This window comes from Streptomyces sp. NPDC005803 (assembly GCF_040630435.1).
Classification (GTDB): Bacteria; Actinomycetota; Actinomycetes; order Streptomycetales; family Streptomycetaceae; genus Streptomyces.
In genome coordinates this window covers 115,344-173,014 of sequence record NZ_JBEXXO010000017.1, presented here as the reverse complement: position 1 = coordinate 173,014, position 57,671 = coordinate 115,344, and the positions used below count along the sequence as shown (strand labels likewise).

44 protein-coding genes and 3 pseudogenes (1 of these 47 only partly in view) are annotated in these 57,671 nt (G+C 70.7%); 30 read left to right on the top strand and 17 right to left on the bottom strand.

From position 1 onward, the window contains the following. Positions 1-5 precede the first annotated feature (5 nt). Positions 6-170, bottom strand: a complete 165-nt coding sequence (gene rpmG, locus ABZ454_RS24185) for a 50S ribosomal protein L33 (RefSeq protein WP_359540785.1) — start codon at positions 168-170, stop codon at positions 6-8. A 91-nt stretch (positions 171-261) separates the two neighbouring features. Beyond that, complete coding sequence (gene nhaA / locus ABZ454_RS24180) at positions 262-2,148, bottom strand: Na+/H+ antiporter NhaA (protein WP_359540784.1); 1,887 nt, start codon at positions 2,146-2,148, stop codon at positions 262-264. 513 nt (positions 2,149-2,661) lie between these two features. Here nhaA and ABZ454_RS24175 point away from each other — a divergent pair. The 5 genes from ABZ454_RS24175 (at position 2,662) to ABZ454_RS24155 (ending at position 9,182) form a co-directional block, all read left to right on the top strand. Then, positions 2,662-3,489: an enoyl-CoA hydratase/isomerase family protein gene (locus tag ABZ454_RS24175; RefSeq protein WP_359540783.1), complete on the top strand. Its 828-nt coding sequence runs from the start codon at positions 2,662-2,664 to the stop codon at positions 3,487-3,489. A gap of 478 nt (positions 3,490-3,967) precedes the next feature. Continuing rightward, entirely contained in the window at positions 3,968-4,834 is an 867-nt protein-coding gene (locus ABZ454_RS24170; RefSeq protein WP_359540782.1) for an alpha/beta hydrolase, read from the top strand. Positions 4,835-5,010: 176 nt separating this feature from the next. Continuing rightward, entirely contained in the window at positions 5,011-6,411 is a 1,401-nt protein-coding gene (gene lpdA, locus ABZ454_RS24165) for a dihydrolipoyl dehydrogenase (protein ID WP_359540780.1), read from the top strand. Positions 6,412-6,916: 505 nt separating this feature from the next. Next, complete coding sequence (locus ABZ454_RS24160) at positions 6,917-7,636, top strand: hypothetical protein (protein WP_359540778.1); 720 nt, start codon at positions 6,917-6,919, stop codon at positions 7,634-7,636. Between the two features lie 118 nt (positions 7,637-7,754). Then, on the top strand, positions 7,755-9,182 hold the full coding sequence (locus tag ABZ454_RS24155) for an FAD-binding monooxygenase (RefSeq protein WP_359540776.1): 1,428 nt from the start codon (positions 7,755-7,757) through the stop codon (positions 9,180-9,182). A gap of 19 nt (positions 9,183-9,201) precedes the next feature. Here ABZ454_RS24155 and ABZ454_RS24150 read toward each other — a convergent pair. From ABZ454_RS24150 to ABZ454_RS24140, 3 genes and pseudogenes are all read right to left on the bottom strand, one after another. Then, a pseudogene (locus ABZ454_RS24150) lies at positions 9,202-9,676 on the bottom strand (helix-turn-helix domain-containing protein); the annotation flags it as partial. Positions 9,677-9,853: 177 nt separating this feature from the next. Beyond that, positions 9,854-10,114 (bottom strand): WhiB family transcriptional regulator, encoded by a 261-nt coding sequence (locus ABZ454_RS24145; protein ID WP_359540775.1) that lies wholly within the window; start codon positions 10,112-10,114, stop codon positions 9,854-9,856. Between the two features lie 186 nt (positions 10,115-10,300). Then, positions 10,301-10,486 carry a hypothetical protein gene (locus tag ABZ454_RS24140; protein WP_359540774.1) on the bottom strand — a complete coding sequence of 62 codons (186 nt, stop codon included), beginning with the start codon at positions 10,484-10,486 and terminating at the stop codon, positions 10,301-10,303. Between the two features lie 255 nt (positions 10,487-10,741). On the opposite strand from ABZ454_RS24140, the gene ABZ454_RS24135 reads away from it, so the two are divergent. From ABZ454_RS24135 to ABZ454_RS24115, 5 genes are all read left to right on the top strand, one after another. Next, the gene (locus ABZ454_RS24135) at positions 10,742-11,386 is read left to right on the top strand and encodes an isochorismatase family protein (protein WP_359540772.1); all 645 of its coding nucleotides are present in this window, start codon (positions 10,742-10,744) and stop codon (positions 11,384-11,386) included. 90 nt (positions 11,387-11,476) lie between these two features. Next, positions 11,477-12,229: an SDR family oxidoreductase gene (locus tag ABZ454_RS24130; protein WP_359540770.1), complete on the top strand. Its 753-nt coding sequence runs from the start codon at positions 11,477-11,479 to the stop codon at positions 12,227-12,229. A gap of 38 nt (positions 12,230-12,267) precedes the next feature. Continuing rightward, complete coding sequence (locus tag ABZ454_RS24125; RefSeq protein WP_359540768.1) at positions 12,268-13,614, top strand: FAD-binding oxidoreductase; 1,347 nt, start codon at positions 12,268-12,270, stop codon at positions 13,612-13,614. Between the two features lie 682 nt (positions 13,615-14,296). Then, on the top strand, positions 14,297-17,071 hold the full coding sequence (locus ABZ454_RS24120) for an AAA family ATPase (RefSeq protein WP_359540766.1): 2,775 nt from the start codon (positions 14,297-14,299) through the stop codon (positions 17,069-17,071). A gap of 216 nt (positions 17,072-17,287) precedes the next feature. Then, a complete protein-coding gene (locus ABZ454_RS24115) occupies positions 17,288-17,803 on the top strand; it encodes a hypothetical protein (protein WP_359540763.1) in 516 nt (171 codons plus the stop codon). A 120-nt stretch (positions 17,804-17,923) separates the two neighbouring features. Here the strand turns inward: ABZ454_RS24115 and ABZ454_RS24110 are convergent, their stop codons facing one another. Then, a complete protein-coding gene (locus tag ABZ454_RS24110) occupies positions 17,924-19,003 on the bottom strand; it encodes an endonuclease/exonuclease/phosphatase family protein (protein WP_359540762.1) in 1,080 nt (359 codons plus the stop codon). Between the two features lie 404 nt (positions 19,004-19,407). Between ABZ454_RS24110 and ABZ454_RS24105 the strand changes: the two genes are divergently transcribed. From ABZ454_RS24105 to ABZ454_RS24085, 5 genes are all read left to right on the top strand, one after another. Beyond that, complete coding sequence (locus ABZ454_RS24105) at positions 19,408-20,103, top strand: response regulator transcription factor (RefSeq protein WP_359540760.1); 696 nt, start codon at positions 19,408-19,410, stop codon at positions 20,101-20,103. Continuing rightward, on the top strand, positions 20,096-21,196 hold the full coding sequence (locus ABZ454_RS24100; RefSeq protein WP_359540757.1) for a HAMP domain-containing sensor histidine kinase: 1,101 nt from the start codon (positions 20,096-20,098) through the stop codon (positions 21,194-21,196). The genes ABZ454_RS24105 and ABZ454_RS24100 overlap by 8 nt, the downstream gene beginning before the upstream one ends. A 436-nt stretch (positions 21,197-21,632) precedes the next feature. Further along, positions 21,633-22,046 carry a phage holin family protein gene (locus ABZ454_RS24095; protein ID WP_359540754.1) on the top strand — a complete coding sequence of 138 codons (414 nt, stop codon included), beginning with the start codon at positions 21,633-21,635 and terminating at the stop codon, positions 22,044-22,046. After that, entirely contained in the window at positions 22,043-22,522 is a 480-nt protein-coding gene (locus ABZ454_RS24090; RefSeq protein WP_359540751.1) for a DUF3618 domain-containing protein, read from the top strand. The genes ABZ454_RS24095 and ABZ454_RS24090 overlap by 4 nt, the downstream gene beginning before the upstream one ends. Beyond that, entirely contained in the window at positions 22,519-22,785 is a 267-nt protein-coding gene (locus ABZ454_RS24085; RefSeq protein ID WP_356321877.1) for a DUF4235 domain-containing protein, read from the top strand. The genes ABZ454_RS24090 and ABZ454_RS24085 overlap by 4 nt, the downstream gene beginning before the upstream one ends. 395 nt (positions 22,786-23,180) lie before the next feature. Here ABZ454_RS24085 and atpF read toward each other — a convergent pair whose 3' ends face one another. Beyond that, the gene (gene atpF / locus ABZ454_RS24080; protein WP_359540749.1) at positions 23,181-23,702 is read right to left on the bottom strand and encodes a F0F1 ATP synthase subunit B; all 522 of its coding nucleotides are present in this window, start codon (positions 23,700-23,702) and stop codon (positions 23,181-23,183) included. Positions 23,703-24,130: 428 nt separating this feature from the next. Between atpF and ABZ454_RS24075 the strand changes: the two genes are divergently transcribed. Both ABZ454_RS24075 and ABZ454_RS24070 read left to right on the top strand, forming a co-directional pair. Continuing rightward, complete coding sequence (locus tag ABZ454_RS24075) at positions 24,131-24,616, top strand: DUF1877 family protein (protein WP_359540747.1); 486 nt, start codon at positions 24,131-24,133, stop codon at positions 24,614-24,616. 160 nt (positions 24,617-24,776) lie between these two features. Further along, on the top strand, positions 24,777-24,941 hold the full coding sequence (locus ABZ454_RS24070) for a hypothetical protein (RefSeq protein ID WP_359540744.1): 165 nt from the start codon (positions 24,777-24,779) through the stop codon (positions 24,939-24,941). Positions 24,942-25,167: 226 nt separating this feature from the next. On the opposite strand, the gene ABZ454_RS24065 is transcribed toward ABZ454_RS24070, so the two are convergent. Further along, positions 25,168-26,166: an aldo/keto reductase family protein gene (locus tag ABZ454_RS24065; protein ID WP_359540741.1), complete on the bottom strand. Its 999-nt coding sequence runs from the start codon at positions 26,164-26,166 to the stop codon at positions 25,168-25,170. Positions 26,167-26,348: 182 nt separating this feature from the next. Beyond that, positions 26,349-27,200, bottom strand: a complete 852-nt coding sequence (locus ABZ454_RS24060) for a helix-turn-helix transcriptional regulator (RefSeq protein WP_359540738.1) — start codon at positions 27,198-27,200, stop codon at positions 26,349-26,351. Between the two features lie 86 nt (positions 27,201-27,286). Here ABZ454_RS24060 and ABZ454_RS24055 point away from each other — a divergent pair. From ABZ454_RS24055 to ABZ454_RS24045, 3 genes and pseudogenes are all read left to right on the top strand, one after another. Further along, a pseudogene (locus ABZ454_RS24055) lies at positions 27,287-28,068 on the top strand (SDR family oxidoreductase). A gap of 103 nt (positions 28,069-28,171) precedes the next feature. Beyond that, entirely contained in the window at positions 28,172-28,852 is a 681-nt protein-coding gene (locus ABZ454_RS24050; protein WP_359540736.1) for an SMI1/KNR4 family protein, read from the top strand. 142 nt (positions 28,853-28,994) lie between these two features. Continuing rightward, a complete protein-coding gene (locus tag ABZ454_RS24045; protein ID WP_359540734.1) occupies positions 28,995-29,369 on the top strand; it encodes a CehA/McbA family metallohydrolase in 375 nt (124 codons plus the stop codon). Here ABZ454_RS24045 and ABZ454_RS24040 read toward each other — a convergent pair. After that, positions 29,358-29,927, bottom strand: a complete 570-nt coding sequence (locus tag ABZ454_RS24040) for a GNAT family N-acetyltransferase (protein ID WP_359540852.1) — start codon at positions 29,925-29,927, stop codon at positions 29,358-29,360. The genes ABZ454_RS24045 and ABZ454_RS24040 overlap by 12 nt on opposite strands. A 183-nt stretch (positions 29,928-30,110) precedes the next feature. Continuing rightward, complete coding sequence (locus ABZ454_RS24035) at positions 30,111-30,473, bottom strand: helix-turn-helix domain-containing protein (protein WP_359540733.1); 363 nt, start codon at positions 30,471-30,473, stop codon at positions 30,111-30,113. A gap of 55 nt (positions 30,474-30,528) precedes the next feature. Between ABZ454_RS24035 and ABZ454_RS24030 the strand changes: the two genes are divergently transcribed. Continuing rightward, positions 30,529-31,755: an MFS transporter gene (locus ABZ454_RS24030; RefSeq protein WP_359540732.1), complete on the top strand. Its 1,227-nt coding sequence runs from the start codon at positions 30,529-30,531 to the stop codon at positions 31,753-31,755. A 388-nt stretch (positions 31,756-32,143) separates the two neighbouring features. Here the strand turns inward: ABZ454_RS24030 and ABZ454_RS24025 are convergent, their stop codons facing one another. Next, positions 32,144-33,001 (bottom strand): LysR family transcriptional regulator, encoded by an 858-nt coding sequence (locus ABZ454_RS24025; protein WP_359540729.1) that lies wholly within the window; start codon positions 32,999-33,001, stop codon positions 32,144-32,146. A gap of 70 nt (positions 33,002-33,071) precedes the next feature. Here ABZ454_RS24025 and ABZ454_RS24020 point away from each other — a divergent pair, with 70 nt between their 5' ends. Then, complete coding sequence (locus ABZ454_RS24020) at positions 33,072-33,803, top strand: SDR family oxidoreductase (protein WP_359540727.1); 732 nt, start codon at positions 33,072-33,074, stop codon at positions 33,801-33,803. A 199-nt stretch (positions 33,804-34,002) separates the two neighbouring features. On the opposite strand, the gene ABZ454_RS24015 is transcribed toward ABZ454_RS24020, so the two are convergent. Next, entirely contained in the window at positions 34,003-35,100 is a 1,098-nt protein-coding gene (locus ABZ454_RS24015) for a protein kinase family protein (RefSeq protein WP_359540725.1), read from the bottom strand. An 828-nt stretch (positions 35,101-35,928) separates the two neighbouring features. On the opposite strand from ABZ454_RS24015, the gene ABZ454_RS24010 reads away from it, so the two are divergent. Beyond that, complete coding sequence (locus ABZ454_RS24010) at positions 35,929-38,607, top strand: carboxypeptidase regulatory-like domain-containing protein (protein ID WP_359540724.1); 2,679 nt, start codon at positions 35,929-35,931, stop codon at positions 38,605-38,607. Between the two features lie 348 nt (positions 38,608-38,955). Next, complete coding sequence (locus ABZ454_RS24005; RefSeq protein WP_359540723.1) at positions 38,956-40,017, top strand: LuxR C-terminal-related transcriptional regulator; 1,062 nt, start codon at positions 38,956-38,958, stop codon at positions 40,015-40,017. A gap of 163 nt (positions 40,018-40,180) precedes the next feature. On the opposite strand, the gene ABZ454_RS24000 is transcribed toward ABZ454_RS24005, so the two are convergent. From ABZ454_RS24000 to ABZ454_RS23990, 3 genes and pseudogenes are all read right to left on the bottom strand, one after another. Then, a complete protein-coding gene (locus tag ABZ454_RS24000; RefSeq protein WP_356319388.1) occupies positions 40,181-40,666 on the bottom strand; it encodes a DUF1801 domain-containing protein in 486 nt (161 codons plus the stop codon). 56 nt (positions 40,667-40,722) lie between these two features. Next, positions 40,723-41,381: pseudogene (locus ABZ454_RS23995) on the bottom strand (glyoxalase). Positions 41,382-41,581: 200 nt separating this feature from the next. Continuing rightward, on the bottom strand, positions 41,582-42,121 hold the full coding sequence (locus tag ABZ454_RS23990) for a CGNR zinc finger domain-containing protein (RefSeq protein WP_356319386.1): 540 nt from the start codon (positions 42,119-42,121) through the stop codon (positions 41,582-41,584). A 149-nt stretch (positions 42,122-42,270) separates the two neighbouring features. Here ABZ454_RS23990 and ABZ454_RS23985 point away from each other — a divergent pair, with 149 nt between their 5' ends. Next, the gene (locus ABZ454_RS23985) at positions 42,271-43,533 is read left to right on the top strand and encodes an MFS transporter (RefSeq protein ID WP_359540721.1); all 1,263 of its coding nucleotides are present in this window, start codon (positions 42,271-42,273) and stop codon (positions 43,531-43,533) included. 54 nt (positions 43,534-43,587) lie between these two features. Here ABZ454_RS23985 and ABZ454_RS23980 read toward each other — a convergent pair whose 3' ends face one another. Next, a complete protein-coding gene (locus ABZ454_RS23980) occupies positions 43,588-44,205 on the bottom strand; it encodes an ABATE domain-containing protein (protein WP_359540718.1) in 618 nt (205 codons plus the stop codon). An 86-nt stretch (positions 44,206-44,291) separates the two neighbouring features. On the opposite strand from ABZ454_RS23980, the gene ABZ454_RS23975 reads away from it, so the two are divergent. The 5 genes from ABZ454_RS23975 to ABZ454_RS23955 all read left to right on the top strand — a co-directional run. Then, positions 44,292-45,059 carry an MBL fold metallo-hydrolase gene (locus ABZ454_RS23975; protein WP_359540717.1) on the top strand — a complete coding sequence of 256 codons (768 nt, stop codon included), beginning with the start codon at positions 44,292-44,294 and terminating at the stop codon, positions 45,057-45,059. 417 nt (positions 45,060-45,476) lie between these two features. Continuing rightward, entirely contained in the window at positions 45,477-48,695 is a 3,219-nt protein-coding gene (locus tag ABZ454_RS23970; protein ID WP_359540715.1) for a hypothetical protein, read from the top strand. Beyond that, positions 48,692-52,213, top strand: a complete 3,522-nt coding sequence (locus tag ABZ454_RS23965) for a hypothetical protein (RefSeq protein ID WP_359540713.1) — start codon at positions 48,692-48,694, stop codon at positions 52,211-52,213. The genes ABZ454_RS23970 and ABZ454_RS23965 overlap by 4 nt, the downstream gene beginning before the upstream one ends. Beyond that, the gene (locus ABZ454_RS23960; protein WP_359540710.1) at positions 52,210-53,247 is read left to right on the top strand and encodes a hypothetical protein; all 1,038 of its coding nucleotides are present in this window, start codon (positions 52,210-52,212) and stop codon (positions 53,245-53,247) included. Before ABZ454_RS23965 ends, ABZ454_RS23960 begins: the two co-directional genes overlap by 4 nt. Positions 53,248-53,255: 8 nt before the next feature. Then, positions 53,256-57,671 carry the start of a LysM domain-containing protein gene (locus ABZ454_RS23955; protein ID WP_359540709.1) on the top strand. Its footprint extends 6,939 nt past the window's final position, so only the first 4,416 of its 11,355 coding nucleotides appear in the window; it begins with the start codon at positions 53,256-53,258; the stop codon falls past the right edge of the window.

Below are 57,671 nucleotides of genomic sequence, written 5' to 3'. Positions count from 1 at the left end.
TGGCGTCAGCGTTCCTCGCGGAACAGCTCGTGCCCTCCCGCCCTCCGGTCGTACGTGCGCAGGACGAGCCGCTCGGGATCGTTCAGACGGTTCTCGCGGCTCACATGGGTGACGCCGGTGCCGGCCGTCGACCGCAGGGTGCCGAGGGGCCGCGTGGTGCCGCGTGCCATGAGGTGCTCCTTCCGTCCGACATCCGAGCGATTGACCCGCCCATGTCAGACGCATGCTGTAACACCACCACCCGGCATCGCATTCCCGGGGTCACCGTCCCGGCCGGCCGTCGGCCACCGCCCGCTCCCGGGCCGCGCGCACGGCTGCCGAAAGGCCGTCGATGTCGTACGCGCCCTGATGCCTGAGCCCGTTCACGAAGAACGTGGGCGTGCCGGCCACGCCGCTCAGGTCCGCCGACTCGACGTCCTCGGCGATCCGCGCCGTACCCCGGTGCGTCCGCAGCTCGCGGTCGAAACGCTCGGTGTCCAGCCCCAGGAGCGCGGCGTACCGGCGCAAGTGGTTCAGACGCAGTTCCCCCTGATGACGGAAGAGCAGATCGTGCATGTCCCAGTAGCGGCCCTGCGCGGCGGCCGCCTCGGCGGCCTCGGCCGCGAGCTGGGCGTGCCCGTGGACGTCCGTGAGCGGCAGGTGCCGCCACACGTACCGGACGTCGCCCCAGTCGCCGAGAAGCTCCCGGACGACTCCCTCCGCCTGCCCGCAGTGCGGACACTCGTAGTCGCCGTACTCCACGACGGTGACCGTCGCGTCCCGGGGTCCCCGGACATGGTCCCGGTCGTGGTCGACCGGGACCGCCAGGTCGGTGATCGCCTCCGCGTCGCCCAGCAGCGCTCGTCGCCTCGACCCGTCCGGCATGGCCGCGATGACCGCTGTGACCAGCCGACTGGTCAGGAAGGAACCGGCCAACGCGCTCAGGATCCCGATCTTCGCGTCCTGCAGCTGTGTCCCCTCGAAGGCGAGGGCCGCGATGAGCAGGGAGACGGTGAATCCTGTCCCGGCCAGGGTGCCGCCCGCGGTGACGGCACCCCAGCCCACCGGCGGCCTCAACCGCCCGCGGCTGAGCCGGTACGTGAGCAGGGACGCCCCGATGATGCCCACGGGTTTGCCGAGGACGAGCGCCAGCAGGATGCCGAGCGTGACGGGCGAGGTGAACGCCCGCCCCAGCCCCTCGGCGTCCAGAGGGATACCCGTGTTGGCCAGCGCGAAGAGCGGGACGATCAGATAGCTCGTCCAGGGGTGGAACAAGCCCTGGAGACGGTCGTTCGGCGAAAGGGCGGAGGCGAGCCCGGCCCGCACGGAGCGCTCCAGCTCGGGCGTCGGCTGCTCCCGGAACATCCGGAACAGACCGGTAGCGTGTTCGAGGTCCTCGCGTGCCGCCGGGTAGGCGTAGGTCAGCAGCCCCATGGCGAGGCCGATGACCACGGGGTCGACACCCGACTTCAGCAGCGCCCCCCACGCCACCACCGCCAGGAGCGCGTAGACCAGGCCGTGCCGCACCTTGAGCGCGCGGGCCAGGACCACCACGCCGAAGACGCCGATCGCGACACACAGGGCCGGGACGTCCACCTGCTCGCTGTAGGCGACGGCGATGACGCCCAGGGAGAGGAAGTCGTCGACCACCGTGATGGTCAGGAGGAACACCCGCAACCCGCTCGGCAGCCCGCGTCCCACGACAGCGAGCATGCCCAGGGCGAACGCGGTGTCGGTGGACATCGCCGCCCCCCAGCCGTGCGTGGACGGGTGCCCCGCGTTGACCGCGAGGAAGAGCGCGACCGGCACCGCCATGCCGCCGACGCAGGCGACCAGGGGCAGCACCAGCCGGCGCCGCTCGCGCAACTCGCCCACGTCGAACTCGCGGCGCGCTTCCAGCCCGACGACGAAGAAGAACAGCGCCATCAGCCCGCTGTTGATCCACTCCCGCAGCGGAAGCGACGGACCGTGGGCGCCGAAGGCGACGGTGAGACGCGTCTCCCAGAACGACGTGTAGGACCCGGGAGCCGCGTTCGCCCAGAGCAGCGCGACGGCCGCGGCCGCGAGGAGAACAGCGGCACCGCCGGTCTCGGTGCGCAGGAATGCGCGCAGCGGCGAGCGCGAGCCGCCGGCACTCTGGCCCGTGTAGTCATCGGCCGGGAAGGTCACCGGTACTTCTCCTCCGCTCGGTGCACATGTCTCGTCTTCCCCGCGTCCCGGCCTCGGCCGCCGCCGCTCGCCCCGTAATAGATCTTCCGCAGAGCGACCGTCCTGACAGCCGCCCCACGGCGGCGCGGATCCACTGAGGGTGAGGCGGCCCGAGCCCGGCGAGGGAGGCCGGCCCGAGTGTCGCGGGCAGGCGGAGCACGGCAGGACGGCTCACCCTACAGCGGCCGCGCCGAGCCCGGACCGGCAGCGGCCCCACGGTGTGCGACACGTGTGCGGGTCGAGGAGCGCCGGAACGGCGTCACGTGTCATAACACATTGACTCCGGTGGCACAGCGATCCCTGGCCGGGACACGGTGAAGTGTTGTCCGCATGTGCCTTTTCGGGCATGGCTGCGCCTGGTACGCGGCACGGCATGTCAACGGCTCGTAATGTGTGATTCAAGGCGACCGGTGTACCGCAACGGTCCGGTGCGCCTCCGCCTCCCTTGTGCCCTCACGAAGCAGGAACCACTCCATGTCGAACAGCACGATGACGGGCGCGCACCCTCCTGTGCGCGCCGAACAGCGCAGCCCCGGCTACTGGCGAGTCACCTTCGACAGCCCGCCGCTCAACCTCTACGACCCCGAGCTGGAGACCGCCCTCGCGGAGGTCGTCGACCAGCTCGAGAAGAACCCGGAGATCAAGGTCGTCGTCTTCGACAGCGCCCTGCCGGAGTTCTTCATGGCGCATCTGAACCTGGGCAGAGCCGCCGAGTTCGGGGAGGGCATGCCGACATGGTTCGACATCGTCAGCCGCCTCGAGAACGCCCCGTTCATCACCGTGGGTTCCCTCCGGGGCCGGGCCCGCGGCATCGGCAACGAGTTCCTGCTCGCCCTGGACGTGCGCTTCGCGAGCCGGGAGAAGGCCGTGCTGAGCCAGCTGGAGATCGGCACCGGCATCATCCCCGGCTGCGGCGGCATCGAGCGCCTGCTGCGGCTCACCGGACGGTCCCGGGCGTTGGAGATCATCACCTCCGCCGAGGACTACGACGCGGACACGGCGGAGCTGTACGGCTGGGTCAACCGCGCCGTCCCCGACGCTGAGCTGGACGCCGTCGTCGACCGCTTCGCCCGGCGCGTCGCCTCCTTCGACGCCGAGGCCCTCCGGGCGGTCAAGGAGATCGTCAACCAGGAGGCCCCCCTGCACAGCCCCGCCGAGCTGGCGGCCACCCACGAGCGGTTCGCCGGCCTGCTGGCCAGGGAGTCCGTGCAGGAGCGCCTGGGGCAGTCGGCCAAGGCGAGCCCGGAGGTCATCTACGACCTGGAGCTGAACATGGGCGAGCGCCTCGGCGCCCGCAGCTAGTGCCGCGGCAGCCGAGGTTCGCCCCGTCGCGACGCCGTGCACGCACTCTCGCCGCACCGGCCGAAAGTCCAAGTACGTCCCGTACGAGGACTTCCGGCCGGCACGCCGAGAGCACGCACCTGACGCCGCTCCTGCCGGGCAAACCTTGACTGACGCGGCACTAGTGCCCTTCCCGGGGCGAGCTCTGCCCCGGGGCCGACGCCCGGTACGCACTCCCCCCGCCTCGGCCGAATGCCGTGGGACCTCCACTACGGGGGCTTCCAGCCGACGTGCGCGCGCACGCGCCGGCGACGCTGCCCACGGGGCGGACATCGCCGGTCACGTCCCGGCCCGGACCTCGCGCTCCTGTCGATCCCGCCCGAAGGACGGACATCGGCAGGAGCGTGAGGACGGCCGACAGGATCCAGCCCCGCTTCCTTCGCCCCCGGAGCCGCGCACCGGCGCGGCTCCGCCGCTTTCCGACCAAGAGGTGCCTGCCGTGAGTTCCGACTCCACCCACAGCCAGATAACGACGCCCAACCTCCACGTGGAGGCAGCGGACGGAGTGACGTATCGCTACCGCCGCTTCGGCCGGCCCCATGCGAGCGACCTGCCCCTGGTCTGCCTGGTCCACTTCCGCGCCAATCTCGACAACTGGGACCCCGAGTTCGTCGACTCCCTCGCCGCCGAGCGGGAGGTCGTGCTGGTGGACCTCGCCGGCGTCGGCGGCTCCACCGGCGCCACCCCCAACACCGTCGAGGAGATGGCGTACAACGCGATCGCCTTCCTCGACGCCGTCCGGCTGACCCGGTACGACCTGCTCGGTTTCTCCCTCGGCGGCTTCATCGCCCAGGAGATCGCCCTCTTCCGCCCGTGGCAGGTGCGCCGCCTGGTCCTGGCCGGTACCGCCCCCCGGGGCGGCCGGGACATCCACCTCTACACCGCCGGCGCCATTCGCGACACCGCCTTCGGCGACGCCCCCCAAGCGACCGACCTGCTCACGCTCTTCTTCGAGAAGAGCAGCTCCAGCCAGGCCAAGGGCGTGGCGTTCCTCAAGCGCCTCGCCCTGCGCACCGCGGAGCGGGACTCCGCAACCGACCTGGCCGTCCGGGACGCGCAGCTGACGGCGATCTCGGCATGGGGGGTGCGTGACGACTCCCGGCTGCAGCGCCTGGACTCCATCCGGCAGCCCGTCCTGGTCGCCAACGGCGACAACGACGAGATGGTCCCCACCCCGAACACGTACCTGCTGGCCGAACACCTGCCCAACGCCAGGCTCAGCATCTACCCGGACGCCGGACACGGCTTCCTCTTCCAGTACCCGGTGGAGTTCAGCGCCGAGGTCAACGCCTTCCTCGGCAGCTGACGGTCATCTCAGCGGGCGGCCCCGGCCCCGGCAGGGGACCGGCGGGCCGACGCGCGACCCACCCCTACCCACGTATCGACCCCCAGGGAACTCCCATGCACAGTCAGCCCCCCGGCCGTCCCGGCGCCGTCCCGACCACACCCTCCGCGGGCACGACCCGGAAGGACGGCTGACACATGGACGCACACTACGACGTCGTCGTCCTGGGGGCCGGCCCCGGTGGATACACGGCCGCCGTCCGAGCGAGCCAGCTGGGGCTGCGCACCGCAGTGGTCGAGGAGCGCTACTGGGGTGGTGTCTGCCTCAACGTGGGCTGCATCCCGGCCAAGGCGCTGCTCCGCAACGCCGAACTGGCGCACACCTTCACCCACGAGGCCAAGACGTTCGGCATCGAGGTCGACGGCGAGGTGCGCTTCGACTACGGCCAAGCCTTCCGGCGCAGCCGCAGGGTCGCCGACGGCCGCGCCAAGGGCGTCAACTTCCTGATGCGGAAGAACGAGATCACGCAGTACGACGGACGGGGCCACTTCACCGACGACCACACCCTGACGGTGAGGGGCACCGACGGTGCCACGCAGACGGTGACCTGCGACCACTGCGTCATCGCCACCGGCGCCACCGCCAGACTCCTGCCCGGCACCCGGCTGAGCGAGCGGGTGGTGACCTTCGAGGAGCACATCCTCGCCGACGAGCTGCCCGGCAGCGTCGTCATCGCGGGCGCCGGCGCGATCGGTGTCGAGTTCGCCTACATCATGCACACCTACGGTGTCCAGGTCACCATCGTCGAATTCGCCGACCGCCCGATGCCCCTGGAGGACGAGGACGTCTCCGCCGAACTCGCCCGGCGCTACAGGCGCCTCGGCATCGAGGTGCTCACCTCCACCCGGGTGGAGTCGGTCGCGGAGGAGGGTGACAAGGTCCTTGTGACCGTCACCCGGGACGGCCGGCGGCAGGTCCTGGAGGCGGACAAGATACTGCAGGCCCTCGGCTTCCAGCCGAACGTGACCGGCTACGGCCTGGAGAACACGGGGGTCCGGCTCACCGAGCGGGGCGCCGTAGCCGTCGACGGCCGGCTCCGGACGAGCGTCCCCCACATCTTCGCCATCGGCGATGTCACCGCCGAGCTGATGCTGGCCCACGCCGCCGAGTCGATGGGCATCGTGGCGGCAGAGACCATCGCCGGGGCGGAGACCATGGAACTCGACTACGTCATGATCCCGCGTGTCACCTTCTGCAAGCCCCAGATCGCAAGCTTCGGATGGACGGAGAAACAGGCGCGGGAACGCGGCTTCGACGTCCGGGTGGCCACGTTCCCCTTCACCGCGAACGGTAAGGCGCAAGGTCTCGGCGACCCCACCGGCTTCGTGAAGATCATCAGTGATGGCAACCACGGTGAGCTGCTGGGCGCGCATCTCATCGGCGCCGAGGTGGCGGAGCTGCTGCCGGAGCTGACACTCGCCCAACAGTGGGACCTGACGGTCCACGAGGTGGCCCGCAACGTGCATGCGCACCCGACGCTCGGCGAGTCCGTCAAGGAAGCCATCCACGGCCTCGCCGGTCACATGATCAACATGTGACGGCCGGCGGCCCGAGCACCTCGCCTTCCAGGCGCGCTTGCGCGACAGCGCGACCAGGCCCGGACGCGTCTGAGGCGTGAGCGGCCGGCACGCCCACCCGGCCCGTCCGACTGCCCCTTCACCGCCGACAGCCCACCGAGGCCGGCGGTGAAGGGGCGGTCGCCGTTCTGCCTGCCGGGGCCTCGGAGCTCGCCGTGGAGACCGGGCAGCAGCCTCTCTGTCCGTCCCCCCTGTCCGGGACATCCCTCAGGCGTCGTCATCGGCCGGGCCCGGGCGTAGGTGCCGGGCGGCTGTTCCGATGTGCCCGGCGCCCGACGCTGCCGGGAGACATACGCACACATTGCTAAGTCGGATGGCTGATGGCCGACTGCGCCGGCGCTTGCACACTGGAGTGCATGACCGGGCCGCGGCAGCCGGAGCACATCGCTCCGGCGTCACACATCGCGCGACGCCGGACCGCCGCCCCGGTCTCGAGAACTACTGCTAGGAACAGAGGAGTACGACCATGAGCGATCTCGTCGAGCTGGCGCTGGAGGCGCACGGCGGGCTGGAGCGGTTCAACCGCTTCTCCACCCTGACCGCCACGCTCCACCAAGGCGGTGTCCTGTGGGGCCTCAAGGGCAAGCCCACGGTCCTGGAGGACTGTGAGGTCCGCGTCGACCTCAAGCGCGAGCGCGTCTCCCACGGGCCGTTCGCACCGACCACCCACCACTCCGTCTTCACCCCGGACCGGGTCACGATCGAAACGCCCGAGGGTGAGGTCGTCGAGGAACTCGACGATCCCCGGCCTTCGTTCGAGGGCTACGAGATGGAAACGCCCTGGAGCGACACACAGGTCGCCTACTTCAGCGGCTACACGATGTGGACCTACCTCACATCGCCGTTCATCCTCAAGCAGCCTGGAGTGACGGCCGAGGAGATCGAGCCCTGGCAGGAGAACGGTGAGGAGTGGCGACGGCTGCGGGTCGAGTTCCCCGACACCATCGCCACGCACAGCAAGGTGCAGACCTACTACTTCAACGCGAGCGGACTCCTGGTCAGGCACGACTACGAGGTAGACATCCAGGGCAGCAACCCCGCGGCCCGCTACCTCATCGACCCGGTCACGGTCCAGGGCATCACGTTGCCGTCCAAGCTGCGCATCTACCCGCGTCAGCCCGACAACACACCGGCAGCCGAGCCGCTGATCGTCTCCGTCGACCTGTCGGGCTACCGCTTCGAGTGAGCAGCGCCTACCCACACCGCTGACAGGCCGGTCGGGCACTCTGTGATACACGTGTGACTGCAGCAGACGTCTTCCGTCAAACGTGTCTTTGCGAGACCCCACCGATCTGGAGAAGCGTGTGTCCTCTTCACCGACCGCCGTGTTCAAGCGCCTCAGCATCGCGGAGGCGCCCCGTGAAACCCCGGTCCTCTTCGGCACCGTTCACGTACTGGGAGCCGGGATCGGCGGGCTGTTCGCCGCGCGGGTCCTCTCGGACCACGCCGAGCGTGTCGTCGTCGTCGATCCCGACGCCGCGGAAGCGGAGATCAGCGGTGCGGCACGCCCCGGTGTGCCGCAGGGGACACAGGTGCACACGCTGACGCCGGGCGGCCTCCGGCAGCTGGAACGCTGGTTCCCGGGGGCCGTGCGGCAGGTTCAGGCCCGCGGAGCGGTGCTGCCGGGCCCGGACCGCAGCGCGTCGTACGTGGACGGAGTGCAGCAGGTCGGGACGCCCAACGTGAATCCCCTCAGCTGCACGCGCCCCCTGCTCGAAGGGCTGATACGGGAGCGGACCCTGCGGCTGCCGAACGTGGAGATGGTCGCAGGGCGCGTCACGGGCCTCGTGTACGACCGTCGACGCGTCGAAGCGGTCAGGTATGTGAGCGCCGACGGCGAGACCGTACAGGCCACCGACTTCGTGGTGGACGCCAGCGGGCGGAGCAGCCGGATCGCCGACTGGCTCGAGGAGGGGGAGTGGTCCCGGCCACGAGTGGAGCGGCTCCGTGTCGACGTCCGCTACGTGACGGCCCATTTCGAGCGTTCATCCGACTGGGACGGTCCGCTCAGCGGCATCACGCGCTTCAGCCCAGGGTCCGGCTCCGCACAGTTCGCCGGGGCCGCGGTGAACGCCGTCGAAGGTGGACGGTGGGCCGTCATGCTGGCCTCGTACGGCGACGACCCGCAGGTGCTGGACACGGGCGGCTTCCGGGAGCGGTGCGGGGAATTGCAGCCCGTCTACCGGGAAGCCGTGAGGGGCCGGATGACCGGGCCCCTCGTACCGTTCCGGCACCCCGACAGCCGCTGGCGCCACTTCGAGGAGACGGACCGTCTCCCGGCCCGCCTGGCGGTGACCGCGGAGGCTGTGGCGTCGTTCAACCCCGTCTACGGCCAGGGCATGAGTTCCGCGATGCTGCACGCCTCGTGCCTGTCGGAGTATCTGCGCCACGACGCCGACCTCGACGCCCCCGCCCGGCACTTCTTCGACCTCCAGCAGGTGGTCACCGCCGCCGCGTGGCAGACCTCGTCCACCGCGGACGCCGGCCGGCTGGGATTGGCCGTGCCTCCGTCCACGGCGGCACAGCGTCGCACGGCCTGGGCCATGCGCAACGTCATGGCCGCGGCGGTGCACGACCCCGAGGTGGCCACGGCCTTCAGGGACGTCAGCTTCATGCTGGCGCACCCGGCCACCCTCCTCGAACCTGCCCTGGTGCGGCGCGCCGCCCTGGCCAACGGAGTCGGGGACGAGGAGGCAGCCCGTGCGTACGGACCGGTGAGTGAGACCGTCTGACGCCGGCCCGCCCTTCGCGTCAGACTGTGACCGCCGGCGCCTCGGCCCTTCCGGTCCCGCCGGACGACTCCGTAGCCTCCGAAGCGCGGAAGGTCCGGCGGTACACGCTGGGGAGACGCCCAACTCGGCGCTCATGAGCTGACGCAGGGAAGCGGCCGTGGCGAACCCCATTTCGGCCGCGATCTGATCGACGGTCATCTCGGTGGACTCCAGCAGGTGCAGGGCACGGTCGAGGCGTCGTCTGATCAGCCACTGATGCGGCGTCACACCGGTCTCGTCCCGGAACCGGCGGCTGTAGGTACGCAGGCTCAGGTAGGCGTGCCGGGCCGGCTGCGGCAGTGCCAACGGCTCATTGAGGTGCTGCAGCGCCCATCGGCGGGTGGCGGAGGTGGAGGAGGCATCGTCCTCGGACACCGGCCGTTGGACGTACCGGGCCTGGCCGCCTGGGACCCGTGGTCGGTGCGGATCAGATGCAGGCAGAGGTCGATGCCGGCGGGGCGGGACTCCGGACCGGCCAAGGGGCGCTCGGCGCAGACCTGTCTAGCGATTCGGGCCGCAGCATGCGGCGGGGTGCCGCTTCGGCCGGCGGCGGCCCACCCGCACGGGGCCGGACGTGTGGTGTTCCCGGACGAGGGCGCCGTGGGGCTTGGGCACTTCGGGCCACCCTCGTCTCAGCACCGGGCAGACCCGCGCTCGCGCGGCGACATCCCGCCCCACACGCCGTAGCGCTCCTCGTAGTCCACCGCCATGGCGGCACACTCCTCGATGACCTCGCATCCATGGCAGATGCTGCGGGCAGTCGCCTCCCGCTTCCGGCGCTCCTCGCCGCGCTCCCCGTGCGGGGAGTAGAAGGTGGCACTGTTCATCCCCCGGCAAGCGGCTCGCTCCTGCCAACCCCAGTCGCTCAACAACGGACGCGGTTGAGTGCGCATTCTCCTCCTCCTTCCTCCCCGCCCTCCTGGCAAGGCGAGGTTTCCATGCCGCAATGTTCGTTTTGGGGGCTCTGCGTCGCATCTGTCAGATGACTGACGTTCGTGGTCCCGTGTCCCGGCGACGCAACGAACGACTCGGCCGTCGCCACCGGCGGCCCTACGACCCGTCGGCGCGTTCCGATTTCCTCACCGGGTGAACTGCGCGCATGACCGCCAGGACAGCAGGTCGCCGGGCTTCATCGCCCGCAGCTCCTCGCCTTCACGGACGGCGTGAGGCCGCTCTCCCCTGCGGGTCAGTCCCTTGTGCGTCTGGGAACTCTTCGCGGAGCTCGCCTCCCGCAGTGCACGCCGCTCAGCATACGTGTGCGTCACCCGACACATGCTCCGGACCACGTACGCACGAGGTATGCGGGGCGGCAGTCATTTGACCGATGACTCATGGGCGGGGGAGAGGAACGATGACATCGGCCACCGTGCCCCGTTGACCGGTCGCACCGCGAGAAGGGAGGCGGCCGCCCGTCAACAGCTCGGCGGCCACCTTCGTCCAACGGCCGGCTCGTAGCGCCGACTACACGCGCTACGTGACCGATACAGCACCCATGCACCTTGATCGGAAGAAGCCCTGCCATGGCTCTTGAACCCCTCACCCCCGCCAACACCACTGTCGTGCTGGTCGACTACGCCGTCGGTTTCGCGAATCTCCTTCGCTCCCACAACCTCACCGACCACATCAACAACGTCGTAGGCCTGGCGAAGACGGCGAAGTGGTACGAGAGCGGCCTGGTGGTGACCAACGGGGAGTCCAGCAAGCCTTCCGGCCCGCTGTATCCCGAGCTGCTGGCAGCCATCGGCGACCACCCCGTCATCGAGCGCACAGTCGACTTCAACGCCTTCCTCGACGAGTCGTTCGCCCAGGCGGTCCGGGCGGCGGGCCGGAAGAACCTGGTCATCGGCGGAATCGCCACCGACGGCTGCGTGCTGCAGACCGTGCTGGGCGGCCTGCGCGCGGGTTACCGCGTGCACGTGGCGGTCGACGCCTCCGGCAGCCCCTCGCCCGAGGCGCACACCGCGGCGGTGCAGCGCATGGTCCAGGCCGGAGCGACCCCGGTCACCTGGTTCTCCCTGGCCGCGGAGTTCCAGCTCGACCCCAAGTTCCACGACGCCCCGCACCGCATGCGCCTGATGCAGGAGAACGTGCCGGCCATGGCCATGAGCGCCCGGTCCTTCGTCAACGCCGTCGAACTGGGCACGCACTCGGCCGCGTCCGCCTGAACCTCGTGGGCGGCCATCCGGGCCGCCCTCGTCCGCCCGCCTCGCGGGGGGTCAGCGTCCGCCTTACAGAAAGAAGAGGGATTCGCCCCCATGAACGACATACAGGAAAACCCACCGCTGTCAGGACGCACCGTCATGGTGGCGGGCGCGACCGGCGGCGTCGGCGAGGGAATGACTCTCGCACTGCTGCGCCAGGGCGCCACCGTCGTGGCCACCGGCCGCAGCGAGGAACGACTCGCCGGGCTCACGGCCTACACGAAGGACGTCGGCCCGGGGACCTTGATCACCCACAGGATCGACGTCGGCGACGCCGACAGCGAGTCGGTGCGCGCCGAACTGTCCGCCTACCGCGCGCTGGACGGCGCGGTCATCACCATCGGCGACTGGGGCAGCCCGGAGCGTACCGGCATTCTCGACACCTCCGACGCCGAGTGGCAGTCGATGATCGCATCGAACCTGACGAGTCACTTCCACGCGCTGCGCGCGCTCACCCCGCTCCTGTCGCGCAAGGGTGCCCTGGTTCACCTGAGTGGCTTCAGCGCGGAGATCCCCTACCCGTATGCCGCTCTCGTGGGCGCGACCAACGCGGCGAAGAAGTCGCTGGTGAGCTCCCTGACGGCGGAGTTGGACGGAGCCGGCCCCCGGATCTACGAGTTGATCATCGGGCCCGTTCGTACCCGCCCGCGCGCGGCGATCGGAGCGGACAGCCCAGGCTGGTTCAGCGCCGAGGATCTCGGACGGCACGCCGGGCGCCTCATCGCCGGCATCGGCCCACACGTCAAGGACCCGCTCCAGTACCTGATCACCCGCGCCCACGGCGTACGAACCACACCGCCGAAGTGACGGACGCACCCGAACCCCCTCATCCACGCGGAGCACCCATGGGCACCACCGCCGGGACACCACCCCTGCCGAAGTTCGCACTCCCCGACAACCTGGTCACGGCCGCCATCCGGCCCGGAGACCCCGCATACGAAGGTGTACGCCACACCTACACCCGCTCCGGATCCCCCGCCGCGGTGATACGCGCACGGCATCACCAGGACGTAGCAGACGCACTGGCCCACGCTCGATCCGCCCAGGTGCCCGTGACCGCGCGCAGCGGTGGCCACGGCATCAGCGGCCGGTCCACCAACGACGGCGGCCTCGTCATCGACCTCTCGCGGCTCAACACGGTGGAGGTCCTGGACAGCCGCTCCGGCCTGGTGCGTGTGGGGGCGGGCGCCCGCTGGGGAGACGTCGCCGCAACGCTCGCACCCCACGGCCTGGGCCTGTCCTCCGGGGACACCGGCGACGTGGGGGTCGGCGGGTTGGCGACCGCCGGCGGCATCGGCCTCATGTCCCGCCTGCACGGCCTGACCATCGACCACATGCGTGCCGCCGAGCTCGTCCTGGCCGACGGGTCAGTGGTGCGCACCGACGCCGCCCACGAGCCTGACCTGTTCTGGGCCGTGCGCGGGGCCGGGGCGAACTTCGGGGTGGCGACGGCCTTCGAGTTCCAGGCCGAGCCGGTCCGCGACGTGACCGTGGCCGTGACCGTCTACGACGCCGCCGACGCGGCTGCGCTCCTCACACGGTGGGGAGCAGCCGTGGAGGCGGCCCCCCGCGCGCTCACCAGCTTCTTGACGCTGATCGCGGGCCGCAGTGGGAAAGCCGTGGCCCAGGTGATGACCGTGTACGCCGGCAGCGACGCGGCGCAGGTACGCTCCGCTCTCGCTCCCGTGCTGTCGGCCGGACCGGTCCTGCGCAACCAGGCATTCGTCACCCCGTACCACGAGCTGTTGCCCGCCGGGCACGAGCCGCAGCGTGCGCAGCAACAGCTCACCGTGTCCCGCTCCGGACTCCTGGACCACATCACCCTTCCCGCCGCCGAAGGCATGACAGCGCTGATGAAGGCGGCCGGCATGGTGCAACTACGGGCGGTCGGCGCGGCGGTCAACGACACACCGCCCACGGCCACGGCCTACTCCCACCGCACCCAGAACTTCTCCCTGATGGCCGCCACCGTTCCAGCCCTGCTCAAAGACCTCGATCAGGGCTGGGAGCGGCTCCACCCGCACCTGAACGGGCTCTACCTGAGCTTCGAAACCCGCACCGGACGGCAGCAACTGGAGGAGGCCTTCCCAGGCCCGGTGTTGGACCGGCTCATCACCCTCAAAGCGCGGTACGACCCCGACCACCTGTTCGACAACAACTTCGCCCTGCCGTCGGTGCCGTACTCGCACTGAGCGGACGGGACGTGCGGGGCGCTCCCGAAGGCGGGGCGGGGGAGGGGCCTGGCGGGCGGGCGGCACCGTCGAGGCAGTGGCGCCCGCCGAGGTACGCGGCTGAGCCGGAGGACAGCCGGTCCCTCGGGGATCCATCCGGTTCAAGGCCCGAGCCGCCGACTCCCCTCGCGGTTCGGATACGCGGTCCAGAACCGGCCTTCGGGAATGTCTGTTTCCCGTGGTAGTTTCCGATTACGTCGGGTTGGGGAACACGCATGCGGCCCATCGTGGTGCTGCTTGCCGCGTACCCCCTACCAGGGCGTGTCGACTTGGCTGGAGGCTGGGGGCGGCCCCATGGGAGGCTAGGAGAACGTGACCGACGTGTCCCGACTCTGGAGCGCTGCTGTCGCGGCCTGTACCTGGGCGAACGACGTCTCGCGTCCGGGGGCGGGGCGAACGCTCGCACGTCGCCTCTCCTCTGACCGCTGCCGCGGTGCTTCCGGCCGATGCAGGGAAGCGCACGTAGGGAAAACCGCAGTGATTGACACCGGCCGGATGCCCGGGGTGCGTGATCGTAGGGCCGCGGTCGCCTCTTCGGGGGTGTCCGGGAGCGGTGCGGGTGAGCGCCACCGATGCGAGCACGCGTCACTCAGCGATGCTCGGTCCTCGGACGGAACGGGTGCGGGCCATGGTGCGTGAACCCATGGAGGCCGAACCCTCCGCCAAGGGCACGGTGCGGGAGTCGGAGCTCGCGCGTACGGCCCACAGGGTCTTTTCGGAGCATGCAAGCGCCCTCGTGCTGGTGGGAGAGCCCGGTTCCGGTAAGAGCACGCTGCTGACAGCCGTCACCGCGGAGGCGAAGCGGCGCGGGTCCGACGTGCTCGGCTGCGCCGGCAATCGAGAGGAGCTGGCGCTCGAATACGGAGCCCTCCGCCGGCTGTTGAAACCCCTGCTGCCTCAGCTGACCGACTTGCCGATTCCGCACCGCTCGGCACTGTCGCGAGCCCTCGGGGTGCACAGCCCCGATCTCCAGCCTCCGGACGGCAACGAGGACACCTTCACGGTCGCACGGGCGGCTTTGGACCTGCTGCTGATGTCCGCCCGCCGTCGACCGCTGACGATGGTCGTCGATGACCTGCAGTGGCTCGACGCCCGCACCTCGGAGACGCTGCTGTTCGTCGCGCGACGTATCTCCGACGAACCGGTGAGTCTCTTGGCCACGGTGCGTGACGGGAGCACGTGCCTGTCGATGTGGTCCGCATTCGAGCAGCTGATACTGGGACCGCTGTCGGACGAGGCGGCCGGACACCTGCTGGACACGCAACCGGTGGTTCCGCGGGGCTGGGCGCGGGGACAGGTGCTGCGGCTGGCGGAGGGCAATCCCCTGGCGCTCGTCGAGTTGGCGCATGCCGCGGCGAAGGCGGGTACCTCGATGCTGGAGGGGGGCGTGGGAGTAGCGCCCTCGGTGCTGGCCCGCCTTGGGGAGGTACCGGCGGACCGGTTGACCGCGCTGCCGAAGGCGACGCGGCGGATGCTGTTGATCATGGCGGTCGCGGAAGCGCCGGACACGGGTGCGGCTATGTCGGCGGCGTCGGCGTCCGACCCGGACGGGGGCATCGAAACGTGGTCCGCGGCGGAGGATGCGGGGTTCGTGCGCTTGGGCGGCGGGGGCGTGCGGTTCCGCCACCCGCTGATGCGCTCGGTGGTGTACGGGGCGGCGTCATTCTCGGAACGCAGGGAGGCGCACCTGCTGCTGGCCGAGCGATTGGAGAGTGAACCGGACCGGCGGGCATGGCATCTCGCCGCAGCATCCTTGGCACCGGACGAGTCGGTCGCGGTCGCGTTGGTGGAGACGGCGGAACGAGCGCGTCGACGTGGCGGGTATCGGGCGGCGGCCGCCGCGTTGGAGCGCGCGGGACAGTTGAGCGAGCACGGGTGGTTGCGGGCGCGCCGGTGGCTGGACGCCTGCGAAGCCGCGATGCGCGCGGGCGAGCCGTGGTGGGTGGAGTCGTTGGCGGTGAAGGTGGCGACGACGACCGACGATGCGGCGATGCTGACGGAGGCGGTGCAGCGCAGGGGGTGGGCACTGTCGGTGACCGGCCGGCACGAGGCGGCGTTGTCCGAGCTCTTGCCCCTGGCGAGGGGCAAGATCGAAGGCGCGCCGATGATGGCGCTGGACGCCCTGGTTCGCGGAGCGGTCGTCGTGTACAGCAGCGGCGATGAGGTCTCTCGTCGACTCGCCCTGGGTCTGCTGGCCGAGATACCGGTTGACGCGAGCAGTCTGTGTGAACATGTGTGGGCACGTGCCAGTTGTGACCCTTTCGGGCACCGACGGAGTGTGATGGAGCTGCTGGACCGGGCGGCAGCAGAGGTGGACGGGGAGCCCTACCGGATAAAGCTGCTGGGTGGAGCTGCTTGGGTCCTGGACGACACGGCATCGGCCGTGCGGTGGATCAGCTCGGCGCTGGAGCATCTGCGCACGGTGACGGCTGTGGGGTCCGACGTGGTGCTGGCACAGTTGCTGGCGTTGGCGCAGCTGGATGCCGGAGCGTGGGACGCCGCTCGGGCGTCCGCCGGGGAAGCACGGCGGGTGGCCGCGGAGAACCACCTGGAGACGGTGGAGTGGGCGGCGCTGTACGTCGATGCGATGATTTCGGCACTGCGAGGGGACACGGACGAGGCGCGGAGTCTGATCGAGCAGGCAGCCGCGGGGACGGACGTGTCGGAGCGGCGTGCGCTGGGGGTGCGTGCGGCGATGGTGCGGGCTGCGGTGGCGGCCGTGGAAGGTGATCGCTCGATGGAGTTCGAGTCGCTGCGGGGGCTGTTCACCGCAGGCCCGGATCCGCAGCCTGTGCACTATCACTGCTCCTTCTACGGCGTGGGGGACCTTGCCGCCGCTGCGGTCCGGGTGGGGCGGCAGCCGGAGGCGGCGGTGGTCGTGGACTCGGTGGAGCGGCAATTGGGCGAGGGGATGTCACCGCGTGTGCGACTGATCGTGGGGCGCGCGCGGGCCCTGTTGTGCGAGGGGGACGAGGCGGAGGCGCTGTTCCGCGCGGTGGTGGAGGACCCGCTTGCCGAGCAGTGGCCCTTCGAACGGGCGGTCGTCACCATGGAATTCGGAGAGTGGCTGCGTCGCAGACGCCGGGTGGGTGACGCGCGCGGCGAGCTCGCGAGAGCGCTGACGGTGTTCGAGCGCTTGGGGGCGCGCCCGTGGGTGGAGCGGACGATGGGGGAGCTGCGCGCCTGCCGGGTACTTGTGCGCGGCGTGGAGGACGGGCCCGACGCAGCACAGCGTTTGACGCCCCAGCAGCTGCAGATCGCACGTCTGGCGGCGACGGGTCTGACCAACCGGCAGATCGGCGAGCAGCTGTTCCTGTCCGCCCGAACCGTCGGTTTCCACCTCTATCAAGTGTTCCCGAAGCTGGGTATCAGCAGTCGAAACCAACTACGCGACGCCCTCGACCGCGCAGGAAGGTGAAGGGCGCCGCGCAACCGGCTCGCGGTGGAGCCACCCTGCGGTGGAGCGTCTCCCCGACCGCTTCCCGCGTTTCCGCGTTTCCGCGTTTCCGCGTTCCCGCGTTCCTGCGTTCCGGTGAATTGCGGGCACGGGGCGACCCGTTCTGCTCTCGAGGACCGTTACCTGTGGGGTGCGAGCGTGCCCGGACACACGAGGAGCAGGGGTGTGAGGCAGGCGATGACTGACATGAAGCGCAGGAGCATTCTGCAACTGGCGTCGGCGGCGACAATCGCCGGGGGACTGGTTGCCGGAACCGGTGGCACCGCCCACGCGGCACGCGAAGCCGCCCGTCAGATCACCCTGAAGGGCACGCGTACCGGCGCGAACATCCCGGACGTGCTCACGGCCGGCATCCCGTACTTCGTCCGGTACGACCTGACGGACGCCGAGGGCCGCAGCGTGGGCACCGAGAACGCGCACTGCCTGCCCGTCACCGTGGGGCCGGACGGCTCGTTCGTCATGGCGACACTCGTCCTGAACCTCGACGACGGCATGATCACGGCTGCCACCGCCTTCCAGCGACCCCTTCCTGCCGTGACCGAACTGCCGGCCAATGCGCGGCAGTGGTCACACGTCTTCGCGATCACCGGCGGCACCGGGAGTTACGACGGTGCGGCCGGTTCGGTCACGATCGAGCACCTCACGCGGGACGAGGACGCACTGACCGTCGCCCTGGCCGACGCTCCCCTGTAACCGGCCCGGCAGAGCTCACGGAGCCGGGCGGACCACGACCGGACGGGTGTGCTCCGCTGCCCCCCGAGCCCGCCCATCCCTACCGCAGGAGCAAGGAGCAAGGAGCAAGGAGCAAAGCAGTCACCAGCTGATGCCGGCAGCGACCGGCAGGTGGTCGCTGCCGGTGGCCGGCAGCACCCAGGAGCTCGTCGGCTCCACGCCGCGGACCAGGATCTGGTCGATCCGCGCCACCGGGAACCGCGTCGGCCAGGTGAAGCCGAAGCCGTCCCCGGCCTCGGCCTGGACGGAGCGCAACTGTGAGGTGAGGCCGTCGAGTGCGCGGTCGTCCGTGGTGCCGTTGAGGTCCCCTAGCAGTACGACCCGCTCGTTCCGCTCACCGGCGACGGCCTCGGCGAGCGCCTGCGCGTCGCGGTCCCTGCTGTCCGTCCAGAAGCCGCCTCTGGGCATCAGCCGTACGGACCCCAGGTGGGCCACGTACACCGTCAGGGGGCCCTGGCCCGTGGCCACGGTGGCGCGCAGCGCTCGGTTGGAGACCAGCTTGACGTCGGCCGGCTTGGTGGCCGCCAGGGGCCCGAAGTCGGTGATATCGATCGGCTGGACTTCCGACAGCGGGAACGTGCTCCACAACCCGACCGTGCCCTGCACCGTGTGGTACCGGTATGCCCCCGCCAAGCCCTTCTCGTACGGAACCAGGGCCTCCGGAGTCAGTTCCACCAGGGCGAGCACGTCCGCCCCGGAGGCTGCCAGGTCGCGGGCGGTGCCGGCCGGGTCGGGGTTGCCGGCGGCGACGTTGTGCTCGGCCACAGTGAGGCCGGTGTCGCTTGCCGCGTGGGACCCGCCGCCGAACAGCCCGCCGAAGAGGTCCAGCCACACCACGCCGGGCAGGAGCAGCGCGACGACCGCGGAGACGGAGCGACGCCACAGTGCCCCGATCAGCAGGACGGGGACGACCAGGCCGAACCACGGCAGGCAGGTCTCCACCAGACTGCCGAGCCCCCCGCGGTCCGTGATGTGCGCGTGCAGCAGCAGAACCAGCCCCAGGAGCACCGCCGACGCCGCGAGCACCAGGCCGCGCCTCCAGGGGCCGGGCCGGGAGAGGGCATCTACCACCCGGCGGATGCCCGCGCGCCCGGCACGGGAGCCGGTGCCCCGGCGGCCGGCGCCACCCTGTCCGGTCTTCGCCGTGTCGACCTGCGTCATCGTCTGTCCTCGCTCACTGCGGTCACTGCTGCGTCCTCGGGTCCTGGGTGGGGTCGGCATACATGATCGGGCACCTGTCGACGGTCGCCGGACAGACCGTCCCACCTGACTGCCCTGGGGCGACCGCGTTCCCCCCACAGGGGAAGGCACGTCCGCAGGGGCCACCCAGCGGGCAGCCAGACCCTCGGGTCATCGAGGTGAGCGGACGACCAGGAGGCCGGGTGCTTCAGCTGCTGCCGGACGGCGGCTGTCGTGAGCAGAGAGCGCAGGGCTGTCCCGTGGGGTGCCGTCCGTGTCGGAGGTGCCGGGCGATGCATGCCGCCATTCAAGGCAGCCCGGTGTTTCCAGCGCGTATGTGCTTTTCGATACGCCGACGATATGCGTCGACTCGTAGCATCAACCCCATGCGTGTGTTGATCGTCGAGGACGAGCCATATATGGCGGAAGCCATCCGCGACGGCCTGCGCTTGGAGGCGATCGCGGCCGACATCGCGGGTGACGGCGACACCGCGCTGGAACTGCTGCGCATCAACACCTACGACATCGCGGTCCTCGACCGCGACATCCCCGGACCCTCAGGGGACGAGGTCGCAAAACGCATCGGCACCTCCGGAAGCGGCATGCCGATCCTCATGCTCACCGCGGCCGACCGCCTCGACGACAAGGCATCCGGGTTCGGACTCGGCGCCGACGACTACCTCACCAAACCCTTCGAGCTGCGGGAACTGGTGCTCAGACTCAGAGCACTCGACCGTAGGCGCGCGCACGCCAGGCCTCCCGTGCGGGAAGTCGCGGGCCTGCGCCTGGATCCATTCCGTCGCGAGGTCTACCGGGACGACCGTTATGTGGCGTTGACCCGTAAGCAGTTCGCCGTACTCGAAGTCCTCGTCGCCGCGGAAGGCGGTGTCGTCAGTGCCGAGGAACTTCTGCGACGGGCGTGGGACGAGAACGCCGACCCGTTCACCAACGCTGTGCGCATCACCGTCTCGGCACTGCGTAAGCGCCTCGGCGAACCCTGGATCATCGCGACCGTGCCCGGCGTCGGCTACCGCATCGACACAGCACCCGGGAACGGCCGTGAGGGAGCGCACCGTGGATAGGCGGCCCGGACCGAGCGTCCGCCTCAAGCTCACCCTCAGCTACACCGGATTCCTCATGCTGGCCGGCGCCCTGATGCTCATGACCGGGTGGCTGTTCCTCACCCGTGTGAAGCACATCGGGCTCATCTTCATGCCCGACTACGAACTCTCCGTCGCGCGTGACTTCGCTCCGATGGCGGCCATGACGATGCTGTTCCTCCTGCTGTTCGGGCTCGGGGGAGGGTGGCTCCTGGCCGGCCGCATGCTCGCCCCGCTGAACCACATCATGCACGCCACCCGCACGGCCGCTAACGGATCACTCTCCCACCGCATCCGGCTGCCTGGCCGCCAGGACGAGTTCCGCGAACTCGCGGACGCCTTCGACGTGATGCTCGCTCGGTTCGAGGCGCACGTCGGTGAACAGCAGAGGTTCGCGGCCAACGCCTCCCACGAGCTGCGCACCCCGCTCGCGGTCTCGAAGTCACTCCTCGACGTGGCCCGTGCCGATCCGAGCCGGGCCGCCGACCCCCTCATCGACCGCCTTCACGACGTCAACACCCGGGCCATCGGCCTCACTGAAGCATTGCTTCTGCTCAGCCGGGTCAACGGGCAGTCCTTCACGCGGGAGCGCGTGGACCTGTCCCTCGTGGCGGAAGAATCCGCCGAAACGCTCCTTCCTCTCGCGGAAAAGCATGGCGTCACCCTGGAGACCGACGGAGACATCGCCCCCACGATCGGATCGCCGGCGCTCCTGCTGCAGCTCGTCACCAACCTCACGCACAACGCGATCGTCCACAACCAACCCGAACAGGGCAGCGTATGGGTGACCACCCGGGTCAGCCCCGAGACGGTGCTGCTCACCGTCGAGAACACCGGCGAGGAGGTCGCCCCGGAGCTCGTCGCGACACTCACCGAGCCGTTCCAGCGCGGCACCGAGCGCCGGCACACGGATCACCCCGGGGTCGGTCTCGGCCTGGCGATCGCCAAGTCCATCACCCACGCACACGACGGAACGCTCACTCTCGCCCCGCGCTCCGGCGGCGGGCTCCGCATCACGGTGGAACTGCCCGCGGCGTCGCCACAGCATGGCGGGGGCGCGCCGGCACGACCATGAACAGGTCCGGGCCCGAGCGACGCAGGTCCTTCCTGCCGCCCCGCGCCCACCGGCCCCTGGGGGAGCACTGACACCGGGGCCGCCCAGCACCCCCCTCTGGTCATCTGGACGATCACCCCGCCCCCGAGGCGGGGTTGCGCCGGTCGCGGTGCGGGGCCGGCCGTCGGTGTGCCCGCGGCGGTTGATCGACGGGATGCGCGCCGCCGGGTGCGGACCGGGGCCCGTGGCGGGACCGGCCACCGCGCGTGGTGAGGGCCCAAACTCCTCCACCCCAGGAGGTCGTTCCGTCCGGGACGGGTGTGCGGGCGGTTGCGGGGTAGGCGAGCCCGGACAAGGCGTGCACGGCTGGGAGATGCGAGATGACGGCTGACGTCGCGTCGGACGTCACGCGCGGCCGACGATCCCGACAGACAGAGGAAGGCAAGGTGACCTCGACATGAGCACGGTGGAGCGACAGGCCCACGCCGCCGACGACTCGGTGGGCGGCCTGGTTTCGCGCGCTTCGCAACAGATGTCGGAGCTGGTCCGCGAGGAGATGCGGCTGGCCAGGGCGGAAATGGCGCAGAAGGGCAAGCGGTACGGCAAGGGCGGTGGCCTCTTCGGCGCCGCCGGCTTCATCGGGATGCTGGCCGCCCAGGCGCTGATGGCGACCTGCATCGTGGCCCTCTCGCTGGTCCTGCCGGTGTGGGCATCGGCCCTCATCGTCACGGCGGTACTGGCGGTGGCGGCCGCCGTGGCCGCACTGGCCGGCAAGAAGCAGATCGCCGAGGCCGGATCCCCCGCTCCCGAGCAGACCGTCGACAGCGTCAAGGCCGATCTGGCCGAGATCAAGGAAAAGGCACACCGATGAACGAAGAGTCCAGGACCAACATAGGCACCCCCGTTCCCGACGCCTCCCACTCCGAGGAACTGCGCGAGCAGGTCGAGCGGACCCGCGACGAACTCGGGCAGACCGTCGAAGCCCTGGCCGCCAAGGCCGACGTCAAGGCGCAGGCCAAGGAGAAGGCCGCGGCCGCCAAGGAACAGGCGTCGGAGAAGGCGGCCCTGATGGCCGACCAGATCCGGGAGAAGGCGGAGCAGGCAGCGCAGCTCGTCAAGGAGAAGACCCCGGAGCCCGTACGGGAGAAGACCGTGCAGGCCGCGGCGCAGGTGCGGGAGGGTGCGGCCCGGGCAGGACAGTACGCGGCGGAGAAGACCCCCGATCCCCTGCTCGCCAAGGCCGACCGGGCGGTGGCGTTCGCCCGCGCCCACCGCAAGCCCCTCCTGGCGGGCGGCGCGGCACTGGCCGCCGTCCTGCTGGTGCGTCGTGGCCGGGGGCGCCGATGAAAGCGTCCAAGATCGCCTACAAGCCGGTCAGCATGGCTTTGGGCGCGGTGAGCGGCATGCTCGCGGGCGCCGCGTTCAAGCAGACCTGGAAGATCGTCGAGGGTGAGGGCGACGCCCCCGACGCCACGGACGAGGACCGGTCGTGGCCGCAGATCCTGCTGGCCGCAGCTATCCAGGGCGCGATCTTCGCGGTCGTCAAGGCCGCGGTTGAGCGCTCGGGCGCGGTGGCCACGCGCCGCCTCACGGGCACCTGGCCAGGCTGACCCGCCTCGGTGCCGGTTTCGCTTCCCCACGGGACCGGCACCGCCGCCAGGCCGGCACCCCCGGCAGGGCCCCGTACCGCCCGAGCAGCTCGCGCGTCCGCGAGTGCGCTGATCACTTTGCCGGTGAGGGCCGCAGCATCCGCTCCGGGTCCTCGTACGCACACGACGCTCGTATCGCGGCCGGTGGCCCGATTGCCATGCGGCAGGCCCTCCGTCGTCTTCCGCGAGCGCTTCCCTCCGGACGGCATCAGGCAGCAGGCTCACTCTCACGGCCTTCGTCTTGGTCACGTGCACCTTGCCCGAGCACATGATCGGACGAAGGCCGCCCCCACCTCCGGCGAATCCCAGGTGAGCGAACCAGTTCGAGACCGGAAGAAGCAGCAACCAAGCCAGGTTCAGGGCGTGGGGCCTTGGGAAGGCTCTGTGGTCAGCTCGTCGAGGAACCGGTCGATGACGTCGTTGTCGTGGGCGAAGGCGTGAAGGGGCTCTCCGACGATTCGGCTCGCAAGCTCCACGGCGAGATACCGGACGTGCTCGTTCAAAGCGGCTGCAGCGAGGGCTCTGTCCACGTTCAGCTGGGCGTGCGCGTCTGTCACGAGGGCATCCCGCTGCCGCTGTCCTTCTTCCCGAGCGGCGGCGATGATCGCGGCGCCCTGCTCCCGGGCCTCTTGGCGCGTTGCGGCGAGTTCTCGGTAGGCCTCAGCGAGTTGCGCTTTGTACTCGGCATGGATGGTGTCGGCTTCGCGCTGGGTCGCCGTGGCACGGTCAAGAGTGCCGCCGATGGCATCTTCGCGTTCCGCCATAACCTTCTCGACGCGAGGAAGGAGAAACTTTGCAAGCACGCCGAATACAACACCGAAGCAAACGAGCCCGGTTATGAGTTCGACACCATGAGGCTCAAGGGGTCCAATGTCCATGGCCGGAGCCTACAAGCCCGCGGACCTAGGTTCGGCGGTGGGCCAAAGACGCTTTGGAAAAGGCCAGTTGGGCGGCTCACCCGATCTATGGCAGTGACGCGCCGCCGCGTCCGCTCTGGCCACAGGGGAGGTAGGTTGCGCGTAGATGGCAGCCGGTCGCCCGGCCTCAGGTCCCGGAGGGGATCCGTCGCAGGAGGGCTTCGGCGACGGCAAAGCCGAAGCGTCGGCAAGACCGTCCAACGCCCCGAGACCCTCGAGTCATCGGCAAGCCCGGAGGATTCTGGTAAATGAAGAACGGTTGAGGCTGTGTACCGGAGGTCCTGCCGGACGGCGCGAATCGGCATCGACGACCCACAGGGTCAGGTCCTCAAGTAGGTTCTGTCCGTTCGACCCGACAGGGGGGTCGTCGAGCTGAGGGATTCTTCGTAGTGAGCATCTACCTGCACTTTCGTGCCGTGGCCGAGTCCGGCATCCGCGACGACCACACCTGGCTCGCCGCGTTCATGTCTGAAGCTTGGGAAAACGACGAAGCCGAGTACGCAGCAGGAATCGCCCACTCGATCAACAAGGGCTGGCAGGCTGTCAACGATTTCTATGCCGCGGCCGGTGCCCTCTCCAAAGACGCCGACGAGCCCTGGACACTGCCGATCTACGGCGGCCGCCCCGTGCCCCACAGCGCTGATGCGGACCCATCCGATCCCCCGCTGATGCTTCTGGAGCCGTCCGGAGTGTCGCAGGCCGCGCGTTTCCTTACGACTCTTTCCTTCGATGATCTGTGGAATGTCGTCGATGCCAGGTTCAGCGCCCTCGGCTGGACCAGGCAGGAGCACCTCGAACACCACCGGGAGTTGCGAGAGTTCTACGGGCAGGCGGCTTCGGCAGGCCATGCCGTGGTCAAAGCGGTGTGGGCTTGAGGCGTGTTCACGTGTGGGCTTGAGGCGTGGCCACATGCCGCGTACAGCCGTTCGTCGACGAGTGCGACCAGCACAGCCGCCTCGTAGCGAACGGCGAGTTCGTCATACCGGGTGGCGGCAGCGCGGTGCCTCTTGAGAAGCCTGGTGGTGAACCCGCCGCGTGAACGTCCACGTCCGTGACCTCACCGCCTCGGAGCGTCATCGACGCCGGGACGACCTGCCGCTACGCGCCAACCGCCCCGGCAACCGGCAAGTCCCCTCGCTGACGCACGACCCGTGGGGCGCATCGGCACCCCCTGAGGAGAGCGCCTCCGCCGCGCTGTGACCGTGCCCCGACGCTGCCCGCCTCGGTGTCGAGCAGGCGGCAGCCGGCTTGGAGCGGGACTTCGACGGCCTGCCGGCCTCGGCTTCGGCTCTCTGAAAGACGCCGAAGCCGAGGCACCGGCATCTGCACGCCTCCGTTGCGACTGACCTCGGGATGTCCGGGATCACGAGAGAAGCCCGTGCTTCCCCTTACTGCTGCGATGGCGTGGCAGGGAGGCTGGACCCGGTCAGCGGTGCGTGATGCCGGCCTGGGCCCCGGGAGCAAGGACTGGTTCCGTGACGGGCGCGTCGCCGAGGGCCTGGTCGACGGCCGTGAGCAGGTCTCCGGAAAGTTCTACCCCGGAGGCGGCGGCGTTGGCGTGGACCTGTTCGGGGCGGGAGGCCCCGGTGATGGCGGAGGCGACCTCGGTGCGGCGCAGGATCCAGGCCAGCGCGAGGGTGGGCAGGCTCATCCCGGCCTCCTCCGCGATCGGAACGAGACGCTGGACCGCTTCGAGGGTGGTGTCGCTGTAGACGAGGTCCTGGGAGACCGCCATGTCGGCGGAGGCGAACCTGCTGCCCTCGGGGACGGGGCGCCCAGGCTTGTACTTGCCGGTCAGCACCCCCTGGGCGAGGGGGGACCAGACGATCTGGGAGATGCCGTTCGCGGCGCACAGCGCGAAGATCTCGGCTTCGGGGGCCTGCCAGAGCATGGAGTACTGGGGCTGGGAGGAGACGAACAGGCCGGGGCCGGCGATGTCGATGGCGGCCTGAACCTGCTCCGGCGTCCACTCGCTGAAGCCGATGTAGCGGGCCTTGCCCTCCTCGACGACCTGGCGGAACGCCTCGACGGTGTCCTCGACGGGAACGGACGGGTCGAACCGGTGCGCCTGGTAGAGGTCGACGTAGTCGGTCTTCAGACGGGTCAGGGAGGCGTCGATCTGCCGGGCGATCTGCTGGGGGGACAGCCCCTGGTCGGCCGGATCGTCCGACATCGGGAAGTAGACCTTCGTGGCCAGGATGTACGAGTCGCGGGGGCGGGTGGAGAGGATTTCGCCCCAGGCCGCCTCCGCGGCTCCCTGCCCGTAGACGTTCGCGGTGTCGAAGAAGTTGATGCCCGCGTCGAAGGCCGCCTCCGTGCAGGCCCGGGTCTTGTCGGCCTCGATGCCGCCGGAGTAGGTCAGCCAGGACCCGAGCGAGATCTCCGAAACCTCGAGGTCCGAACTGCCGAGCTTGCGATACCGCATGGTTGCTCCTTGCTTTCGCTTCGAAGTGCTTCGGGACTGCCGCCTTCAGCCTGCTGTCAGTTGCGGAGGGCGGCGACCGGAAAGGGTCCGGCAGTGCGGGGGCGGTCTGCCCCACCCGACCAGAACGGGGCGACGACTCACCGCCCGGCCGGCGACGGTGTCCACCGTGGTCGGCCGCGTCGCTACCGCAGAGGGGCACCGGCCTCGGCTCCAAGGACACTCAGAAGAGCCAGGGCATCGGCGCCGGGAGACCCCGGTGGCGCGCTGTAGAGCACGAGGTTCTGCCCGCGGTCCGTGAGGGTGAGCGTGTCGCAGTCGACGGTGATCTCCCCGACGGCCGGGTGGCGGAAGGTCTTCGTGAGCATCGGTGCGGCTTGCACGTCGTGCCGCGCCCAGAGCCGGGCGAATTCGGGGCTTGCGGCGCAGAGTTCGTCCACGAGTTCGCGCACTGTGGGGTCGGCGGGGTAGCGGGCGAGGGTGGAGCGGAGACCCGCGACGACGTGGTGGCGGAACTCCGCGGCATCGGAGACCCCGTACAGCGGCACTTCGCCCCGCGCCGCCCCGAGGAACGCTCGGCGAGCGAGATTGCGGTCCTTCGGGGCCAGCCCGGCGAAGTCCTCCATGAGTGCGGCCGCGAGATCGTTCCACGCGAGCACCTCGAACGCGGCGGACGTCACGAAAGCGGCCGTCTGCGGCAGCCGCTCAAGGAGCGCGAGGATGCTCGGGCGGACGTCCCGCCGGTGCACCCCGGTACGGGTCGGGGCGGTTCCCGCGAGGATGTGGAGATGGTCGGACTCGGCGTCGGTGAGCCGCAGCGCGCCCGCGATCCCGGCGAGGACTTCACCCGACGGTCGCGGCGCCCTGCCCTGCTCGAGCCGCACGTAGTACTCCGTGGAGATGTGCGCGAGGACCGCGGCCTCCTCGCGGCGCAGACCCGGTGTCCGGCGTCGCGGTCCGGAGGGGAGGCCGACGTCCTGCGGCCGAAGCCGCTCGCGACGGCTACGGAGAAACGCCCCGAGCTCCTGCTTGTTCATACCCCCAGTCTGCGCGCTGCGAGGCGACACATCCTGGTACTGCCTGTGCCTGTATGCGGCCGGCAGGCCGCACCGACACTGACGTCATGACGAACAACACCGAATCCGCACCCATCGGCCTGCTCACCGGCAAGGTCGTGTTCATCACCGTGCCAGCCGCGGCATCGGGGCGGCCGCAGCCCGGCTCTTCGCCTCCGAGGGTGCCGCCGTCGTGCTCGCCGCCCGCAGCACCGACGCCCTCGACCGCATCGTCAGCGAGGTCCGCGCCGACGGGGGCGTCGCCGATGCCGTCACCCTGGACCTCGCCGACCGTGCGGGCATCCGCGCGGCGGTCGACCGTGTCGAGGAGGTGCACGGCCGGCTCGACGGCGCCTTCAACAACGGCGCCGCGATCCAGCAGCCCGGGCCGCTCGACACCACGACCGACGAGGACATCGACGAGCAGTTCGCCGTGAACTTCCGCTCGCACTGGACCGCCATGACCGCCGAAGCCGCACTCATGCGCCGAAGTGGCGGCGGCGCGATCGTCAACACCTCCAGCATCGGCAGCCGCCGCGCGAACCCCGCGCTGCCCGCCTACGGTGCGATGAAGCGGGCACTCAACAGCATCACCGAGACCGCGGCCGTCACCTGGGGCCCGGAGGGCATCCGAGTGAACGGGATCACCCCCGGTGGCACCGCCACCGAGATGATCGACGCGTGGGAGGCGGCAACGCCCGGCATCGTCGACAGGATAACGACGGGGATGCCGCTCGGCCGCATGATCGAGCCCCGCGAGGTGGCCCAGGTGGCTGCGTGGCTGCTCAGCGACCGTGCCTCGATGGTGACCGGCGCGATCGTGCCGGTGGACGGCGGCGCCGGCGCCTGAACCGACACCCCGGCCTCTTGCCGCTCCTGAGTCCGTAAGCGCGTAGGACGGCAGCAGTGGTCCCCGCGACCCAGGTGTCGGTGGCCGCACGTACGGTCTGCGCATGACTGATCAGCGGTGGGCGGGCGTACGTCAGCGGGTCGAGGCGGCGGGGGCGGGGCCTGGGAGCGGCGAGGTGTTCGGGGCATGGGGGCACAAGTGGGTCGTGGAGGAGCCGCTCACCCGGGGCGAGCTTGCCGAACTCGAGGCTCAGACAGGAGTACGGCTACCGGAGGAGTACCGGGCCTTCCTGCTCCACGTGGGCGCGGGTGGCGCGGGCCCCGCGTACGGCCTGTTCCCGGTCCGGCGCGTGCGGGGCCGCTGGCGTTGGGAAGGCGACGGCGCGGACCTGGCCGACCTGTCAAGGCTTGACCAGCCCTTTCCCGACCAGGGCCCGCCCCGGAAGCTGCTCGACGACCTCCTTGCCCAACGCCCGGAGGAAGAGGACTTCGACGAGATCGAGGACTTCGACGACGCCATCGAGGCGTGGGACGAGCGGTGGGAGGCCGTCATGTTCACCCCGGAGCGCACCTCCGGCGCCATCGTCATCTCGCACCTGGGCTGCGCACAGAGGGAGTGGCTGATCATCAGCGGCAGTCACCGCGGCACGGTCTGGTCCGACTGCCGGGTGGACGACGCCGACCTCGTGCCACTTCTCGACGACGACGCTGTGCCTGTGAGGTTCGACCGCTGGTACACCGACTGGCTGGAAGGAGCCGAGCGCACAGCCCTGTCGGCACCGTAGTCCCGCTGCTTTCGATGGGACCGCCGCTGTCCCGGCCGGCCCTCCGACGCCGAGGGGCGCTGAGCGGGATGCGAAGGAACTGATCCCTCTGGGTACGCGTTGGCTCGACAGGACTGTTCACAGGACTGTTCGGGGGAGAGCCGTGTCGAGTGCGAGCTTCCCGCGGGCGCGGGCGGTCGGACGCGGGACGGCCTGGTATCGCGGCGACTGCCACATCCACTCCGTCCACTCGGACGGAGAGCTCACACCTGAGGAGCTGGCCGTTCGGGCGCGCGCGGCCGGACTCGACTTCATCGCGACGACGGAGCACAACTCCGCCGCGCCACCCGGCGCATGGGGGCATCTGGCCACCGATGACTTCCTGATCGTTCTCGGTGAGGAAGTGACCACGAAGACCGGGCACTGGCTCGTGCTCGGCATCGATCCCGGCGAGGTCGTCGACTGGAACCACCAGGTCAGGGACGCGACCGGACAGCGGAAGACGACCCAGGAGGCAGGGTCGGGCTCAATCGCCTGATCGACTGGAAAGATCAGCGGCCAGCGCCGCGTAGATGTACTCGCTGCCCCAGCGATCCCCGTCGAGGTCGTTCTCGACCAGGTGTGCCTCCCGGCGCATCCCGAGGCGTTCACAGACCCGCACGGACCCGGTGTTCTCCACATCCAGCCGTGCGTAGAGCCGGTGCACGCCCAGCGTGTCGAAGGCGAACCCGGCCAGCGCCGCGGCCGCCTCGGTCGCGTAGCCGTGTCCCTCGTGACCCGGGTCGAGGGTCCAGCCGATCTCGGCCTGGGCGGCGCGGGCATCGGCCAGGGTGAGGCTCACCTCTCCCAGGAGGCCGGGCTCATCGCTTCGGCAGACAGCGAGCGCCAGCTTGTCCCCGTCGGCGCGCCAGGCCGTCTGCGCCGCACGCTCGGCGGCAACCTGCTCGCTGCGCTCACGCGTGTGCGCCGGCCGGTACAAGTAGCGCGCCACGCTCGGCAGGCTCTGGTAGGCGTACAGGTCGTCGGCGTCGCCGGGAGTGAACAGACGCAGCGACAACCGGGACGTGGCCAACGGCAGCAGCGAGGCGATGTCCATGCGGACCTCCGGGACGCGGATGTGGATCAAGTTGCGGACGGATTGTCGCATCAGGACTACCCGGGAGCCACGCCTTTTCAGGAGCAGCCGGCCGGCAGCCGCACTTCACCTGGCGCCGCTCCTGCTGAACAGCCCTGCCCGGCGCGACAGCCATGCGCTTCGTTGCCGGACAGGCGAACCACGTCACCGTGGCGAGTCGGCTTCTGCGCGGGCGCGTTCGATGTCGGGGACGTGGCGCTCGGCCCACTCCCGCACGGCACGCAGGGGTGACAGCAGCGACCGGCCGAGGTCGGTGAGGGCGTACTCGACGTGCGGGGGATGTGCGGGGATCTCCGTGCGAGAGATCAGGCCGTCGTACTCCATCGCGCGAAGCGTCTCCGTGAGCGCTTTGGGGGTGATCCCCCGGATGTGGGCTTTGAGCTCGGTGAATCGCATCGGACCGGTGTCGAGCGCGTTGACGACGAACACCGTCCAACGCGCCCCGATCCGATGCAGGACGGTGCGACTGGGGCAGGTCGCCGCCATGACGTTGTAGGCCTTACCCATGCGCAACTCCCGGTAGCGTTGTGGATACCGGTATAAAATCTATACCGTCTGGGCCGTGGCTCATACCAATTCCCCGGTCCGTCCCTCGGTGGCTCGACACGGCCGCTTCGTCGCGGCGATCGTCATCGACTCGATCGGCACCGGCGTCTTCATCCCCGTGACGATGCTGTATTTCCTGGCCGCGACCTCGCTGACGCTGGTGCAGGTGGGCGCGGCGCTGACGATGGCCGGACTGCTGGCGCTCCCAGCCGGTCCTCTGGTCGCAGGACTGATCGACCGGTACGGCACCAAGTTGGTGCTGCAAGCGGCAAACCTGGCGCAGGCGCTCGGCTTCGCCGGGTATCTCCTCGTGGGACAAACCTGGCAGATCGTCATCTGTGCGTGGCTGAACAGTGCCGGGAGGGCGGTGTTCTCCGGCTGCTACGGCGTGACCGTCACGGCGCTGGCGGCGCCCGGCCAACGCGAGCGCTGGTTCGGCCTCCTCGGGTCCGTGCGCAACCTCGGGTACGCACTCGGCGGGCTCCTCTCCGCCGTCGCCGTCAGTATCGGTACCCACGGCGCCTACGCCGCGATCGTGGCCATCAACGCCGTGTCCTACCTCACCGCCTTCGCCCTGATGCGGTCCGTACCGAGCACTCGGCCGGAAGTGGGCAGCGACGCTGCCGGAGGATGGCGGCGCGTGCTCCGGGACCGGCGGTACCTGCCCATAGTCGGACATCAACTGTGCTTCGCCCTCTCGTTGTTCACCCTCAACATCGCGATACCCGTCTACGCCGTGGACGTGCTGGGGCTGCCGGGCTGGACGGCCGGGGCGGTCTTCACCCTCAACACCCTGATGGTCGGCTTCGGCCAGGCCGTCGTCGTCGGCCGGCTCAGCGGACGGGTCCGCAGTCGCGTCCTCGTCGTGGGGCACGTCTGCTTTGCCGCCGGCTACCTCCTGTTCCTCGCCGCCGACCGCGTGGCCGTGCTCGCCCTCGCGGTCGCCGTCGTACTGTTCGGTGCGGGCAGCTACACCCTCGGTGAGATCCTGGGTGGTCCCCTCACGTCGACGGTCGCCGCGGAGAGCGCCCCAGACGCTCTGCGGGGCCGGTACCTGGCCCTCAACCAATTCGCCGTAACGGTCGCGGGAACGATCGCCCCGATCGCGCTCTCCGGGTTGCTGTCCGCCGGGGCAGCCGCGATCTGGCTGACCCTGGTGGGCGTCAGCGTCCTCGGAGCGGTGCTTGCCGTCGTGATGGGCAGGATGGTGCCGGCGGCGCGGAGCCGTATCGGCGATGTCTAGTGCTGCGTTCCTCTGTGAGTGCTCGCAGCCCCCGAGGACTGGGGCGGGGTGGACGTCGTAGGCGGCCAGGCGGGCCAAGGCGGGCCAGAGCGCTGCCGCGTCGGCGCATTCGGCAGGCCAGGGCCTCGGCGACCTGCACCGGGGTGAAGCGTCGCGGACGGACGCAGCGCCTGCGGTGGGCCAGGGCGGGGCTGCCGACGTCGGTGAAGGGGGCCGCCCCGTGCTAGTGGCTCGGCTCGGATTGTCGACCGCGTAATCGGTTCGCCGTCCGGTGCCCGTCGTTCTGCCTCCAGGTGTGATCTCGACGGTGGCCGTGAGGGCGTCCTGGAGTGTTCGCACGCCTGCGAGCATGAGCGAGGGCGCCTCTCACCCCGCGTGTCTCCCCGCTCTACCCGCCGTGGCCCGTCGCCTTGCCCGCGACGGTGGCGGCCGCGCGGACGAAGGCGGCCAGGGCTGGGGAGGTGGCGTGCTCGGGCCAGGCGAGGACGAGCGTGGTGGGCTCGGCATCATCGACTGGGACGGCGACCAGGTCGTCGCGGAGCTGGTCGCGGATGGAGGAGGGGAGGACAGCGACCATGCGGCGCAAGGCGATGAGGTGGAGAAGCTGCCCGAGGTCGTGGACCTCGGGGCCGGGTGGGTCACCCTCAGGTGCGCCCGGCCAGCGCGGCAGGGGCTCCCCGGCGAGGTCGTTCAGGCGAACCCGGGTACGGCCCGCGAGGCGATGCGACCTCGGCATCACGAGAAGTTGAGTTTCGGTCAGGAGGTCCTGGGTGTCCAGGCCGGTGAGGTCGTGGTGGGGGCGGTGAAGCAGGGCGGCGTCGGCACGACCCTCCCGCAGGAAGATCTCACGCTCGCCGAAGCTGCACACCAGCTCGACCGGCAGCGCACCCGGCTCAGCCTGATAGGCGTCGAGGATCGCGGGCAGCAGGCCGCCGTCGCCGCCCGGCTTGATGACCAGGACCAGACGCGGGTCGGCGCGGCCGGCCCGCCGGGTGCGGCGCACCGCGGCCGACGCGGCGTCGAGCACCGTACGGCTCTCGCGGAGCAGGACGGCCCCCGCCTCGGTCAGTGCGACCCGGCGACTGCCACGTTCCAACAGGGCTACGCCCAGCCGTCGTTCGAGCTGCTGAATGGCGCGGGAGAGCGGCGGTTGGGTCATCCCCAGCCGGGCGGCCGCCCGACCGAAGTGCAGTTCTTCGGCGACAGCCGTGAAGTAGACGAGCTCGCGGACCTCCAGTCTTTCCATACCCGCACGGTATCGCTGCGTACCTGGTCGGTGTTGGAACTCCCGGCCGCCCCCGTGGTTGGCTGAACGCATGACAGAAACCACGACTGCCCTGGTCACCGGTGCCAACAAGGGCATCGGGCGCGAGGTCGCAGCCCGGCTCGCCTCGCTCGGCACGAACGTCCTGCTGGCCTCGCGCGACCCGCACCGCGGTGCGGCAGCCGCAGCCGACCTGGGCCCGCGGGTGTACCCGGTCACCCTGGACGTCACCGACCGCGCCAGCGTCCTCTCCGCCGCCCGCTGGATCGAGGAGCGCTTTGGCCGGCTGGACATCCTGGTCAACAACGCCGGCATCTCTGGCGACCTCGCCGCCCAGAGCCCTGGCAGTGTCGAACTGTCCGCTGTACGCGAGGTGTTCGAGACCAACGTGTTCGGCGTGATCAGCGTGACCACCACGATGCTGCCGCTGCTCGCCCGCTCCCCCGCCGCCCGGATCGTCAATGTCAGCAGTGGACTGGGCTCCATCGCCCGGATGACCGATCCCGAGGACTACTTCACAACCCGGCCCCCGTTGGCCGCGTACGTCCCGTCCAAGACCGCGCTCAACTCGCTGACCGTGCAGTACGCCAAGGAACTGCGCAGCCGCAACATCCTGGTCAACGCCGCCGATCCGGGGCCGTGTGCGACCGACTTCACCACCGCGTTCCCCGGCCTCACCCGCACCGCGGCCGACGGCGCGGCCGTGGTCGTCCGGCTCGCCACGCTGCCCGATGACGGGCCGACCGGCGGCTTCTTCGACGAGCACGGCCCGGTTCCCTGGTGAGCTGCCTGTCAGGGAACCGAGGGACGTGGTGGGGGTCAGCCCGGACGGGATGGGCGAGCCGGAGACCGCGCCGGCCCCCGACGGGCCGCAGCGCCCGGGTTACCCGCCGGACCGCCCCGGCAACAGCCGACGGAAGGGTAGCGGACCGTCACACGCTGAGACTCCCTTATTCAGCCCGGCTGTTGGCCGCACAGGCCCATCAGATGAGGGACTTGTTGTCCGGACCGGCGAGCCGGCGGATCGCCTCCAGGGGATACGGGGCCTGCCTGCTCTCGAAGCGGAACGCGCGGTAGTAGTCCGTCATCAGTGCGGCGAGCGCGGCATGTCGGCTGAGGATCTCCGCGACCTGCGGCGCGATGCCTGTCGGCGGATTCCCTTGGGCGCAGGCGCGCACGAATGCGCTGCGCTCGTCGCGCTCGTACCCGTACAAGGCGGTGACGAGCCAGATCACCAGATGGGTGAGGGTGTAGCAGCGGTCGTACGTCCGGTGTGCGGCGAAGAAGCCGGCCTCCTCCTTGGACAGATCGAACCGGGAGGACATCGCGAGGCCGTAGTCGGTGAAGAACAGACGCTTGCCGTCGGTCAGGATGTTCTGGAAGTGGCCATCGAGGTGCAGGAGCCCGCGGGCGTTCATGAAGGAGGTCCCGGCCTCAAGTTCCCTCGTCACCATGGCACATGCCTGTTCGGCCGTCGCATCGTCGGCCTTGACCTGAACGTCCAGCCAGTCGTGCAGGTTCTGCGGGATGTACTCCACGAACAGTGCGACGCTCGCCGAGGAATCCCGCAGCGCCTCGATCCGGTGGCGCACCTGCCGTCCGCCGCCCCAGTAGGCGACAGCCTTCTCCACGTCCGCCAGCTCCTCGGGCAGGGTCTGCCCCGGGTGCGGCAGCACCCGCCAGTGATACATCAGAGGGAAGCCCTCATGATCCTGTGCGAGCACCCAGTTCGTCGTCATGATGTGCACGGCCAACTCCCGCCACGCCCCGAAGCTCGGCCCTGCCGGCACCCCGAGGCCGGGATGACAGAAGGCAGGCAGTCCGAAGAGGTTCGCCGTGGACCGGACGTTCTCCGGCCGCCGTTCCAGATCGGTCAGCGGCAGCCGCTTGACGAAGACCGGGGTCCCGCCGACCTCCAGCAATGCTGAGGTCCCGCCGATCCCGGCGCCCATCGGCGCAGCCGTCTCCACGAGGTCGCGCAGCTCGCGATCACTGCACAGCGCCAGCGATGTGGAGACGGCGCTGTAGGCAGCCAAACGCGCACCACGCGACGCGTCGAAGCCGTCGACGGCTACCTCCATCAAAGCGCCACCCTCTCCGAAGCTCCTGGACGCGCCCAACGGCCATGCACACGGGCCGCGTTGCCCTGCGGTTGGATCTCCGGCCTGACCTGACCTGGCCCGGGCAGGGCAGGGCAGGGCAGGGCATCCAGCATCCGTCCGTGCTCGCGGATCCAGGCACCTATGTGATCGCACTGTACGTGAAGATCAACAACGGGACCGCGTGAACGCGATGCCGCGGCAGGCCGCCCCTGAGCAGAGGCTCGGAGCTGGTCCGTCTCGCCGGGGTCGAGCCCCCCGCACCGGTCTTCGCGACTCGTCCCGCGATCGCATCCACCAGGCCCAGAGGCCAACCCCTGAAGGACTTACGAGCTCGACCACTCAGTCACGGCGATCGCTGCGCGGCCGGCAGCCTGTTCGATGGAGGCCGCGGCTCATCGACACGAGCAAGACCGTAAGGGCGCAGGCGCCGAACCTTCCGGAAACCGAACCGAAACGCGGCTCAGCAAAGCCTTCCCCAACATGGGGAAAGAAAAAGCGTGAACATATCCGGGCCCGTCCGGACGGCATTGCATTTCAGCACCGGACGCATCCGTTCCGCTCTCATTGTGCGTCGCGCGGGACGGCCCGGGCAAGCGCTGTCCGTAGGACATTCGTGAGGCTGCGCAAGTGGGAAGCGTCGCTGTCACCAGGGACGTCGTACCCCTGGGTGCGACATGTGCTCTTAACAGAAGAGCTATTGACACCCCATCGGGATCAGGCGGCTAATAGGTCGTCCGCGCGAATGCGTGAACGAACGATTTCTTATTTCCTCCGCCCGATGTGAGGGCACGTCATGACAGGTGATGCGTGAAAATAGTCAAGCGCGCCGGGGGCACACCCCAGGTACCCCGCGCACTCCGCCGCAGCGCCGCGGTCCTGGGCCTCACTGCCCTGGCACTCCTCGGCGTCCAGCCCGTCGCCCAGGCCGATACCCCGGCCGGGCCCGGTCCCGCCCCCACGGCCCAAGCCGACGCCACCACGCCGACGCGGCCGGCCACCGAGCCCGGAGCCCCCGCCGTATCCACCTCCGTCGAACCCCCGGCCGACGAGCCGGCGGAGGAGCTCGAACCCGTCTGCGGTGCTCCCGCCGAGGGCCGTGCCCGCTGCTACGCGATGCGCGCCGCCGACGAGAAGCCCGTGATGCGGCTGAGCGCGGCGCAGACACCGGCCGGGCTCGGCCCGCAGGACATCCAGAGCGCCTACAGCCTGCCCTCGGACGGCGGCAGCGGGCAGACCATCGCCATCGTCGACGCCAACGACAACCCCAACGCCGAAGCGGACCTCGCCGTCTACCGCAGCCAGTACGGGCTGCCGCCGTGCACCACGGAGAACGGCTGCTTCAAGAAGGTCGACCAGCGGGGCGGCACCAAGTACCCGCCGGCCGACGAGGGGTGGGCGGGCGAGATAGCCCTCGACCTCGACATGGTGTCCGCCGCCGCGCCGCACGCGCATATCCTGCTGGTGGAGACGGACAACGCCGGTCTTGAGAACCTCGGGGCCGGTGTGGACCTGGCCGTCTCGATGGGTGCCAAGTACGTGTCCAACTCCTACGGCAGAAGCGGGGACTCGCCGGCCGACGCGTCGACCTGGGGCGCCCACTACGATCACCCCGGCGTCGCCGTCGTCGCGGCCAGCGGTGACTACGGCTACGGGGTGTCCTTCCCCTCGACCCTGTCCACCGTGACCTCGGTCGGCGGCACGGACCTGGTCGCCGACCCGGACAGCCCCCGCGGCTGGTCGGAGACCGTGTGGCAGCGGGACTTCTACGGTCCCGGCTCCGGGTGCGCCACGTACCAGCCCAAGCCCGACTTCCAGACGGACCCGGGCTGCGCGGGCCGAAGCGTGGCCGACGTCTCGGCGGTCGCCGACAACCTCGCCGTCTACCACAGCTTCGGCTCCACCGGGACGGGCTGGATGCGTTACGGCGGCACCAGCGCCTCGACACCGCTGATCGCGGCCGTCTACGCCCTGGCCGGCGCTCCCCGCCCCGCCACCTACCCCAACTCCTACCCCTACAAGGGCGACGGCGCGGGCCTGAACGACATCGCCACCGGGTCCAACGGGGACTGCGACACCGCCTACCTCTGCACAGCGGTCGCCGGCTACGACGGTCCCACCGGTCTCGGTACGCCGTCCGGCCTGGCCGCCTTCCGCAGTGGGCCGAGTGGCATCCTGTCCGGTGTCGTGACCGACGCGAAGACCGGCAAACCCGTCGCCGGGGCCACCGTGGGATCCGGTGCCGATGTCGCGAGCACCCTCGCCGACGGCAGCTACACGCTGAATCTGCCGGCCGGCACGGTGGAAGGCCTCACCGTCACCATGTTCGGCTACACGACCACCGAACCGATCACCGTGGAGATCACCGAGGGCCAGACCCTGGCCCATGACGTGACTCTCCAGCCGATCCACCGCGTCCACGTCCGGGGGAAGATCAAGGACGGCTCGGGACACGGCTGGCCGCTCTACGCGCGACTCGCGGTCGAGGGTTCGCCCGAGGCCCCCGCGTGGACCGACCCGGCGACCGGCGCGTACGACATCCTGCTGCCCAGGGACGCCGACTACTCCCTGGACGTCACCGCGGTGCTGCCGGGATACGAGGCCGCGACGCGTGAGGTGACGGTGGCCCGCAAGGCCGTGACCGCTGACGTCTCCCTGACGGCCGACCCGGATGCCGCCACCGCCGTCGGCTACACCCAGCAGGTCACCGACCGCACCGAGACGTTCGACTCCACCGTCGCAGCCCCTGGGGGATGGACGGTCACGAACGCCGAAGGCACCAGCAACGGCTGGCGGTTCGACGACCCGCTCCAGCGTGGCAACTACACGGGGGGCAGCGGATCCTTCGCCGAGGTCGACAGCGACAGCGGCCCCTTCGGCCCGCACCAGGACACCTACCTGACCACCGCGGCATACGACCTGTCGGACGCCCAGTCCGCCGAACTCACCTTCGGCACCGCCTATCTGGCCAACATCAGTCAGCAGCACATGACCGTGGACGCCAGCGCGGACGGCGGCGCCACCTGGGCGAACGTCTGGGCCGGACCGAAGGTCACCGGAGATGCGCAGAAGCTGACCGTGCGGGTCCCGCTGCGGAAGTACGCAGGTGACTCCTCCGTGAAGCTGCGGTTCCACTTCGTCGCGAACTGGGGCTACTACTGGGCCATCGACGACGTCAACGTCCAGGCCCGGACGCTGCTGCCCGTCTCCGGCGGGCTCGCCGCCGGCACGGTGAACGACGCGGGCACCGGCAGGGGAGTGGTGGGCGCCACCGTCGCGGACGCCTCCGCCCCGGACGCCGGAGTCCTCACCACGTCCACCCCGGACGACCCGGCCGTAGGAGACGGGTTCTACACGCTCTTCCTGGCCGGACCGGGCCGGCACACCCTCACCGTCGGCGCCTCCGGATACGACACGGCCACCCGCGAAGTCGTGGCGCGGGCCGACCGGGTGGTCACCGAGAAGGTCGCGCTGAGAGCGGACGGCTGATCCTCGGCCCCTTGATCCGCGCCCGTACGCCGATCCCGCGCACGGACGCAAGGCGGCGCCGCACCCCCACAACGGTGCGGCGCCTCCGTGCGGGTGCTGGGCCGGCAGTGCCTCGGCCGATGCAACCCGTGCGTCCCACGGACCGGCGAGGCGGACCGTGCGGAGCGTCCCTGGCGGTGAGCGGAAACGCGGGACGCGACGGCCGGAACAAGACCGCCGACGCTCGTGTTGGCGCAACTGCCCACATGTGCTGAGCCGTCCCGGCGGGCTCACCGTCGGAACCCGTCAGGCTTAGCATCTGCTTGGACCGGCCTTGCGCCGGCCCCGCGCACAGGAGTGTCAGGCCGTATGAACGTCATCCCCGACAGCCCATGGGCGGCAGCAGGCCTGGACGCGATCAGCGGGCGGGTGCTTGAGCATCTGGTGGCATCACCGTCGGCGGACGCGACCACGGTCGCGGAGGCCGCCGGGATCTCGCCGCGCGAGGCCGAGGAAGCGCTGCGGCGGCTGGAACGCGCCTTGCTGGTGGTACGGCTCGACGGGCGGCCGGTGCGCTGGGCCGCGAGCCCGCCGCGTTCGTCGCTCGGAGCGGTGCTGGCCCGCCGCCGGGCGCAACTCGCCACGGCCGAGGGGATCCTGGAGCGGCTGCAGGAGGAGTACGAGGCGAAGTCGGGTCCTCGGGCGGCGCACTTGATGGAGGTGCTGGAGCACGAGGAGGAAGTGTCCGCGCGCTACACCCAGCTCCTGAAGCAAAGTGCTGGGGAAGTGCTGCACCTGGCGAAGCCGCCGTACCTGACGGGCACCGAGATGTCCTCGGGGGAGCTGGGAGTGGAGCCGGGGGTGGTGCTGCGGTCGGTGTACGAGACGGACGGGTTCACCGACGCGGTCTCGCTGGAGACGGCCTTGCACGGTACGGCACGGGGCGGGGAACTACGCCTGGCCTCAGGCCTGCCGGTGAAGCTGGTGGTCTTCGACCGGACGGCGGCGCTGCTGCCGGTGCGCAGCGACCGACCGGAGGCGGGGTCGCTGGTGGTCCATTCCCCCGCGCTGGTGGAGGGGCTGGCGGCGCTGTTCGAGAGCGTGTGGGCGGGGGCCACGCCGGTGTCGTTGGAGAGCCGGGACGACTGGCCGGTGCCGGGCGGGGCGAACGGCCCCGGTGGGGCCGGCGTGCGGGGCCTGGCCGGTCCGGACATGCCCCGGGTCGACGAGCGGACACGTGAGGTCCTCCGGCTCATGGCCACCGGCCTGAAGGACGACTCCATCGCACGGGTGCTGAAGGTGAGCCGTCGCACCGTGCAGAAGCACGTCACCGACGCGGGAAACGCGCTGGGTGCGAAGACCCGATTTCAGATCGCGCTGCGTGCGGCGGACCGGGGGTGGCTGGGGCCGGAGCACAGGGCAGGCGGCTGAGCTCCGCCCCTTCGCCGGTTCGGCGCACGCCGCGTCATGACGGGCAGGTTCGGGTTCAGCTCGGTGGCACCCGGGCCAGGGCGGCAACGCCTGACCGCCGTACGGCCGGGTGGTTGCCGTCCGGCCCCCGCACACACCGGGCCGGAAGGCGCGAACGTGTGTCTCAGCCCGCCGCCTTCTTGATGAGTGCACTGATGCGCTCTTCGTCGGCCGGGGTCAGCTTCGTCAGGGCGTAGGCGGTCGGCCACATGACGCCGTCGTCGAGGACCGCCTGGTCGCTGAAGCCGAGCGTGGCATACCTCGACTTGAACTTCTCCGCGCTCTGGAAGTGGCAGACGACCTTGCCGTCTCTGGCGTAGGCGGGCATCCCGTACCAGAGCTTGGGCGCGAGTTCCGGAGCGGTGGTCTTGATGATGTCGTGGATCCGCTCGGCGAGGGCGCGGTCCGTATCCCGCATCTCGGCGATCTTCGCGAGGACGTCCCGCTCCGCCGCCGCTTCCTTCTCCGCCCGGGATGAACCGCGCCGTGTCGCTGCCTTCTTCTCCTCCAGCGCGTGTTCCTTCATCGCGGCCCGCTCCTCGGCCGTGAATCCGCTGTAGTTCTCGGTGGTCGTGCCGGAGTCTGCGGCGTTCGACTTCGTGGACGGCATGGCAGGGTTCCTCTCGTACGAAGTGGGTCCGGGGAAGGGGAGCGCAGGGCGGGGAGTCAGGACTGCGCGGAGTCCAGCGACGCGGTGGCCTCCCAGACGAATCCGTCAGGGTCGGTGAACGTGCCGGCGGTACTGCCGAGGACGAGGTGGTGGGAGCCGGCGTCGTCGTCGGCGACGCCGAGGTCCTTGGCCAGGGCGCGGCGCTTGTACAGCGCCAGCTTGACGAGGCTGGACCCGCCGGGAAGAAACTCGGCGTACTTCCCGCCGAAGCTCTTGCCCACGGTCAGGCCCTGATCGACGTAGAACTGCTTGGTGGCCTTCACGTCCTCGACGCCGAGCAGCAGGACGACCTCGTCGATCTGGCGGGCTCCGTGTCCTTCCTGGCCGAGGTCGCGATCTTCCAAATCGTCCCGTCGGGGGCCTGCACGACGCCGCCGTACCCCCACAGCGACTTCACGGCCGGTTTCAGCACCGTGGCGCCGGCGTCCACGGCGGCGGCGACGAAGCCGTCCACGGTGGCCGGCCCGGACACGGTGAGTGCCAGGGTGAAGCCACGGAAGCCGGCGCGGTGCGCCTCGGAAGCCCTCAGCTGTATGTACGCGTCCACGCCGAAGGCGCTGTAGAAGCGGCGGGCGGCCTCCAGGTCGGCCACCTCGACGGTGACGGACGCGAGCGAGGTGGGGACTTGGGTGAAAGTGGTGGTGGCCATGAACATCACGCTAGGGCCTGTGCGGCCGCCCGGGCTTCTTGATTCCTGACCGCTCTCGCCACCTGCCGCGCTCCGCATGCCGGCATCGCCACGACCGTGCCGCTTCTCCGCCGGAGATCATGTGCGGTCCTGTGCGGGAGACGGCACCCCTGCCTCCGCTCCCGGCCGGGAGGAAGACGCGCCGGTAGTACTGCCCGCAGGCCTCCTCAGACGGCCTCTCGCTTGCGGGAGGCGTAGGCGCGGGACTTGTTGCGGTTCCCGCAGACCCTCATCGAGCACCAGCGGCGGCTGCGGTTCTTCGACACGTCCCAGAAAGCCCATGCGCAGGTGTGTTCCGCGCAGCGTTTGAGGCGGGCCGCATCACCGGTGGTCGTCAGTTCGTTCCAGGCGATGGCCAACGCGGCCAGGGGCTGACGTTCCGGGGACAGGCCCGCGGCGGGGGCGAGGGGGCCGCGTGCCGTGACGTGCAGGGGATGTGCGGCGAGCACCCGGTCGGCTGCGGCGAGCAGTTGCGGGTCGGGGGTGTCGCCGACGTGCGCGCCCAGCTCCTCCCGGAGGCCGGCGCGCAGGCTCACGTAGTCGGCATGGACGTCCGCGGTGATCTCCCGCGGGTCGTCGAGCAGGCCACGTCCCTTGAGCCAGGCGGAGAGGCCGGCGGGGGTGGCGATCTCGTCGCTCGCCTCCTCCACGTCGACCGTGTTGACGAACGCCTCCACCAGGACGGCCGAGGCCGGCGGCTGCAGCATGCGGGTCACCTCTTCCAGATCACGGACATTCTACCGCCTAACCGTTTTACCGGTTGCGCGGCGGCGCGGTTGTGCGGCAGAGTGCTTTCACCGGCTAACGCGTTAGCCGGTGAAACGCCGAGTGCCGGAACAGACAAAGGGGAATGGTCATGGCCACAGCAGTGCACGAGCAGGCGAGCGCAACGGTGGGGGAAGGGTCGTTACCGGACCGCGGGCGCCGCAACACAGCGGTCCTGGTCGGCTTCACCGCCGCGACCAACCTCGCCGACGGCGTGATGAAGATGGCGCTCCCGCTCCTCGCCGCCCAGCTCACCAGCTCGCCCGCACAGGTCACCGCCGTCTCGCTGACCCTCACGCTGCCCTGGCTGCTCGTCGCCCTGCACATCGGCGTCCTCGTCGACCGCTTCGACCGCCGCCGACTGCTCTGGATCGCGAACGGCATGCGCCTGGCCGCGATGGGCTGGCTCACCTCCTCCGCCCTGGCCGGCGGTATCACGCTCACCGAGCTCTTCTCCGCCGGCGTCATCCTCGGAATCGCCGATGTGGTGGCCTCGACCTCGGCCTCCGCCCTCGTCCCCGCCGCGGTGCCACCGGCAGGGCGGGAGCGCGCCAACGCCTGGATGGTGGGCGCCGAGACCGTGGGACAGGAATTCGCCGGGCCCTTCATCGGAGGGCTGCTGCTGGCCGCGGGAACGGGCCTGGCGCTGGGCCTCATCGGCATCTCCTACGCGGTCGCCGCCCTCGCCCTGCTCCTGCTCGTGGGCCGCTTCCGCCCCGCGGGACCCGCCCCCGACGCGGTTCCCGCATCGGTCAACAGCCGGATCGCCGAGGGGGTGCGCTTCCTCTGGCACGACCAGCTGCTGCGCACCCTGTCCTTGATCGTCGCCGTTCTCTCCGCCGTCTGGGGCGCCTGGCTCGCACTCATGCCGCTCTATGCCCAGCAGGCCATGGGCCTCGGATCCAGGGAGTACGGCATTCTGCTCAGCGCCCTCGGAATCGGCGGCCTGGCCGGTGCGCTGGCAGTGAGCTGGGTGAACCGAGTTCTCGGCGCGCGCCGGGCGATGTTCGCCGACCTGATCGGCACCATCGCGATGGTGGCGCTGCCCGCGCTCACCACCAGCCTTTGGGCAGTGGCCGCCGGGGCCTTCCTCGGAGGCATGGGCGGCACGCTCTGGTCCGTCAACGCACGCACCCTGACCCAGCGCAGGGTGCCGGACGACATGCTCGGCCGCTACGGTGCGGCCTCCCGTCTCTTCAACTTCGGCGCCATGCCCCTGGGTGCGGCCCTGGTCGGCCTGCTGGCCGAACTGGGCGGCATGCGCCTCGCGTTCGGGATCTTCGCGGCAGCGACGGCGATCACGCCGGTACTGTTCGTCAGGAACGTCCCCCGGGCCGAGGCGGCCACCAGGTAGTCATCCCGGGTCCGGTCCCGCGGCGGTGCGTTCGGCCGCGCGGGGTGGTCGGGCTCAGCCGTCGGCGGTCTGTGCGCGGCGGGCGTAGGCGCGGGCCGCGCGGGCGCGGTCGCCGCAGCGGACCGAGCACCAGTGGCGGCGCCCGGCGCGGAGCAGATAGCGGTTGCAGGGCGGGGAGGGGCAGGCCGTCAGCCGTTCGGCGTCCGGACCGGTGAGCAGGTCGGCGGCGTCGGCGGCGAGGATGCCGAGGGCCTGGTCGACGATCTGGTCGATGGGGTGCGGTGCGGTGCGGTGCATGCCGCGGACCGAGTCCCATCCGAGCGGGGCGGCGGTCGGGACCCGGGTGAGGGCGTCGTTGACGGCGGTCAGCGCGTCGGCGGGGGCGGGGCAGCCGTCGACCTGGGCGGCGAGCAGGGCGCGTACCTGTTCGCGCAGAGAGCGCAGACGTGCCGCGCACATCTCCTGCATACCGACGTCCGCGGGGGCCAGGTCGTGGTCCACCAGCCACTGGTTGGAGCCGGAGGGCGTGTCCAGCACGTCGAGGAACTGGGCGCCCGGCAGGGCGATGGCGCTGTTGGCGAGGGCGAGAGCGGGGTAGTGCTCGGCGCCCGGCGCCGGCGGCAGCCCTGGGTCGACAGTGCCGGCGGTGGCGGCGGTATCGGTCTCTCTCACGCATCTCACGCTACAGCTTGCCTTCATCCGTGACAAACGCCTAGGGTCACGGATGAAAGCCAATCTATCCGTGAGGTGGTTCCGTGATGACAGCAACCGGCGTGCCCAGCGAGCAGCTCCCCATCCGTGTCTTCGGCGGTCCGACCGCGCTCATCGAGTACGGCGGGCTGCGGTTCCTGACCGACCCGACGTTCGACGCCCCCGGCACCTACCCGTCGGGGCTGGCCAAGACGGCGCCCGCCTCCGCCGCGCCCGCCGACCTGGGCCGTATCGATGTGGTGCTGCTGTCGCACGACGAGCACGACGACAACCTCGACGCCTCGGGCCGGGCCATGCTCGCCGATGTCCCCCTGATCCTGACCACACCCGGTGGCGCGGGCAGGCTGGGCGGCGCCGCACGCCCCCTGAAGGACTGGGAGCCCATCGAGCTCGACCGGCCCGGCGGCGGCACCATCACCGTCACCGGCGTCCCGGCCCTGCACGGTCCCGGCGAACGCGAGGACCTCGAACCGGTCGTCGGCGAGGTCGTCGGGTTCGTCCTGACAGGTGACGGCCTGCCCACCGTCTACGTCAGCGGCGACAACGCCCAGCTCTCCCTGGTCCGGGAGATCGCCGACCGTTTCGGCCCGGTGGACACCGCTGTGCTGTTCGCGGGCGCGGTCCGCACCGATGCCCTCGATCGCCAGTTGCTCACTCTGAACAGCGCTCAGGCCGCCGAGGCCGCCCGCATCCTGGGCGCCCGGCGCATCGTTCCGGTCCACTTCGACGGCTGGGCCCACTTCACCGAGGGCCGCGAACAGCTCGTGGACGCCTTCACCACCGCCGGATTGATCGACCGCGTGGAACTGGCCTGACCTCGCACGGCCGCTGCGATGCGTCATGAGCTCATCGCAGCGGCCCATTCCGCGGGCCCGGGCCTCACGCCGGCCGGTGCACCGCAGAGAAGCAGACACGCCGGTAGGTGATCTCCAGCTGCGCCCAGCCGGTCCCCTCGATCAGCTGCCCCCTCGCAGGTGCTGTCCGACGGAGGCGACGGTCTTCGTCCCCCTGTTTCCGCCGTTGCCCCAGTCGGGCGGCCTGCGTCGCAGGTCGCCCGAAACGGCATGTCGCCGAAGTGGTTCGCATGCGTGGCGCTGGTACAACGGCCTTCCGACCGGATCTGGGGCGACGTCGACCAGGGTGTCCCGCGACTCAGGCCCCTTGGTCGCGGCCACGGCCGGTGAGTGCCCGCTGTGGGCGTCGGCACACGTGTCGGCAGACGGAGGCGGGTCATGGGCGGATCGGACGGCGCGCTGGTGAGCACCGGGCCGGTGATCAGGCGACTGGAATACGACGGCGGCGTCCTGACCCTCTTCTGGGACGGGCCCGTGGACGCGACCGCCCCGCCGAAGTACGTGGTGATCGTGTCGAGCGGCAGCCTCGATGTCGAGAAGATCTGGGCCGGGGCGGAGACCCGCGCCTCACTGCTCCTCGACGTGACGCCCGATCAGATCCAGCGCGCCCGCATCGCGATGTACACCGTCGGTCCCCTGCCGACGTACTCACCGAAGATCGCGATCGTCACCGACACCGCCACGGTCGAGGGGGCCGAGACGGACCCGGTGAGCGGCGCCCTGACCTTGTCCTGGAGAGCCGCGGACACCGACGAGTTCCTGCTCCGGCTCGTGGTCAACGGCGCCGTGCCGGACCCGGACATGCCTGTCTCCGGCGGATCGTTCGTACTCGAGCAGCCGCCGCCGACGGGCTCTGTCGTGGCGGCCACGCTCAATCGCGTCGGGACCGACGGGGACGCCACGTCCATCGGTCCGGCCGGTCCCGGGTTCGCGGTGCCGACCGAACGGCCCGAACTGATCGAGGCCGCGTACGACGCGGGCCTGCTCTCGGTGGCCTGGACCGCCGTCCCCGCCGCGGACGCCTACCGGATCAGCGTGCTGGACGACGACGGGGTGTTCTGCCCGGCCGTCGAGGTGCGCGCGCCCGCGACGACGGCCGATCTGGACCCTGGCATCACCGACGACGGCACGTACCGCGTCGTCGTCCAGGCCGTCACCGAGGCCGGCTCCGGGCCGCCTTCTGCACCCCTCCGGCTCCGGCTCACCTCCCCGGGCGTCACGCAGGTGAGGTCGGACGGCGCGGCGGTCCTGATCGACGTGGTCCCGCCGGATGTCACACCCAGCGCGTACGACGCCGTGCTGTTCCGCGACGGTGTGCCGGTTCGCCGGGAGACCGTGGACCCCGCGCCGACGCTGTCGCTCGCCGTTCCCGAGCCGGCACCGCGCGGCGCGGCGTACACCGTGTCGGTCCGCGGGCGGGCCGGGCGCTCGGCCGGCCCGACGGTGACGGCCCCGGTCGTGCCGGGCACGCCGACCGTCGCGTCGGTGGTCTGTGACGCGGACCTCGTCGTGACCGCGAGGGCGGGCGAGCTGCCCGGGGGAGTGCCGATCGAGGCGGTGCTCTACGTGGACGGGGTTCCGGGCGTTCCGCAGCAGGTGGACTCGGACGGCACCGCCGTGTTCGATGTGCCGGACGGCGCCGTCGCGGTCGCCGTCCGCGGGGTCGACGGCGTGGCGACCGGGCCGTGGTCCGTGCCGCTCCCGGTGCTCACCGAACCGGCCGGCCTCACCCTCGCCCGCGCCGGCGGCGGACAGGTCTTCCTCGCCTGGAGCGGGCCGTCGGACGGGACGTTCCGCGCCGCCGTCGGCGACACCGCTCTCCTGGTGCACGGGCAGACCGCCGAACTGCCGCTCACCGCGGGCGTCGCCACGGTCGCCCAGGTGCGCGGCGTAGTGAGGGGGCCGGTGAGCTCCCTCGACCTGGTCACAGCCGGGCCGCGGCTCACGGGCGTGACCGTCGGCGCCGGTCGGACGGTGACCCTCGTCCGGACGTCGTCGCAGTCACCGACGCTGACCGGTGTGCAGCCCGTGGTGCGCTGGGACGGCACCGAGGTCGAGCTCGAGGCCCAGCCCGCCGCCGACGATCCGATCGTCCTGACACTGCCGGACGGCATCCCCAACACCGCCACGATCGCCCTGCGGGGACTGGCCGGGGTCGCCGTCGGTCCCCCCGGCGAGGCGGCCGTACTGCTCACCGCCGCACCCACCGGCGTCACGGTGGCCTACGACGGTGCCGAGCTGCGGGTGTCCTGGGACGCGTTGCCCTCCCCGCTCGTCGACGGATACCGGGTCTGCACGGTGGTCGACGGGACGCTGACCCCCCTCGGGGACGCCGCGGCGACCTCGGGCTGCTGGCAGGTGGAGATCACGGACGACTCCACCACGGTCGTCGTCCGGGCGCTCGCGGGCCCCGCGGCCGGGGCGCCGTCGGAGCCCGTCCCGGTGTTCACCGAAGCCCTGTTCGTCGGCCCTTCGTACGTCGCGCCGCAGTGGGGGCCCGTCCTGACGGCGACCGACATCACCCTCGGCCTGCCGGAGCTGTTCACGACCCCCCAGACCGACGGGGCCGACCTTCCGCTCGACCTCGTCCTGACGCCGGCCGACGGCGGGCCGTACGCGTACGCGTTGCTGATTCCGGCGACCAGCCCGGTGTGGAGCTTCACCGACCGCCCCGACGTGATCGCCGGGTGGGCCGCGCTGCTCGCCCAACTGCAGCCGCTCGGCATCACCCCCTACGGTGTCGCGGCACTCACCGAGGCGGTGTCGCGGTCGATGCCGCAGACGTTCGACGAAACCCTGTACTTCGCCTACGGGCTGCGGTTCGACCGCGGTTACTTCGATCTGCGCCCGGGCATCGTGCTGCGCGTCGAGTACGAGGGTTACCAGATCGCGCCGGGCGCCCAGGGCAGCCCGCTGTCCGGTTTCGTCACGGCGGGCGTCGCCGACTACGAGGTGGCGTCCTACGACAACTCGGGCACCTGGACCAACAGCCCGGACGCGTTCCTCGCAGGGCTCACGCAGCGCAACGGCGTCGACGTGCCGAACCCGTCAGGCCCGGACAAGGGGCAGCTGTACGGCGGTGGAGGCGTGTTCGACCTGTTCGCGAAGGCTCTGCGGTTGCCGTACGCGCGCCTGGTCTACCCGAGGACACTCCTGCCGACGACCTCGCCGGGCTCGTCGTGGCCCCAGCAGAACGCCGTCCTGCTGGCGGCCGCCACGCTCGGCGCGCTGGACGCGGCCACCGAGAACGTCCGTCGGCAGGACCCGCCGGGCGGTGGCGTCGCCGCGGCCTACCTGCGCGGTCGCGCGGTGGTCCGCGCGATGGTGCGGATCAGTGTGAACGGCGCGTCCCGGCTGGTACCGGTGGGGACGACGCTCGGCAACGTACTCGCGAGCGAGGGCCGTCGGCCGTCGGCCGTCGCCGTGCCGCTGAACGGGGTGCGGATGCACCGGCCCCGGACGGCGGCGGCGTCCTTCGACGGGGCGCGCGGCGACCGGCCGGTCGTCCCGGGCTGGGACCCACGCGACCCGGCCGCGCTCGACCTGCCCCTCCTGCACGGCGACCGGCTCGACCTCACCCCAGGCCTCGGCCGATGACCGAGCCCACGTTCACCCGCGCCGGGGACACGCCGCTCTACTGGGCGGACCCGGCGGACCACGTGGCGGCCTTCCTCGCCTCCGACCCGGCAGCGCTCGGCGACCGGCCGGCGCTGACGGAGACGTGGGCGGACGACCGCGGCACCTACGTCTTCCTCGGGGAGCCGGCTGCGGACTCGGCGGGGTTCCTGGCAGCGCTGCGGACCTGGATCGACTACTACGCGCCCGAAGGCCCACCGCGCTTCCTCTGGGTCCCCGACCCCACGGCGCCGCCGACGGCGTGGGTGACGACCGTGCTGACCTGCCGGATGGACCCGGGCGGGGCATGGGTGGCGGACGGGGCGACCTTCCTGCTCGCCGACTACGAGCTCGCGTCGGCCGGGGGCGGGGTGATCGCTCCCGCCGGCACCGAGGCGGGCTGGGGCTTCGCCGTCGCCGACGGGGCCGGCCGGTCAGCCGCCACGCTGTATTCGCCGACGGCCAGGTTCCCCGCGCGACAGATGACCACGCTGCTGAGCATGGAGGCGGGACACACCGGTGCGTGGCGATTCGTCATCGACGCGCCGGCCGGCGACGGCGACGTGTTCGCCGGGCTCGGCGCCGGGCTGCGCTTCTTCACACCAGGGGACGACGGCGTCGTCAGGACCGTCCGGTTCGGCGTCGTCCGCCAGCCGGAGGACGTCGGCCTGGTGTTCCACGCGCAGATCGATCCGCTGCGGCCGCTGGACGGTGAGCGCACCTCGCTGGGCTTCTTCGCGCGCACGACGGGCGAAGGCGATCCTCCGGCGCTGCCGTCCGGGTACGCCACGGTGCTCGGCCACGGCGTGGACCTGCGTCCGCTGAGCACCGGAGGGAGCGCCGCGAGCCCGGCCCGGCTGGTGTTCGGCATCGCACCGTACTTCTGCGGCGAGGAGGCGAACGCCGGATACCACATGATCCCGGACGGGCCGTTCGCCGTCGGGGCCGCGACCGCGGCGCCCCGCGTCATCTGCGGCATGTCCGGTCTGGAATACCTCGGCCTGCCCGCCGAGGGCTGCACGCTGACGTTCCTGCCGGGGAAGCCGGGCTACGCGCCGCTCGGCCCGGACCGGACCGGCACCGCCTCGCTCACGACGCACGGCACGACGTCGTGGGTCTCGGTCGGGCCAGGCGCGGACACCGGCGGCGTCACGTACTACAGCCAGCCGGAGGACGCGCCGCTCTACACGGCCGGGGAGACGACGGCGGCCGGCGGCGTCGACCTGCTGGACTTCTGCGAGGTGCCGGCCGCGACACCGGCCCGGACGCCCTTCCCGATGGCGCCGTTCCACGGTCTCGCCGAGGACGTGGTCGCGGCCGCGGTCGAGGTCGAGCAACGGGCGATCGCGCCGACCCGACGAGCGGTGCTGCTGCCGGGGGAGGGGAGCGCGCCCGCCGCGGACGCCCAGGAGACCGTCGCCGTGACGCCTCAGGGACTGGCCGTCGGACTGGCACCCGACTTCAGCTGGCGCTGGCTCGGCATCGGCCACGCCGGCGACCCGGCACCCAGGCCGGACCTGCGGTTCACCGGGGTGACCGGCCCGTTCCGGCAGGCGATGCAGACCAACGACCTCTTCCTGGTCCTCGGCGACCCGGAGGAGTTCAACCGGTTCGGCTCGGTCGCGTACGAGCTCACCACGGCGACGCTCCGCATCATCGCCACCATCCCCCCGGATCAGGGCGGCGTGCCGGACAAGGTCCTCGACGCGGTACGCGACGCGATGCACGACACGGGGTACGACACGCGAACCGCGTTCGTCACCGCGCTGGTCGAGGCGTGCCCCGGGATCACCGACGCCCAGCAGCGGGTCTTCCTCCGGTACGGCGGCCGGCTCACCCCGGTCGCCGGGGGCTGGCCGTTCCGGCTCTCCCCGGACAACTGGCGGGAGTCGACCTTCCTCATCGTCAAGTTCGCCCTGGGGCGCAGCATCGCCGAGCTGACCGCGGACGTGTCGACCTGGGCGTGGCCCTCGGCCGCCTCGCGCACCGGCCGGCCGGCCGACGCCCAGGCGGCGATCCGCGGCGTCGTCGAGGAAGCCCGGAAGGCGCCGTCCGGGTCGCCCTACGCGTCGTTCCTCCAGGTCGTGGACGACCCGGACTGGACCGGAGTGCTGGCCCTGTCGGCGGAGGTCCCGCTCGACCAGCTCCCCGACGAGCTCCAGGTGCTCGCGTCCGGCATCGACCCGGCGCGGTTCGCCGCGCACCACTTCGGACTGACGCTCACACCGTTCCGGTCACAGGACGGGCGGCTGCTCTTCGAACGCTCGGCGATGTTCGGGCTGATCGATTACCAGAACCCCGAGGACCAGTACTTCAGCGAGAACGTCCCCTACGCCTTCCGCGTGCTGCAGTTGACGGTCGGCGTGCGCAACTCCGTCGTCACGACGTTCACCAGCAGGGCCGAACTGCTCGTCAACCGCCTCTTCGGCGGCCCCACCCAGTTGCTGCCCACCACCCACGGGAACAACATCATCCTCGACGGCGCGCTCCAGCGCCAGCGGCTGCCCGACGGCACGACGCACGACACCTACGTGTTCTCGATGGCCGAGCAGAACACCTTCCTGCTCGACGGACCGGTGCTCGGGAGCGTCGAGCTGCTGTCGACCCAGCTCGTCACCGCGAAGGCGTCGGACCCGGGGTCGGGCAGGGCGACCGTCGACGCCGTCTTCCGGCTGGCGGGCAACCTGCGGTTCCACGAGCCGGAGCGGTTCGACCCGTTCTGCTGGGGCATGGACGCGGCCGGGCAGGACGGCTACCTGCGGTTCGGTGGCCTGGCGATCACCATGTCGTTCGACCTCGGCGATCCGGCCGGGACGACCCGGTTCGCACTGCAGGACGGCAACCTGTCGTTCGACGCGGCGAACAGCAAGCCACGCGACCGGTCGCTGGCCGCCCGCTTCCCGATCCGGCTGAACGGACTCGTCGCCACACCCGATCCGGAACTCGTCACGGGCGCGCCACCACCGCCGCAGACGCCCGCCGACCTGGGCTACGTCTCCGCCACCGCCCCGCTCGACCAGGCGGTGCTCGCCCAGCCCTGGTACGGCCTGGACTACACCGTGGACCTCGGCACGCTCGGCGCGCTCGCCGGGAGCAGGGCGCTCGCCGTCCAGGTGCTCGTCGCCTGGAGCCCGGGGGCCGGCGACACCGCGCCGGGCCTCTACCTGGGTGTGCGGCTGCCCGGCGCCGACGGGCTGCTCGGGGCCGGCCTGCCGTTGCAGGGCGTCGTCACCATGGGCTTCCGCTCGGTCGAGTTCCTCGTGGCCGAGGAGCCGGACGAGCGGACGTACACGCTCCGGCTGCGGGACTTCGCGCTGCGGCTGTTCGGCCTGGCGTTCCCGCCCGGGCACAACGACGTGATCCTGTTCGGGAACCCCGACCAGGGCGGCGCCTCGAAGGTCGGCTGGTACCTCGCGTACGCGTCGGCCGCCGACCCGAAGCGCCCGCCGCCACCGCCGGTCCGGGCGGCGCTGCGCGCCGGCGGGAAGGGACGACCGTGAAGATCCCATCGATCGAGGGGGATCAGAATCCCCTGACCGTGGTGCGTCTGCTGTGGTGCGGCCAGGGGATGACCGCGCTGGTCGAGATCTACAACGACGGCGTGGAGAAGAAGGAGGCCGACTTCCTCGGACTGGTCAACTGCGGCGGTGACAGCCTCTACGCGGATGGCGCGCTGGATTACATCACCGAGAAGGTCGAGGCCAGGCACCTCAAGCTTCTCAACCTCGTCGTCCTCACACGGCTGGACGCCTCCCACACCAGTCTCCTCGACGATCTCGGCGCCCGCCTGCAGAACATCGGTGCCCTGGGGCTGTACGCCTTCATCGCCGGAGGCAGGAAGGACATCCCGGACTCCGTCGGGACGTTTCTCACGCGTCTCGGGTACCAGCCGCACGATATCGCGTTCGCCTCCGAGGGGCAGTCCAGCTACAGCACACCGGGCATTCCCGGCTGGATCGGCGAACACAACGGCACCTACTTCCGCATCCTGGCGTCGAACCAGAAATCGGTCGTACTGGTCGTAGACAACGGCAGGTTCTCCATCGTCACGCCGGGTGAACTGACGCCCGAAACCTTGGAGGGCACCAGGAAGCTCGGCACCCTGAAGGGCCTCCTGTCGCCGGTCTTCGCCCTCGTGCTGCCGGAGGACGAAACGCTCGCCACCGCGGTGAAGAACCACCTCTCGAGCCCGACCGCGACCGGCGATGCCGAATGGGAACTCCTCACGTGGTTCGCGGGAGAGATCAGCCCCGCCAACATCGGGGTGAGCGCCGGCCCGCAGAACCCCTTCCACCATCCGATCGCGCAAGTCATCGAACTGTTCTCCGCCAACCTTCAGGAGGACGTGCCGCACACCTACGTGACGTTCGTCCTGCCGACGCCGGGCGACCCCGCGAAGAATTTCTCCGGGTGGATCATCAAGCCGACGGAGCTCGGGATCCGGAGCACCGTCGCGGAGCTCGGGACGGGCGCCCCTTACCGCGAGATCAAGTACGTGTTCACGCTGCGCCCGACGTCGGTCGAGAAAGCGTAGGAGGTCCCGTGTCCGTCGAGGAGATCCATCGCGCGTTCCAGGCCGCCGTGGCGGACGGAGTGCTCAGGAGCGCCGCGCCGCCCCCGGGGCTCGCCGACCTGCTGTACGCCCTCGGCGTCGACAGCCTCCCGGTCCGCGACGGCACCACGTCCCTCGGGCCGCAGAGCGCACTGCTCACCGGTGCCACGACCTACCTCCACACCCCGTGGACGATGCGGCTCACCGGCACTCCGCAGACCGGCACCGACCGGGCGACGCTGGTGCTGGAGCTCGGCAGCACGGCGCCGACCGAGTCGTGGACCTTCCAGCAGGCGTTCGGCACACTGCCGGACAGCCGGCGCCTGGACGAGGGCGGACGCGACGGGCTCGTCGTCGGCCCCGGCGTCGTCGGCCCGCTCGTCCTCGACCAGCCCACCGTCACGGCCGGCAACGAGCCGGCCGGCACACCGCCCCGGCTCTCCGGCACGCTGCTGATGCTCGGCAGCCGCACGCAGGCCGACAGTGACATCCTCGCTCCGTACGCGGACTTCCTCGGCGACCGCCTCCACGTCGACGGGACCCTTGCGTTCCCGGCCGACGCGCCGCCGGTCATCGAGCTCCGCGCCGTCGCGCCGGGCGTGCGCCTGAAACTCGCGGAGCTGGAGGTCTCGGCGGTCGGTCTCATGCTGACCACCGACTACCCGGACCCGTACGCGCTGCCCGAGGCGGGCGCGCGCCGCTCGGCCGTCCTGCTGTTCGCCGAGGCGACGCTGCCGACCGAACCCCCGGAGACGGTCACCATCAGCGGGCCCCTGCTGGCCGGGGACTCCGTCTGGCCGATGGCCGTCGCACTGGATCCCCCACTCGGCCTCGCGGGCGCGGGCCGGGCACTGAGCGCGATGACCGGTGGAACGGCGGGCGACTTCACGCTGCCCAGCGGCATCGCGGCGATCGACCGCTTCCGCCTCCAGGACCTCGGATTCGGCATCGTGCCGGTCGCTCTCGGCGGACCCGCGGTGTCGTACGTCGAGGTCGGGATCGTGTCGAGCGAGCCCTGGGATCCACCGGTGCCCTACCTGACCCTCGACCAGGTCGGCACCCGCTGGATGTTCAGCTCCGCCCCGGACGGCTCGACGTTCGTCAGCGGCACGGTCTTCGGGACCATGCGGTTCGGCCAGAAGGCAGGGCCCTCCCTCGGCCTCCATGCACCGGACGCCGACCGCGTCGAGCGGGGACCATTGCCGCCTTCCGGTACCGACGACATCCTCGTGACGGTTCGCCTCTCCCTGCCCGGCCTCGGGTTCTCGGCGTACACCGAGGCACCGTTCGCCCTTCCGATCGCGGAGGCGTTCCGGGCGTTCTTCGGGGGCGCCGACCCGCCCGTCGGCGCCGGTCTGACCTGTGAGTCGTTGAACATGAACGCATCCCTGCTGCAGAAGGAACTCGCGGCCGGTCTGACGGTGAGCGGCACGTGGTCAGTTCAGGCCGGCCTCGTCACCCTCGCGCTGACCGGGCTGCAGATGCAGGTACAGGTCTCGCAGAGCAGTGTCTCCGGTCTGCTGATCGGCAAGGGCGAGATCGCGGTTCCGGGCTCCGACCCGATCGAGCTGCTCGCGCAGGCACAGTACCCGGGCACCGGCGCATGGGAGTTCGCGGCGGTCATGGCCGGTTCGCTGGACCTGCCACGGCTGGTCTACGGCCTGATGGGCGAACCACCGCCGGCCTGGGTGAACAAGAGCGCCATCGAGCTCGCCGACCTGAGCGTCCGGTTCAGCACGGCCCCCGGGAACCCGTACTCCGCCGCCGGCACCCTGCGGCTCCGGGTCGGCGAGGAGCTCCTGGGGGTGAAAGTCCAGTTGACCCTCACCGCGACCATCGAACGGGCGGTGCGCGGCACGCCCGCCGAGGAACACCTGGCGGTCGCGCTGCGCGACACGACGCAGGTGGAGCCGTCGACGGTGCTGACCGGCAGCCTGTCCGGCAGCTTCGTGATCAACAGCTTCGAGGTCGGGGCGTCGGTCTCGGTCACCGACGCCGGCAAGGACTACACCTTCCGGATGGCCTACCGCGACGTCTCCCTGAGCGCGGCGACGTCCTGGACCGGCCAGGGAACCGACCGGCACCAGGTCCTCACCGTCCGTCTCACCGGCACCCTCGGCGAGCTGATCACCTCCCTCGTCGCGCTGGTCAACCCGAACGCGACCTTCCGGCTCGACCCCCCGTGGGACTTCCTCGGCGGCATCGACCTCACCGGTCTCGAGCTGACCGTCGACCCGACCAGCCTGACGGTGACCGTCAGGCACGACCTGAAGCTGGACCTCGGATTCGTCAAGGTCCGTGCCGTGGGACTGAGTTACGACAGCTCGGCCGGCAGCCCGGCGGTGAACATCGTGCTCGACGCCCAGCTGCTCGGGGACAGCACCGGCAAACCGCTGGCCTGGGACCCGGTCACCCAGGCGCCCCCTCAACCCGCCGGCCTGGGCCAGAAGTTGTTCTCCCTGCGCTACCTCGGCGTGGGGCAGCACGTCTCGGTGAAGGGCCTCACCCGGTACACGAGCATCTCCGACGTCGTCGACGCGATGGTCGCGGCGATGCGCCCGGTCGATCCCGCCCTCGGCCGGCCGCCGATCGACCCGGCGACGATGGTGTTCGACCCGGCCGGCCAATGGCTGTTCGGCGTCGACGCGACGTTCATGGGCACGGTCGCGGTCAAGCTGGTGATGCACGACCCCGACCTCTACGGCGTCCTGCTGGCGCTGGGCGGGCCGCGGGCGGGCTCGCTCGCCGGGCTCAACGTCGAGCTGCTCTACAAGAAGGTCACCGACGACATCGGAGTGTTCCACGCCCGACTCCAGATCCCCGACGCCTACCGGAAACTGCAGTTCGGAGCGGTGGCCGTGACGCTCGGCGTGATCACCGTCGACATCTTCACCAACGGCAACTTCCGGATCGACCTCGGGTTCCCGAAGGGCCGCGACTTCACCGACTCGTTCGCGATCGAGGCCGGCATCTTCAACGGCCGGGGCGGCCTGTACTTCGGCGTGCTGAACGGCGCGACCTCCACCCGGGTCCCGCGCATCACCGACGGGACGTTCAGCCCGGTCCTCGAACTCGGCGTCGGTCTGTCCATCGGTGTCGGACGCACCTTCCAGAGCGGCCCGTTGAAAGCCGAGATGTCCGTCAACCTCCTGGTGATCTTCGAGGGTGTGCTGGCCTGGTTCCACCCCGACGAGGAGGGCCGGAGCACCGAGCTCTACTACGCCTGCCGGGGCACGGTGGGCATCGTCGGCCGACTGAACGCGATCGTCGACTTCAAGGTCGTCCGTATCGACCTCGACCTGCAGATCTCCGCGATGGCGACGGTCGAGCTGGCCGCGTACCGGGCGACCGTCGTGTCGCTGAACCTCGCGGTGCGGGCCAACGCCAGCGTGAAGATCCTGTTCATCAAGGTTTCGTTCTCGTTCTCGCTGACGCTGGAGACGTCGTTCACGATCGGCACCGACAGCACGCCGCCGTGGCGGATCGCCCCCGGCACCGCCCGCCGCAGCCTCGCGGCCCCGCACGCGCGCATGGCTGCCGCGGACGCGGAACAGCCCGCGTACCGGCTGCACTTCGACCCGGGCGCGCACGTCTTCCCCGACGGCCGGGCACGCACGGCGCACCTCACGCTGATCCCCGCCTACACGATCGCGAACGTGCCCGTCGACTGGAGCGGTCGGACGCCGCGACGGAACGACGAGCCCGACTACCGCCTGGTCCTCATGCTGCTCGCCGACAACGCCGTCCCGGTCGACGCCGTCACCATCGCCCGGACCGGTCGGCCCGACGTGTCGCGCAACCCGCACGCCGGCGAACCCGCCGACACGTCGTTCAACCGGCTGGCCGAAGGCCTGCTGCGCTGGTCCCTCGACGCGCTCGGCGTCACCTCGCCGACCGTCAGGGCCGGTGAACTGCTGCAACTGGTCGAACAGCTGGCCCTGGACGAGGCCGAGAGCGCGGGCTTCACCTGGGACAACATCCAGGGCTTCCTGGCCAACAACCTCCACCTCGTGGTCAGTGGCACCCCGGCCGGCGACAACGCCACGCTCGACGACGTCTCCGGGACCCCGTTCCCGATGGTCCCGGTCCTGAAGTGGACCTCGACCGGCCTGCCGGACCCGGCGGACCAGGACCGCGACTTCGCGGCCTACCGGCAGATCGACGCGACGTACGAAGCCGAGGCGATCGCCTACTTCGCCGAACTGGACCAGGCCCCGCCGGGCGGCCGCCCCTCCTCCTACGCCGCGACGGCCGAGCCGAGCGAGTCCATGGCGACGTTCGTCCTGCGCGACTACCTGCGCATGGTCGCCCGCGTCACCGCACAGGCCGCCGTGAACCTGCTGGCCGCGTATCCCCACGAGGTGACGGACGCGGACTCGCTCCGATCCGTCGCGGAAGGCTTCGGG

Bases quoted from the DNA above. Each gene is read 5' to 3' on its own strand.
- ABZ454_RS24145 (WP_359540775.1), bottom strand. From the start codon at position 10,114: ATGCGCACTCAACCGCGTCCGTTGTTGAGCGACTGGGGTTGGCAGGAG.
- rpmG (WP_359540785.1), bottom strand. From the start codon at position 170: ATGGCACGCGGCACCACGCGGCCCCTCGGCACCCTGCGGTCGACGGCC.
- ABZ454_RS24120 (WP_359540766.1), top strand. From the start codon at position 14,297: ATGGAGGCCGAACCCTCCGCCAAGGGCACGGTGCGGGAGTCGGAGCTC.
- ABZ454_RS24085 (WP_356321877.1), top strand. From the start codon at position 22,519: ATGAAAGCGTCCAAGATCGCCTACAAGCCGGTCAGCATGGCTTTGGGC.
- ABZ454_RS23970 (WP_359540715.1), top strand. From the start codon at position 45,477: ATGGGCGGATCGGACGGCGCGCTGGTGAGCACCGGGCCGGTGATCAGG.
- ABZ454_RS24000 (WP_356319388.1), bottom strand. From the start codon at position 40,666: ATGCCGTCCACGAAGTCGAACGCCGCAGACTCCGGCACGACCACCGAG.
- ABZ454_RS23990 (WP_356319386.1), bottom strand. From the start codon at position 42,121: ATGCTGCAGCCGCCGGCCTCGGCCGTCCTGGTGGAGGCGTTCGTCAAC.
- ABZ454_RS23965 (WP_359540713.1), top strand. From the start codon at position 48,692: ATGACCGAGCCCACGTTCACCCGCGCCGGGGACACGCCGCTCTACTGG.
- ABZ454_RS24135 (WP_359540772.1), top strand. From the start codon at position 10,742: ATGGCTCTTGAACCCCTCACCCCCGCCAACACCACTGTCGTGCTGGTC.
- lpdA (WP_359540780.1), top strand. From the start codon at position 5,011: ATGGACGCACACTACGACGTCGTCGTCCTGGGGGCCGGCCCCGGTGGA.
- ABZ454_RS24060 (WP_359540738.1), bottom strand. From the start codon at position 27,200: ATGAACAAGCAGGAGCTCGGGGCGTTTCTCCGTAGCCGTCGCGAGCGG.
- ABZ454_RS24035 (WP_359540733.1), bottom strand. From the start codon at position 30,473: ATGGGTAAGGCCTACAACGTCATGGCGGCGACCTGCCCCAGTCGCACC.
- ABZ454_RS24020 (WP_359540727.1), top strand. From the start codon at position 33,072: ATGACAGAAACCACGACTGCCCTGGTCACCGGTGCCAACAAGGGCATC.
- atpF (WP_359540749.1), bottom strand. From the start codon at position 23,702: ATGGACATTGGACCCCTTGAGCCTCATGGTGTCGAACTCATAACCGGG.
- ABZ454_RS24160 (WP_359540778.1), top strand. From the start codon at position 6,917: ATGAGCGATCTCGTCGAGCTGGCGCTGGAGGCGCACGGCGGGCTGGAG.
- ABZ454_RS24105 (WP_359540760.1), top strand. From the start codon at position 19,408: ATGCGTGTGTTGATCGTCGAGGACGAGCCATATATGGCGGAAGCCATC.
- ABZ454_RS24125 (WP_359540768.1), top strand. From the start codon at position 12,268: ATGGGCACCACCGCCGGGACACCACCCCTGCCGAAGTTCGCACTCCCC.
- ABZ454_RS24095 (WP_359540754.1), top strand. From the start codon at position 21,633: ATGAGCACGGTGGAGCGACAGGCCCACGCCGCCGACGACTCGGTGGGC.
- ABZ454_RS24005 (WP_359540723.1), top strand. From the start codon at position 38,956: ATGAACGTCATCCCCGACAGCCCATGGGCGGCAGCAGGCCTGGACGCG.
- ABZ454_RS24025 (WP_359540729.1), bottom strand. From the start codon at position 33,001: ATGGAAAGACTGGAGGTCCGCGAGCTCGTCTACTTCACGGCTGTCGCC.
- ABZ454_RS24090 (WP_359540751.1), top strand. From the start codon at position 22,043: ATGAACGAAGAGTCCAGGACCAACATAGGCACCCCCGTTCCCGACGCC.
- ABZ454_RS23975 (WP_359540717.1), top strand. From the start codon at position 44,292: ATGACAGCAACCGGCGTGCCCAGCGAGCAGCTCCCCATCCGTGTCTTC.
- ABZ454_RS24015 (WP_359540725.1), bottom strand. From the start codon at position 35,100: ATGGAGGTAGCCGTCGACGGCTTCGACGCGTCGCGTGGTGCGCGTTTG.
- ABZ454_RS24130 (WP_359540770.1), top strand. From the start codon at position 11,477: ATGAACGACATACAGGAAAACCCACCGCTGTCAGGACGCACCGTCATG.
- ABZ454_RS24110 (WP_359540762.1), bottom strand. From the start codon at position 19,003: ATGACGCAGGTCGACACGGCGAAGACCGGACAGGGTGGCGCCGGCCGC.
- ABZ454_RS24175 (WP_359540783.1), top strand. From the start codon at position 2,662: ATGTCGAACAGCACGATGACGGGCGCGCACCCTCCTGTGCGCGCCGAA.
- ABZ454_RS24050 (WP_359540736.1), top strand. From the start codon at position 28,172: ATGACTGATCAGCGGTGGGCGGGCGTACGTCAGCGGGTCGAGGCGGCG.
- ABZ454_RS24065 (WP_359540741.1), bottom strand. From the start codon at position 26,166: ATGCGGTATCGCAAGCTCGGCAGTTCGGACCTCGAGGTTTCGGAGATC.
- ABZ454_RS23985 (WP_359540721.1), top strand. From the start codon at position 42,271: ATGGCCACAGCAGTGCACGAGCAGGCGAGCGCAACGGTGGGGGAAGGG.
- ABZ454_RS24040 (WP_359540852.1), bottom strand. From the start codon at position 29,927: ATGGACATCGCCTCGCTGCTGCCGTTGGCCACGTCCCGGTTGTCGCTG.
- ABZ454_RS24115 (WP_359540763.1), top strand. From the start codon at position 17,288: ATGACTGACATGAAGCGCAGGAGCATTCTGCAACTGGCGTCGGCGGCG.